The sequence below is a fragment of the Streptomyces sp. NPDC033845 genome, assembly GCF_055576225.1.
On record NZ_JBVIRI010000003.1, the window covers coordinates 1 to 57,671 of the forward strand.

Annotated in this window: 47 protein-coding genes (1 of these 47 running past the window's edge); 16 read left to right on the forward strand and 31 right to left on the reverse strand. The window is 73.0% G+C overall.

Going from position 1 to position 57,671, the window contains the following annotated elements; all coding sequences use genetic code 11:
- Positions 1-941 (reverse strand): acyl-CoA carboxylase subunit beta (locus tag ACZ50K_RS07090; protein WP_468898525.1); only part of this gene is annotated, 941 nt, incomplete at its 3' end.
- Between the two features lie 253 nt (positions 942-1,194).
- Between ACZ50K_RS07090 and ACZ50K_RS07095 the strand changes: the two genes are divergently transcribed.
- Complete coding sequence (locus tag ACZ50K_RS07095) at positions 1,195-1,806, forward strand: YceI family protein (RefSeq protein WP_468898527.1); 612 nt, start codon at positions 1,195-1,197, stop codon at positions 1,804-1,806.
- A gap of 40 nt (positions 1,807-1,846) precedes the next feature.
- Here ACZ50K_RS07095 and ACZ50K_RS07100 read toward each other — a convergent pair whose 3' ends face one another.
- The 6 genes from ACZ50K_RS07100 to ureA form a co-directional block, all read right to left on the reverse strand.
- The gene (locus ACZ50K_RS07100; RefSeq protein ID WP_468898530.1) at positions 1,847-3,217 is read right to left on the reverse strand and encodes a hypothetical protein; all 1,371 of its coding nucleotides are present in this window, start codon (positions 3,215-3,217) and stop codon (positions 1,847-1,849) included.
- A 74-nt stretch (positions 3,218-3,291) separates the two neighbouring features.
- Complete coding sequence (gene cimA, locus ACZ50K_RS07105; RefSeq protein ID WP_468898531.1) at positions 3,292-4,905, reverse strand: citramalate synthase; 1,614 nt, start codon at positions 4,903-4,905, stop codon at positions 3,292-3,294.
- A 324-nt stretch (positions 4,906-5,229) separates the two neighbouring features.
- Positions 5,230-5,838 carry a TetR/AcrR family transcriptional regulator gene (locus ACZ50K_RS07110; protein ID WP_468898534.1) on the reverse strand — a complete coding sequence of 203 codons (609 nt, stop codon included), beginning with the start codon at positions 5,836-5,838 and terminating at the stop codon, positions 5,230-5,232.
- A gap of 11 nt (positions 5,839-5,849) precedes the next feature.
- Positions 5,850-6,902, reverse strand: a complete 1,053-nt coding sequence (locus ACZ50K_RS07115; protein WP_468898537.1) for an agmatine deiminase family protein — start codon at positions 6,900-6,902, stop codon at positions 5,850-5,852.
- A gap of 19 nt (positions 6,903-6,921) precedes the next feature.
- Positions 6,922-8,655, reverse strand: coding sequence for an urease subunit alpha (locus tag ACZ50K_RS07120; RefSeq protein ID WP_468898539.1), 1,734 nt, complete (start codon positions 8,653-8,655; stop codon positions 6,922-6,924).
- The gene (ureA, locus tag ACZ50K_RS07125; protein ID WP_468898542.1) at positions 8,652-9,353 is read right to left on the reverse strand and encodes an urease subunit gamma; all 702 of its coding nucleotides are present in this window, start codon (positions 9,351-9,353) and stop codon (positions 8,652-8,654) included. The genes ACZ50K_RS07120 and ureA overlap by 4 nt, the downstream gene beginning before the upstream one ends.
- Positions 9,354-9,529: 176 nt before the next feature.
- Between ureA and ACZ50K_RS07130 the strand changes: the two genes are divergently transcribed.
- A complete protein-coding gene (locus ACZ50K_RS07130) occupies positions 9,530-10,939 on the forward strand; it encodes a cytosine permease (RefSeq protein WP_468898545.1) in 1,410 nt (469 codons plus the stop codon).
- Positions 10,940-11,040: 101 nt separating this feature from the next.
- Here ACZ50K_RS07130 and ACZ50K_RS07135 read toward each other — a convergent pair whose 3' ends face one another.
- From ACZ50K_RS07135 to ACZ50K_RS07150, 4 genes are all read right to left on the reverse strand, one after another.
- The gene (locus ACZ50K_RS07135; RefSeq protein ID WP_468898548.1) at positions 11,041-12,141 is read right to left on the reverse strand and encodes a branched-chain amino acid aminotransferase; all 1,101 of its coding nucleotides are present in this window, start codon (positions 12,139-12,141) and stop codon (positions 11,041-11,043) included.
- Positions 12,142-12,370: 229 nt separating this feature from the next.
- Complete coding sequence (locus tag ACZ50K_RS07140; protein WP_468898550.1) at positions 12,371-13,411, reverse strand: 3-isopropylmalate dehydrogenase; 1,041 nt, start codon at positions 13,409-13,411, stop codon at positions 12,371-12,373.
- An 87-nt stretch (positions 13,412-13,498) separates the two neighbouring features.
- Positions 13,499-13,636: a hypothetical protein gene (locus ACZ50K_RS07145; protein ID WP_468898553.1), complete on the reverse strand. Its 138-nt coding sequence runs from the start codon at positions 13,634-13,636 to the stop codon at positions 13,499-13,501.
- A 194-nt stretch (positions 13,637-13,830) separates the two neighbouring features.
- Positions 13,831-14,706, reverse strand: coding sequence for a LysR family transcriptional regulator (locus tag ACZ50K_RS07150; RefSeq protein WP_468899847.1), 876 nt, complete (start codon positions 14,704-14,706; stop codon positions 13,831-13,833).
- A gap of 194 nt (positions 14,707-14,900) precedes the next feature.
- On the opposite strand from ACZ50K_RS07150, the gene ACZ50K_RS07155 reads away from it, so the two are divergent.
- Complete coding sequence (locus ACZ50K_RS07155) at positions 14,901-15,914, forward strand: NADP-dependent oxidoreductase (protein WP_468898555.1); 1,014 nt, start codon at positions 14,901-14,903, stop codon at positions 15,912-15,914.
- A 118-nt stretch (positions 15,915-16,032) separates the two neighbouring features.
- Positions 16,033-18,081 (forward strand): phosphocholine-specific phospholipase C, encoded by a 2,049-nt coding sequence (locus tag ACZ50K_RS07160; RefSeq protein ID WP_468898559.1) that lies wholly within the window; start codon positions 16,033-16,035, stop codon positions 18,079-18,081.
- On the opposite strand, the gene ACZ50K_RS07165 is transcribed toward ACZ50K_RS07160, so the two are convergent.
- Both ACZ50K_RS07165 and ACZ50K_RS07170 read right to left on the reverse strand, forming a co-directional pair.
- On the reverse strand, positions 18,071-19,300 hold the full coding sequence (locus tag ACZ50K_RS07165) for an MFS transporter (protein ID WP_468898562.1): 1,230 nt from the start codon (positions 19,298-19,300) through the stop codon (positions 18,071-18,073). The two genes, ACZ50K_RS07160 and ACZ50K_RS07165, sit on opposite strands and share 11 nt — an antisense overlap.
- A gap of 92 nt (positions 19,301-19,392) precedes the next feature.
- Positions 19,393-19,974 carry a GNAT family N-acetyltransferase gene (locus ACZ50K_RS07170; RefSeq protein ID WP_468898565.1) on the reverse strand — a complete coding sequence of 194 codons (582 nt, stop codon included), beginning with the start codon at positions 19,972-19,974 and terminating at the stop codon, positions 19,393-19,395.
- Positions 19,975-20,014: 40 nt separating this feature from the next.
- Here ACZ50K_RS07170 and ACZ50K_RS07175 point away from each other — a divergent pair, with 40 nt between their 5' ends.
- Positions 20,015-20,716 (forward strand): nitroreductase family protein, encoded by a 702-nt coding sequence (locus tag ACZ50K_RS07175; protein ID WP_468898567.1) that lies wholly within the window; start codon positions 20,015-20,017, stop codon positions 20,714-20,716.
- A 116-nt stretch (positions 20,717-20,832) separates the two neighbouring features.
- Here ACZ50K_RS07175 and pruA read toward each other — a convergent pair whose 3' ends face one another.
- The gene (gene pruA / locus ACZ50K_RS07180; RefSeq protein WP_468898570.1) at positions 20,833-22,464 is read right to left on the reverse strand and encodes an L-glutamate gamma-semialdehyde dehydrogenase; all 1,632 of its coding nucleotides are present in this window, start codon (positions 22,462-22,464) and stop codon (positions 20,833-20,835) included.
- Between the two features lie 21 nt (positions 22,465-22,485).
- Positions 22,486-23,412, reverse strand: a complete 927-nt coding sequence (locus tag ACZ50K_RS07185; protein ID WP_468898573.1) for a proline dehydrogenase family protein — start codon at positions 23,410-23,412, stop codon at positions 22,486-22,488.
- Positions 23,413-23,576: 164 nt separating this feature from the next.
- Here ACZ50K_RS07185 and ACZ50K_RS07190 point away from each other — a divergent pair, with 164 nt between their 5' ends.
- The gene (locus ACZ50K_RS07190) at positions 23,577-24,788 is read left to right on the forward strand and encodes a PucR family transcriptional regulator (RefSeq protein WP_468898575.1); all 1,212 of its coding nucleotides are present in this window, start codon (positions 23,577-23,579) and stop codon (positions 24,786-24,788) included.
- Between the two features lie 46 nt (positions 24,789-24,834).
- Here ACZ50K_RS07190 and ACZ50K_RS07195 read toward each other — a convergent pair whose 3' ends face one another.
- A complete protein-coding gene (locus ACZ50K_RS07195; RefSeq protein ID WP_468898577.1) occupies positions 24,835-25,749 on the reverse strand; it encodes a hypothetical protein in 915 nt (304 codons plus the stop codon).
- Between the two features lie 68 nt (positions 25,750-25,817).
- Entirely contained in the window at positions 25,818-26,396 is a 579-nt protein-coding gene (locus ACZ50K_RS07200; RefSeq protein ID WP_468898580.1) for a TetR/AcrR family transcriptional regulator, read from the reverse strand.
- Between the two features lie 90 nt (positions 26,397-26,486).
- Here ACZ50K_RS07200 and ACZ50K_RS07205 point away from each other — a divergent pair, with 90 nt between their 5' ends.
- On the forward strand, positions 26,487-28,007 hold the full coding sequence (locus ACZ50K_RS07205) for an MFS transporter (protein ID WP_468898582.1): 1,521 nt from the start codon (positions 26,487-26,489) through the stop codon (positions 28,005-28,007).
- 85 nt (positions 28,008-28,092) lie between these two features.
- On the opposite strand, the gene serA is transcribed toward ACZ50K_RS07205, so the two are convergent.
- From serA to ACZ50K_RS07235, 6 genes are all read right to left on the reverse strand, one after another.
- Positions 28,093-29,685 carry a phosphoglycerate dehydrogenase gene (gene serA, locus ACZ50K_RS07210; RefSeq protein ID WP_468898584.1) on the reverse strand — a complete coding sequence of 531 codons (1,593 nt, stop codon included), beginning with the start codon at positions 29,683-29,685 and terminating at the stop codon, positions 28,093-28,095.
- A 240-nt stretch (positions 29,686-29,925) separates the two neighbouring features.
- Entirely contained in the window at positions 29,926-30,927 is a 1,002-nt protein-coding gene (gene ilvC, locus ACZ50K_RS07215) for a ketol-acid reductoisomerase (RefSeq protein ID WP_468898587.1), read from the reverse strand.
- Between the two features lie 112 nt (positions 30,928-31,039).
- Positions 31,040-31,564, reverse strand: coding sequence for an acetolactate synthase small subunit (ilvN, locus tag ACZ50K_RS07220; protein ID WP_468898590.1), 525 nt, complete (start codon positions 31,562-31,564; stop codon positions 31,040-31,042).
- A 32-nt stretch (positions 31,565-31,596) separates the two neighbouring features.
- On the reverse strand, positions 31,597-33,483 hold the full coding sequence (locus ACZ50K_RS07225) for an acetolactate synthase large subunit (RefSeq protein WP_468898592.1): 1,887 nt from the start codon (positions 33,481-33,483) through the stop codon (positions 31,597-31,599).
- Positions 33,484-33,714: 231 nt separating this feature from the next.
- Complete coding sequence (locus ACZ50K_RS07230) at positions 33,715-36,645, reverse strand: putative bifunctional diguanylate cyclase/phosphodiesterase (protein WP_468898595.1); 2,931 nt, start codon at positions 36,643-36,645, stop codon at positions 33,715-33,717.
- A 314-nt stretch (positions 36,646-36,959) separates the two neighbouring features.
- Entirely contained in the window at positions 36,960-37,907 is a 948-nt protein-coding gene (locus tag ACZ50K_RS07235; protein WP_468898598.1) for a 2-hydroxyacid dehydrogenase, read from the reverse strand.
- A 74-nt stretch (positions 37,908-37,981) separates the two neighbouring features.
- Between ACZ50K_RS07235 and ACZ50K_RS07240 the strand changes: the two genes are divergently transcribed.
- Together ACZ50K_RS07240 and ACZ50K_RS07245 are read left to right on the forward strand one after the other, a co-directional pair.
- A complete protein-coding gene (locus ACZ50K_RS07240) occupies positions 37,982-38,989 on the forward strand; it encodes an aldo/keto reductase (RefSeq protein ID WP_468898600.1) in 1,008 nt (335 codons plus the stop codon).
- Between the two features lie 281 nt (positions 38,990-39,270).
- A complete protein-coding gene (locus tag ACZ50K_RS07245; RefSeq protein ID WP_468899850.1) occupies positions 39,271-40,464 on the forward strand; it encodes a PQQ-dependent sugar dehydrogenase in 1,194 nt (397 codons plus the stop codon).
- Between the two features lie 22 nt (positions 40,465-40,486).
- On the opposite strand, the gene ACZ50K_RS07250 is transcribed toward ACZ50K_RS07245, so the two are convergent.
- From ACZ50K_RS07250 to ACZ50K_RS07270, 5 genes are all read right to left on the reverse strand, one after another.
- Positions 40,487-40,975, reverse strand: a complete 489-nt coding sequence (locus ACZ50K_RS07250) for a DoxX family protein (protein ID WP_468898602.1) — start codon at positions 40,973-40,975, stop codon at positions 40,487-40,489.
- 148 nt (positions 40,976-41,123) lie between these two features.
- Complete coding sequence (locus tag ACZ50K_RS07255) at positions 41,124-44,162, reverse strand: helix-turn-helix transcriptional regulator (RefSeq protein ID WP_468899852.1); 3,039 nt, start codon at positions 44,160-44,162, stop codon at positions 41,124-41,126.
- 75 nt (positions 44,163-44,237) lie between these two features.
- Complete coding sequence (locus tag ACZ50K_RS07260; protein ID WP_468898604.1) at positions 44,238-44,405, reverse strand: hypothetical protein; 168 nt, start codon at positions 44,403-44,405, stop codon at positions 44,238-44,240.
- Between the two features lie 188 nt (positions 44,406-44,593).
- Complete coding sequence (locus tag ACZ50K_RS07265) at positions 44,594-45,190, reverse strand: hypothetical protein (protein WP_468898606.1); 597 nt, start codon at positions 45,188-45,190, stop codon at positions 44,594-44,596.
- Between the two features lie 527 nt (positions 45,191-45,717).
- Positions 45,718-47,943 (reverse strand): MMPL family transporter, encoded by a 2,226-nt coding sequence (locus ACZ50K_RS07270; protein WP_468898609.1) that lies wholly within the window; start codon positions 47,941-47,943, stop codon positions 45,718-45,720.
- A 266-nt stretch (positions 47,944-48,209) separates the two neighbouring features.
- Between ACZ50K_RS07270 and ACZ50K_RS07275 the strand changes: the two genes are divergently transcribed.
- A complete protein-coding gene (locus ACZ50K_RS07275) occupies positions 48,210-49,040 on the forward strand; it encodes a GNAT family N-acetyltransferase (protein WP_468898611.1) in 831 nt (276 codons plus the stop codon).
- Here ACZ50K_RS07275 and ACZ50K_RS07280 read toward each other — a convergent pair.
- Positions 48,923-49,828, reverse strand: coding sequence for a DUF817 domain-containing protein (locus ACZ50K_RS07280; RefSeq protein WP_468898614.1), 906 nt, complete (start codon positions 49,826-49,828; stop codon positions 48,923-48,925). The genes ACZ50K_RS07275 and ACZ50K_RS07280 overlap by 118 nt on opposite strands.
- Positions 49,829-49,954: 126 nt before the next feature.
- Here ACZ50K_RS07280 and ACZ50K_RS07285 point away from each other — a divergent pair, with 126 nt between their 5' ends.
- The 3 genes from ACZ50K_RS07285 (at position 49,955) to ACZ50K_RS07295 (ending at position 52,731) form a co-directional block, all read left to right on the forward strand.
- The gene (locus ACZ50K_RS07285; RefSeq protein ID WP_468898617.1) at positions 49,955-50,335 is read left to right on the forward strand and encodes a hypothetical protein; all 381 of its coding nucleotides are present in this window, start codon (positions 49,955-49,957) and stop codon (positions 50,333-50,335) included.
- 498 nt (positions 50,336-50,833) lie between these two features.
- On the forward strand, positions 50,834-52,222 hold the full coding sequence (locus tag ACZ50K_RS07290; protein WP_468898619.1) for a tetratricopeptide repeat protein: 1,389 nt from the start codon (positions 50,834-50,836) through the stop codon (positions 52,220-52,222).
- Between the two features lie 8 nt (positions 52,223-52,230).
- Positions 52,231-52,731 carry a DinB family protein gene (locus ACZ50K_RS07295; RefSeq protein ID WP_468898621.1) on the forward strand — a complete coding sequence of 167 codons (501 nt, stop codon included), beginning with the start codon at positions 52,231-52,233 and terminating at the stop codon, positions 52,729-52,731.
- A gap of 18 nt (positions 52,732-52,749) precedes the next feature.
- Here ACZ50K_RS07295 and ACZ50K_RS07300 read toward each other — a convergent pair whose 3' ends face one another.
- The gene (locus ACZ50K_RS07300; RefSeq protein WP_468898624.1) at positions 52,750-53,496 is read right to left on the reverse strand and encodes a siderophore-interacting protein; all 747 of its coding nucleotides are present in this window, start codon (positions 53,494-53,496) and stop codon (positions 52,750-52,752) included.
- A gap of 150 nt (positions 53,497-53,646) precedes the next feature.
- On the opposite strand from ACZ50K_RS07300, the gene ACZ50K_RS07305 reads away from it, so the two are divergent.
- Genes ACZ50K_RS07305 through ACZ50K_RS07315 form a run of 3 tightly spaced genes read left to right on the forward strand, consistent with a single transcriptional unit; the run spans position 53,647 to position 56,688 of the window.
- A complete protein-coding gene (locus tag ACZ50K_RS07305) occupies positions 53,647-54,471 on the forward strand; it encodes a helix-turn-helix domain-containing protein (RefSeq protein ID WP_468898626.1) in 825 nt (274 codons plus the stop codon).
- Entirely contained in the window at positions 54,468-54,704 is a 237-nt protein-coding gene (locus tag ACZ50K_RS07310; protein ID WP_468898628.1) for a DUF397 domain-containing protein, read from the forward strand. The genes ACZ50K_RS07305 and ACZ50K_RS07310 overlap by 4 nt, the downstream gene beginning before the upstream one ends.
- A gap of 49 nt (positions 54,705-54,753) precedes the next feature.
- Positions 54,754-56,688: a protein kinase domain-containing protein gene (locus ACZ50K_RS07315; protein ID WP_468898631.1), complete on the forward strand. Its 1,935-nt coding sequence runs from the start codon at positions 54,754-54,756 to the stop codon at positions 56,686-56,688.
- 109 nt (positions 56,689-56,797) lie between these two features.
- Here the strand turns inward: ACZ50K_RS07315 and gatB are convergent, their stop codons facing one another.
- On the reverse strand, positions 56,798-57,671 hold the 3' portion of the coding sequence (gene gatB, locus ACZ50K_RS07320; RefSeq protein WP_468898633.1) for an Asp-tRNA(Asn)/Glu-tRNA(Gln) amidotransferase subunit GatB. 638 nt of this gene lie beyond the right edge of the window; only the last 874 of its 1,512 coding nucleotides appear in the window; its start codon lies beyond the right edge, outside the window; the stop codon is at positions 56,798-56,800.

Genomic DNA, 57,671 nt, shown 5'->3' on the forward strand with positions numbered 1-57,671 from the left:
TCGTGGACCTCCAGGAAGTCCCCGTCGTCGACGAGCTCCTCGATCACCTTGTGCATGTCGTACGGACGGTTGCCGTCCGCCGGGACCAGGTCCAGCAGGACCTCGGAGCGGCGGTCGGCCGGGTCGTCCGTCTCGTGGACCGGGGGGTTCTCGCGGTTGTTGGAGGGCAGCATCGTGATGAGGTACCGGACCTCGGCGATGCAGGTCTCCTCGTCGTCGTAGGCGAAGTGCGCGACGCCGGAGGTCTCGGCGTGGACGTCGGCCCCGCCCAAACCGTTCTGGGTGATCTCCTCGCCGGTCACCGCGCGGACCACGTCCGGGCCGGTGATGAACATCTGCGAGGTGTCCCGGACCATGAACACGAAGTCGGTCAGGGCCGGGCTGTAGGCCGCGCCGCCCGCGCAGGGGCCCAGCATCACCGAGATCTGCGGGATCACCCCGGAGGCCCGGGTGTTGCGCTGGAAGATGCCGCCGTAGCCGGCGAGCGCCGAGACGCCCTCCTGGATCCGGGCGCCGGCGCCGTCGTTGAGGGAGACCAGCGGGGCACCGGCCGCGATGGCCATGTCCATGATCTTGTGGATCTTCGTGGCGTGGGCCTCGCCCAGCGCCCCGCCGAAGATCCGGAAGTCGTGCGCGTAGACGAAGACCGTCCGGCCCTCGACCGTCCCCCACCCGGTGATCACACCGTCGGTGTAGGGCTTGCGGGCCTCCAGACCGAAGCCGACGGCGCGGTGCCGGCGCAGCTGCTCGACCTCCTTGAAGGAGCCCTCGTCGAGGAGGAGCGCGATGCGCTCGCGGGCGGTCAGCTTGCCCTTGGCGTGCTGGGCTTCGGTGGCGCGGTCGCTCGGGCCTCGCCGCGCCTGCTCGCGCAGGTCGTGCAGCTCGGCCACGCGGCCGCGAGCATCCGTAGGCTCGCCCGGGATCTGGTCCACAACGGTCATGTACCGACCTTACGAAGCGGACCAAGGGAAACCCTCCGTTGATACCGCACAGTCTCCGGCGCGTTCCGCTGTGAGGGCCGGACAGAAGCGCGCGCCGGGGCAAGGACATCACCAGGAGGGACCTTCGTCCTTTGTGGCATGTCTACAAGAACCCCGATGTAGTTGAAATTTGAAGCGGATGGGTCTAACGTCGTTCTCGTTGAAACTTCAACGAAATCCCGTGCCGATCCCGGCACCGACCGTGGAGGAAACCATGGGCATCTTCAGCCGTCGCAGCGCAGCCGCCACCACCCTGGAAGCCGCTCCCGCCGTGGACCCGGCGCTCGCCGCACTCACCGGGGACTACGCCGTCGACCCCGCGCACAGCAGCATCGGCTTCACCGTCCGGCACGCCATGGTGACCAATGTCCGCGGCGCCTTCACCGAGCACCGGGGCACCCTGCACCTGGACGGGGCCGACCCGGCGCGGTCCACCGCCGAGATCGAGCTGACCATCGCCTCGGTGGACACCGGGATCGCGGACCGCGACACCCACCTCAAGAGCGGCGACTTCTTCGACGCCGAGGCCTTCCCGCTGATGACCTTCCGCTCCACCGGGGCCGCGCAGCTCGGTGGCGACACGTACCGGATGACCGGCGAGCTCACCATCAAGGACGTCACCCGGCCGCTCTCCATCGACCTGGAGTTCAACGGCTCGGCGACCGACCCCTACGGCAACGAGCGGGTCGGCTTCGAGGGCCGCGCCGAGATCCTGCGCTCCGACTGGGGCCTGACCTGGAACGCGGCGCTGGAGACCGGCGGCGTGGTGGTCAGCGACAAGGTGAAGCTGACCTTCGACATCTCCGCCATCAAGCAGAACGGCTGACGGGCGCCTGGCGGGCGGGGGGCAGCCTGCCGGCGGGCGGCTAGAAGCCGCCACCGCCGCCGAAGTCCCCGCCGCCACCGAAGTCCCCGCCGCCGAAGCCGCCGCCTCCTCCGAAGTCCCCGCCGAAGTCGGAGGAGCCGAAGTCGGCGCCGGAGAAGTCCCCGCCCTCGAAGCCGTTCCCGCCGCCGAAGTCCGAGGCGTAGGCCGGGGAGGCCATCATCGAGCCGAGCATCGTGCCCATCAGCAGTCCGGGCAGCAGGCCGCCGCCGAAGTAGCCGCCGGCCCAGGGGCCGTACGCCGGGCCGGCCTCGTAGTAGGGGCGCGGCCCGCTCGCGGTGTCCACCGTGCGGACCATCGGATCGCGGCCGTCCTTCAGCCGGGCCGCGTCCGCCGCGCAGACCGGGACGGTCCGGACGGCCCCGCCAGCCGGGGCCCACTCGGCGTCCCCGGTGCTGGGTCCGTGCCGGGGGTCGAAGAAGCAGGGGGAACGCCGGTCGGGCAGCGGGCGGCCCTCCCGGCGGGCGGCGAGCACGGCGAGCGAATGCCGGCCGTCCTCCAGCGCCTGCGAGACGCCCTTGACCTCCTCCGGGTACCGGACCCGCTCCATGATCCGCTTGGCCCGCTCGTAGGAGTCCAGGGCCGAGGAGTAGTCGGTGCGCATCGCGTCGTCGGCGCCCGGCTCGCCGGGGTGGAAGTCCAGCCGCTCCAGCTCCTCGCCGAAGGCGGTGATGTCCTCGTCGACCACCACCCGCAGCTTGTCCAGGGCCTCCCGGCGGACCTCCTCCTTCTTCCGGCGATTGCGCCGGACCAGGGCGTACGCACCGCCGCCGCCGACCGCGGCGACCAGCCCGAGCCCGATCAGCCCGGACACCGGGGTGCCGTTCCCGCTGCCGCCGGTCTGGCCCCAGGAGGCCGGGGCCCGGCCCTTGATCTGCGGGAGGGCCTGGTCCACGAAGTTGTCCAGCTGGGTGGCGGCGTCCACCGGGCCGCCGGCGTTCACCGCGGCCGTCAGGTTGCGGACCGCGCCGGGGGCCATCACGGACCGGTCGGCCCCGGCGTCGAAGCGTTCGCCGAGCCGGATCCCGTACAGCCCGGTGATCCCGGTCTGGGCGCGGACGGCGGCCAGCAGCCCCTCGGGCGGGAACTGCGCGGAGTTGGGCAGCACGGCCACGAACAGCGGCTTCCCGGCGTCCTTGATCTTCTTGGCCAGGGCGTCGGCCCGGTCCTTGGGCAGCAGCGCCGAGGCGGCCGGGTCCACGTAGACCGGGCCGTCCTTGAGCGCTTCCCCGACGGCCGCCGGGCCGGTCGCCGCCGCGGCCTGCGGGGCGGCGAAGGCCACGAGCGCCCCGCCCGCGGACCCCGCCAGCAGCAGACCGGACAGTACGGATATCAGCCTGGTCCTGGTCCTCATGTCTACGACGCTACCGGAACCGGACATTCCCTGTGTGAGGGGAACATAAGGGCGGGCACCGCCCCGGTGGCCGGTTACTCGGCGGGTTCGACCCCGGCGTGCAGGAGGCCGTAGGTGAAGGCGTCCTCCAGGGCCTGCCAGGAGGCGGCGATCACGTTGGGGGCCACGCCGACGGTGTTCCACTCGCGATGGCCGTCGCTGGTGGTGACCAGGACGCGGGTGGTGGACTCGGTGCCGTGCGTCCCCTCCAGGATGCGGACCTTGTAGTCGACCAGCTCGAACTTGGCCAGCTGCGGGAAGAACCGCTCCAGCGCCACCCGCAGCGCCCGGTCCAGGGCGTTGACCGGGCCGTTGCCCTCCGCGGTGGCGACGATCCGCTCGCCCTTGGCCCACAGCTTCACGGTGGCCTCGTTGGCGTGGGTGCCGTCCGGCCGGTCCTCGACGATCGCCCGCCAGGACTCGATCCGGAAGAAGCGGCGGGCCCGGCCCTCCACCTCGGCGCGGAGCAGCAGCTCGAAGGAGGCGTCGGCGGCCTCGTAGGTGTATCCGGCCAGCTCGCGTTCCTTGACCCGCTCCACGACCCGGGAGACCAGGGCCCGGTCGCCGCCGAGGTCGACGCCCAGTTCCCTGCCCTTGAGCTCGATGGAGGCCCGGCCGGCCATGTCGGAGACCAGCATCCGCATGGTGTTGCCGACCCGCTCGGGGTCGATGTGCTGGTAGAGGTCGGGGTCGACCTTGATGGCCGAGGCGTGCAGGCCCGCCTTGTGGGCGAAGGCGGAGACCCCCACGTACGGCTGGTGGGTGGAGGGGGTGAGGTTGACGACCTCGGCGATGGCGTGGGAGATCCGGGTCATCTCGGCGAGGGCGCCCTCGGGCAGCACCCGGCGGTCGTACTTGATCTCCAGGGCGGCCACCACGGGGAAGAGGTTGGCGTTGCCGACCCGCTCGCCGTAGCCGTTGGCGGTGCACTGGACGTGGGTGGCGCCGGCGTCGACGGCGGCCAGGGTGTTGGCGACGGCGCAGCCGGTGTCGTCCTGGGCGTGGATGCCGAGGCGGGCGCCGGTATCGGCGAGGACGGTGGCGACCACGGCGGTGACCTGGGCCGGGAGCATGCCGCCGTTGGTGTCGCAGAGGACGACCACGTCGGCGCCGGCCTCGTGGGCGGTGCGGACCACGGACTTGGCGTACTCGGGGTTGGCGCGGTAGCCGTCGAAGAAGTGCTCGCAGTCCACGAACACCCGGCGGCCCTGTTCCCGCAGGTGGGCGACGGTGTCGCGGACCATTTCCAGGTTCTCTTCGAGGGTGGTGCGCAGGGCCAGCTCGACGTGCCGGTCGTGGGACTTGGCGACCAGGGTGATCACCGGGGCGCCGGATTCCAGCAGGGCGCGGACCTGGGGGTCCTCGGCGGCCGAGCCGCCGGCCCGCCGGGTGGCGCCGAAGGCGACCAGCTGGGCGTTCCGGAAGTCGATCTCGGCCCGGGCGCGGGCGAAGAACTCGGTGTCCCGGGGGTTGGCGCCGGGCCAGCCGCCCTCGATGAAGCCGACGCCGAAGTCGTCGAGGTGCCGGGCGATCGTGAGCTTGTCGGCCACCGTGAGGTTGATGCCCTCGCGCTGGGCGCCGTCGCGCAGCGTGGTGTCGAAGACGTGGAAGCTGTCGTCGAGCACCGCTTTGGCCTCTGTGGTCGTCATGCTGATCTGGCTCCTGTCGGATGAGTGGCTCCGGATGCCCGGGATCCACTGCCCCCATCATCGCGCGCTCTGCCTCCCCGGCAGGAATGGTGCCGGGAAACGAAAAGACCCCTCGCGGGTGCGAGAGGTCTGCGCGCGGGTCTGGGGCACTGTGGCCGCCGCCGCGAAGGTTCTCCGCGGTTCAGCGGTCACTGCGGACCGGCGCGCTGCTGTCCGTAATCATCGGCTGAGCAAGCACGTTCGCAGTGTGCCACACGTCTCGCGGCGCGCAGCCCGCGGTCTCACGATGCGGTCAGGGCGGCCGGGGCGGGCCGGCCGGGGCGGTCAGGCGGTCTCCAGGGAGTCGGTGAGGAACTCCCGTACGTGGTCGAGGATCTGCCGGCGGTCCAGGGCGGGCAGGCCGACGGCGAGCTGGATGCTGAAGCCGTCGAGCAGGGCCCGGGTGCGGGTGGCGAACCGGTCGGCGTCCACCGGGCGGAACTCGCCGCGGGAGATGCCCTCGGCGAGCAGCGCGACCAGGTCCCGGTGCCAGGCGCCCTCGATGGCGGACTGCCGGTCGCGTTCGGCGGGGCCGGCGTTCTGCGAGCGGTTCCAGACCTCCAGCCAGAGGGTCCAGTGCGGGTCCCGGGCGTACTGGGGGACGTAGAGGTCCACATAGGCGGCGAGCCGGTCGCGGGCCGGGCCGCGGCGGGAGAGCAGGGCGCGGCGGCGGTCGCCGAGCGCGGCCTCGCTCCACTCCAGGGTCTGCAGCAGGAGCTCGTCCTTGCTGCGGAAGTAGTAGAGGAGGTGGCCGCTGCTCATGCCGACCTCGCGGCCCAGACCGGCCATGGTGAGCCCGTCCAGTCCCCGGGCGGCGATCGTGGCCATGGCGGCGACGAGTACGTCCTCGCGCGGCGGCGCGTTCTTCCGCGCGCGTACCCCACCCGCCGCCATGGCCACTCTCCTCACACCTTGGGCTGTTGCTGGGTGATGCAGTGGATACCGCCACCCCCGGCGAAAATCGTACGTGCGTCGACCAGGGTCACGGTCCGCTCGGGGAACAGCCCGCGGAAGATCTCGGCGGCCTCCTCGTCGCGCGGGTCGTCGAAGGCGCACAGGACGACGCCGTCGTTGCAGAGGTAGTGGTTGATGTAGGAGTAGTCGACCCATTCGCCGTCCTCCTCCAGCACGGTCGGCGCGGGGATCTCGACGACCTCCAGCAGGCGGCCCTGCGCGTCGGTGGCGGAGCGCAGCAGGGCGGCGATCAGCTTGCAGCGCTCGTGGTCGGGGTGGGCCGGGTCGGGCTGGGTGTGGACCATGACCACGCCGGGGCGGGCGAAGGCGGCGACGATGTCGACGTGGCCCTGGGTGCCGTAGGTGCCGTAGTCGCCGGCCAGGCCGTAGGGCAGCCAGATGGCCTTGGTGGTGCCGAGGTGGGCGTGGATCTCGGCCTCGACCTGTTCCCGGGTCCAGTCGGGGTTGCGGCCCTGGCCCAGCTGCACGGTGTCGGTGAGCAGCACGGTGCCCTCGCCGTCCACGTGGATGGCGCCGCCCTCGTTGACCAGCGGGGTGCTGTAGGTGCGGGTTCCGACCAGGTCGGAGACATGGCGGGCGATCTTGGAGTCGTGCTCCCAGCGGGCCCATTCCTGGGCGCCCCAGCCGTTGAAGGTCCAGTCCACGGCGGCGAGCTCGCCCTGCGGGTTGGTGACGAAGGTGGGGCCGATGTCCCGCATCCAGGCGTCGTCGAGCTCCTGCTCGACCAGCTCGACGGGGTGCTTCGCGCCGTCGCCGACGATCGCGCGGGCGCTGTCGGCGTCGCCGGGCGAGACGACCAGGGTGACCGGTTCGTGGGCGCTGACGGCGCGGGCCACCGCTCCCCAGGCCTGCCGGGCGGCGTCGAGTTCGGCGGCGTCGGTGAAGGTGGGGTTGGGGCTGGGCCAGGCCATCCAGGTGCGCTCGTGCGGGGTCCACTCGGCGGGCATGCGGTATCCGGCGTCCACGGGCTTGTTCAGGTTCATGGCAGTGGTCCTTGCTGGTCTACAGGAAGTACAGGCGGTTGAGGGCGACCGAGTCGGCTGGTCCGGAGCGCAGCGGGTCCCCGTCGAGGGTGACGAGTCCGCTGCGCGCGTCGACATCGACCGCGCCCACCCGGGAGTTGAGGTGGAGGTCGGCGGGGCCGATGCCGCGGGTGCCGCGGACGGCGACCCGGCGGCGGCGGGTGGGCATCGCGTCGGAGCCGAGGGCCGCGGCGGCGGCCGAGACGAAGGCGACGGAGAGGTCCGCGGCGGTGGCCCCGTAGGAGCCGAACTGCGGTCCGAGGACGAGGGGTTCGCAGGTGTCGGTGGCGGCGTTGGGGTCGCCGGTGACCCCGTACGCCGGGAAGCCGGACTTCAGGACCAGCTGGGGCTTGGCGCCGAAGAACGCGGGGCGCCAGAGGACGATGTCGGCGAGTTTGCCGACCTCGATGGAGCCGATCTCGTGGGCCAGGCCGTGGGCGATGGCCGGGTTGATGGTCAGTTTGGCCATGTAGCGCAGGACGCGGGCGTTGTCGTCGCCCTCGCCGTCCCCGGCGAGCGGGCCGAGTTCGGCCTTCATCTTGGCGGCCATGGCGAAGGTGCGGCGGACGGTCTCGCCGGCCCGGCCCATGCCCTGGGCGTCGGAGGAGGTGATGCCGATGGCGCCCAGGTCGTGCAGGAGGTCCTCGGCGCCCATGGTGCCGGCCCGGATCCGGTCGCGGGCCATGGCGGCGTCGCCGGGGAGGTCGGGTTTGAGGTCGTGGACGGAGACGATCATGCCGTAGTGCTCGGCGACCGCGTCCCGGCCGAAGGGCAGGGTGGGGTTGGTGGAGGAGCCGATGACGTTGGGGACGCCGGCCATCTTCAGGACGTTGGGGACGTGTCCGCCGCCGCAGCCCTCGATGTGGAAGGCGTGGATGGTGCGGCCGTCCAGGACCTTGAGGGTGTCCTCGACGGAGAGGCACTCGTTGAGGCCGTCCGAGTGCAGGGCGACCTGGACGTCGTGTTCCTCGGCCACCCGCAGGGCGGTGTCCAGGGCCCGGGTGTGGGCGCCCATGTCCTCGTGGACCTTGAAGCCGCTCGCGCCGCCCTCGGCGAGGGCCTCGACCAGCGGGGCGGGGTCGGAGGAGGAGCCGCGGGCCAGGAAGCCGATGTTGACGGGCCAGGCGTCGAAGGCGTTGAAGGCGTGCCTGAGGGCCCAGGGGGAGTTGACGCCGACGCCCCAGACCGGGCCGAACTCCTGGCCGATGACGGTGGTGACGCCCGCGGCGAGCGAGGCCTCCATGATCCGCGGGGAGAGCAGGTGGACATGGGTGTCCACGGCTCCGGCGGTGGCGATCAGGCCCTCGCCGGAGACGATGGAGGTGCCGGTGCCGACGACCACGTCGACCCCGTCGAGGGTGTCGGGGTTGCCGGCCCGTCCGATGGCGTGGATGCGGCCCTCGCGGATGCCGACGGACACCTTGCGGATGCCGAGGACGGCGTCGATCACCAGCACGTTGCTGATGACCACGTCGCAGGTGTCGCGGACGGCGGCGGCCTTCAGGTGCAGTCCGTCCCGGGCGGTCTTGCCGAAGCCGGCCAGGAACTCCTCGCCGGGTTTCTGGGAGTCCGACTCCACCCGGACGGTCAGGCCGCTGTCGCCGAGCCGGACCCGGTCCCCGGCGCGGGGGCCGAAGACGGAGGCGTACTCGTGGGGGTCGATGTGCCGTGCGCCGGGGGCGCAGTGGTCGCTGTGCCGGGACTGCCTGCTCATCGGGGGTCCCCTTCCGCGCCGGCGCCGAGGTAGCCGCAGGCGGCGGCCCTGCGGAGGGCTTCCTCGCGGGCGCCGGGGGCGTCCAGCGGGCCGTCGACCAGTCCGGCGAAGCCGATGGCGATCCGGTCGCCGCCGATCGGGACCAGGCCGACCTCGGCCCGCCCGTGCGGGTCGAAGCGGACCGAGGAGCCGGCCGGGACGCAGAGCCGCATGCCGTAGGCGGCGGCGCGGTCGAAGTCCAGCCGGGGGTTGGCCTCGAAGAAGTGGAAGTGCGAGGTCACGCTGATCGGGACGGTGGCGGTGTTGCGGACGGTGAGCCGCACCGCGGGCTGGGGGGCCGGGGTCTGCGGTCCGGGGAGCACGGCGCCGGGGGCGTCCGGGCCGAGCGGGGCCGCGCCGCGGATGGGGGCGGAGACCACGGCGAGCCGGGAGCCGTCGTCGAAGACGGCCTCCACGTGGACCTCGGTGACCACGTCGGCGACCCCGGGCAGGACGTCCTCCGGGCCCAGCACGCTGCGGGCCGCCTCGACGGCCTCGGCCAGCCGGCGGCCGTCGCGGGCCGCCTCGCAGACCGTGTCGGCGATCAGCGCGGTGGCCTCCGGGACGTTGAGCCGGAGGCCGCGGGCGCGCCGGGCGCGGGCGAGTTCGGCCGCGCCGAAGAGCAGCAGCCGGTCGCGTTCCGTCGGGGTCAGCCGCATGACGTCCACCTCCCTGGTCCAGAATTTAGAACATCACTCTAACTCTTCATCTCCCGGCAAGGAACCATTGACCGGAGACCGAACCGTGGGTCACATTGAGTGTCGCTCAAACATTTCGCCGCACCATGTCGCTCAGACATCCCCCACCCCGCCGCCTCTGTCAGGGAGTCCCCCGCATGCCCGTGGAACAACGCGGAGTCGACACCATCCCCGAGGAGGAGCGCACCAGCTCCCCCCGCGACCTGGTCGCCATCCTGCTCGGCTCCAACCTCTGCCTCGGCGTGATCGTCTTCGGCTGGCTGCCCCCGTCCTTCGGGCTCGGCCTGTGGCCCTCGGTGACCGCCATCGTGACCGGCACCCTGGCCGGGATCGCGTTCACCGCGCCGCTGGCCCTCGTGTCACTGCGCACCGGCACCAATCTGTCCACCTCCAGCGGCGCCCAGTTCGGGGTCCGCGGCCGGCTGGTCGGCTCGGTGGTGGGGCTGCTGCTCTCCCTCGGGTACACCGCGCTCACCCTGTGGATCGGCGGGGACGTGATGGTCGGGGTGCTGTCCCGGCTGACCGGACTGCCCGACACCGGGCTCAGCCGGGCGCTGATGTACGGGCTGCTGGCCGCCTGCACCGTGGTCGGGGCCGTCTTCGGCTACCGGCTGCTGCTGCGGATGAGCAAGCTGCTGGCCGTGCTGATGGTGGCGCTGCTGGCCGTGGGCGTGTTCGCCTACGCCGGGGACTTCACCACGGCCGCCCCGCCGGACACCCCGTACCTGCTCGGCTCCTTCTGGCCGACCTGGGTGCTCGCCGCCGTCGCGGCCGGGCTGAGCGGCCCGGTGGCCTTCATCACCCTGCTCGGCGACTACACCCGCTACGTCTCCCCGGTCCGGCACGGCTCCCGCAAGGTCCTCGTGGCCACCTGCGTCGGGCTGCTGTTCGGGCTGCTGGTGCCGCAGCTGTTCGGCACGTACACCGCGCTGGCCGCCCGGGCGGGCCTGGACTACGCGGGACCGCTGGTGGCGGCCTCGCCGTTCTGGTACCTGGTGCCGCTGCTGGTGGCCGCGGCGGCCGGCTCGGTGGGCAACGCCGGTCTGATGCTCTACTCGATGGGCCTGGACCTGGACGCGATCGTGCCGCGCACCACCCGCACCCGGGCCACCCTGATGGCGGCCGCGGTGGCCACCGGGTTCGTCTTCCTCGGCTCCTTCGCCTGGAGCGCGCAGGACGCGATGACCTCCTTCGTGCTGCTGCTGACCGCGCTGGGCACGCCCTGGGCGGTGGTCACCCTGATCGGTTACGTGCGCTGCCGCGGGGAGTACGACCCGGAGGCGCTCCAGGTGTTCAACCGGCGGTCCCGCGGCGGGGTCTACTGGTACCGAGGCGGCTGGAACCCGCGGGCCACCGCCTCCTGGGCGGCGGGCGCGGGGGTGGGCCTGGCCGCCGTGTCGACCCCCCTGTACGAGGGGCCGTTGCTGGCCCTGACCGGCGGGGTGGACTGCAGCTTCATCCTGTCGGGGCTGGTCGGCGGCCTGGTGTACACGGCGCTGACCGCCCGGACGGCGCCGGTGCGGGAGCCGGCCCTGGCCGCGGACTGACCGGACGGCCGGCCCGGCTGCCTGCCTGGCGGGGGCCGGTGGCGGCGGACGCGAAGGGCCCCACGCGGATCGCGTGGGGCCCTTCGCGGTGCTCGGGCGGCCTAGCCGAGCGGGTGCATCCAGCCGTGGTGGTCGGCGGAGTGGCCGGTCTGGAGCTCCAGCAGGGCCTTGCGCAGGCGCATGGTGACCTGGCCGGGCTCGCCGTCGCCCTGGGTCCAGTTGGCGCGCTCGGACTTCACCGAGCCGACCGGGGTGATCACGGCGGCGGTGCCGCAGGCGAAGACCTCGGTGAGGGTGCCGTTCTCGTTGTCCCGCTGCCAGTCCTCGGTGGTGATCCGGCCCTCCTCGGCGGTGTAGCCGAGGTCACGGGCGATGGTGAGGAGGGAGTCGCGGGTGATGCCGGGCAGCAGCGAGCCGGTCAGCTCGGGGGTGACGATGCGCTGCGTGCCGTCCTCCTGGCCGTACACGAAGTACAGGTTCATCCCGCCCATCTCCTCGATCCAGCGGTGCTCCACGGCGTCCAGCCAGACGACCTGGTCGCAGCCGTGCGAGGCGGCCTGGGCCTGGGCGACCAGCGAGGCCGCGTAGTTGCCGCCGGTCTTGGCGGCGCCGGTGCCGCCCTTGACGGCGCGCACGTACTCCTCGGAGAGCCAGACCGAGACCGGCTTGACCCCGCCGGGGAAGTAGGCGCCGGCCGGGGAGGCGATGACCATGAAGAGGAACTCGTTGGCCGGGCGGACGCCGAGGCCGACCTCGCTGGCGAACATGAAGGGCCGCAGGTAGAGGGAGGCCTCGCCGGAGTCCGGGACCCAGGCGCGGTCCTGCTTGATGAGGGCGTCGCAGGCCTCGATGAACAGGTCGGCGGGGAGCTCGGGCATGGCCATCCGGCGGGCGGAGGCCTGGAAGCGCTCGGCGTTGGCCCGGGGGCGGAAGGTGGCGACGGTGCCGTCGGGCTGGCGGTAGGCCTTCAGGCCCTCGAAGATCGTCTGCGCGTAGTGCAGGGTCATGTTCGCCGGGTCGATCGACAGCGGCGCGTACGGGACCAGCTGGGCCTCGTGCCAGCCGCGGCCCTCGGTCCACTTGATGGTCACCATGTGGTCGGTGAAGTGGCGGCCGAATCCGGGGCTGGCCAGGATCGCCTCGCGCTCCGCGTCGGACAGCGGGTTCGAGGAGGGCTTGAGCTCGATCGTGGGCGTCGTCATGAGTGCTTGTCCTTCACCGGTTGTGTATGGCGGACCGCGCTCACGGCGTACTAGGACGTCCGAGCTTCCCCGTATTCCGCGGCCTCGCGTTCGATTATCGCGCGGGGTGCGGCTGCGGAGAAACGGGGTGATGCGGCCCAGGGGAGATGGTGGCACCCGGGGCCGCGCAGGAAAAGCCGCCGGGTGCGGTGAACGCGACCCGGCGGCTTCCTGGGGTGGAGCTGCCGGGTCAGCCGGCTACGCGCGCGGCGAGGGCGTCGCCGATCGCGTCGGTGGACCGGAAGGTCCCGTCGCGCTCGGCCAGGTCGGCCGAGACGGCCTCCTCGATGCGGACGGCCTCGGCCTCGTGGCCGAGGTGCCGCAGCAGGAGGGCGACGGAGAGGATCGTCGCGGTCGGGTCGGCCTTGCCGGTGCCCGCGATGTCCGGGGCGGAGCCGTGGACCGGCTCGAACATGGACGGGAAGGCGCCGGTCGGGTTGATGTTCCCGGAGGCGGCCAGGCCGATCCCGCCGGTGACGGCGGCGGCCAGGTCGGTGAGGATGTCACCGAAGAGGTTGTCCGTGACGATGACGTCGAACCGCTCGGGCTGGGTGACGAAGAAGATCGTCGCGGCGTCGACGTGCAGGTAGTCGGTGGTGACCTGCGGGTACTCCCGGGCGACCTGGTCGAAGGTGTTCTTCCACAGGTGGCCGGCGTAGACCAGGACGTTGTTCTTGTGGACCAGCGTCAGCTTCTTGCGGGGGCGGGCGGCCGCCCGCTCGAAGGCGTCCCGGACGACCCGCTCGACACCGTACGCGGTGTTGACGCTGACCTCGGTGGCCACCTCGGCGGGGGTGCCGGTGCGCAGCGAGCCGCCGTTGCCGGTGTACGGGCCCTCGGTGCCCTCGCGGACCACCACGAAGTCGATCTCCGGACGGCCGGCCAGCGGGGTGGCGGTGTTCGGGAGGAGCTTCGAGGGGCGCAGGTTGATGAAGTGGTCGAAGGCGAAGCGGAGCTTCAGCAGCAGACCGCGTTCCAGCACTCCGGACGGGACCGAGGGGTCGCCGATGGCGCCCAGCAGGATCGCGTCGTGCTGCTTGAGGGACTCCAGCTCGGCGTCCGGGAGGGTCTCACCGGTGCGGTGCCAGCGCTGGGCCCCGAGGTCGTACTCCTTGGTCTCCAGCTTCACATCCTGGGGCAGGACCGCGGTAAGGACCTTGAGGCCCTGAGCCACGACTTCCTGGCCGATGCCATCACCGGGGATCACTGCGAGATTGATGCTGGTCGACATGTCGGCACCGTACTCCTCGTCCAGTCCTCGGTCATATCGCGTCCACCATCTGGACGCAATATGACCTCGGACGGGCGGACGCGCTGGTCAGTGGCCGGTGGACCCGCCGTTGTCACGGCGGTCCAGGGAGCGCTGCAGCGCGGCGGCGGCGTTCCTGCGGTCCGCGTCGGCGGTGGAGGAGTGGCGGACCCGGCGGGCGGCGGGGCGGGGGGAGGTGGTGTGCATGGTGATCGACTCCTTGAGATCACGGCGTGGCGGTGCCACGGATGAGGGGGGTTCCTTCAAGGCGCCGGAGGGGCGGGGAGCGTCGCCGCAGGGGTTGCCTGCGCGGGGCGTGCGCTCTCTACCGCCATTCGCCGGATCGGCGAGACGTTCGGCTTCTACAAAGCTAGGCCAGGTCCCGCTGTATGTCTCCGCAATTACTCGGACTTCCTACTATCTGAGACGGGGCGGTGGGCGCGGAGCTCCCGGACGAGTGCCCGGACGGCCGCGGTGCCGGCCTGCTCACGGGTGGTGACGTAGCCGACGGTCCTGGTCGGGCGCCCGGCGCCGAGGTCGGTGATCCCGACGCCCGCGGGCGCTCCGCACAGGGAGAGCGCGGGCATGATCGCCATGCCGAGGCCGCGTTCCACCATGGTCAGGACCATGCCGTCGTCCTCGGCCTTGACCGTGGCCCGCGGGATCCAGTCCTGGGCGCGCCACCAGGACCGGGTGTAGGAGCCGCAGTTCTCGTCCCAGTCGAGCAGCGGCAGGCTCCGCGGGTCGGGGTGTCCGGCCGGATGCACCAGGGCGTACGGCTCCTCGGTCAGCACGCCGGTCAGCAGGTCCGCGGGCAGGTCCGGTGAGCCGCCCAGGGTGGCGATCCCGAGGTCGGCCCGGCCGGCCGCGACCTCGCCGGCGGTACCCGCGCCCAGTTCCCGGACCACCCGGACCTCGGGCCGGATCCCGGGGTGGCGGGCGGTGAGCGCGGCCAGGGCGGGGGGCAGCAGGTGCAGGGCCGCGCTGCGGAAGGCGGCGATCCGCAGCGGTCCGGAGGGGCCGGCCGGTCCGCCGCCGGGCGCGGCCGCGGCGCGGGTCTCCGCGCCGAGGACCTCGTACATCCGCAGGATGCGGCGGGCGTGGGCGACGGCCCGCTCCCCCGCCGGGGTGGGGCGGGCGCCGCCGCGGCCCCGCTCGAAGAGGACCGCGCCGAGGCGCCCCTCGACGGTGCGCACCGAGCGGGAGACGGCCGACTGGGTGAGTCCCAGCGCCACGGCGGCGGCCGAGAAGGATCCGGCCCCGGCCACCGCGACCAGCACCCGCAGCTCGGCCGGCCCCGGCTCCCCGCCCGCCGGCTCCGGCCCGCCCGCCGCTGCCCCCGTCGCTTCCGCTGTCGCCGACACCCTCGCCACCCCTGTCACCTGGTCGTATGCGTGCCGCTCATGGATCGGCGGCTTCCATGAGCGCAACCCCCTGCCCGGCCCGGCGATTCCTTCCTAGCGTCCTCCCCATGACCACGCGCACCGGCTACGCCGTCCACCAGATCGCCCGCCCCACCGGTTTCCCCACCGCCGCCGAGTTCCGGCTCGCCGGGTTCCCGGTCCCCTCCCCCGCCCCCGGCACCGCCCTGGTGGAGAACCTGCTGCTCTCGGTGGACCCGTACCACCGCGGGCTGATGGACGGCGGGGAGCGCGGGTTCGCCCTGCACGCCCCGCTCGAAGGGCGCTCGGTGGGCCGGGTGCTGGCCTCCAGGGATCCCGGGCTGGCCGAGGGCGACCTGGTGTTCCACCGGGCCGGCTGGCGCACCCACGCCCTGGTGACCGCCGGGACGGACGGCACCCGCCGGATCCGCCGGTACGAGGGCGTCCCGCTGGAGGCGCACCTGTCCATCCTGGGCGGGACCGGGCTGACCGCCTACGCGGCGCTGACCCGCACCGCCCGGCTGCGGGCCGGCGAGGACCTGTACGTGTCGGCCGCCGCGGGCGGGGTCGGCACCGCCACCGGCCACATCGCCCGGCTGCTGGGCGCCCGCCGGGTCATCGGCAGTGCCGGCTCGGCCGCGAAGGTCCGCCGGCTGACGGAGGAGCTGGGTTTCGACGCCGCCTTCGACTACCACGACGGCCCGGTGGGCGAGCTGCTCGCCGCGGTCGCCCCGGACGGGGTGGACGTCTATGTGGACAACGTCGGCGGGGACCATCTGGCGGGGGCCATCGAGGTGCTCCGCGAGTTCGGGCGGATCGCCTGGGTCGGCGCGATCTCGACCTACCACTCGGACCGGGCCCCGGCCGCGCCCCGCAATCTCTTCGAGATCGTACACAAATCCCTCCGCCTGGAAGGGGTATTGGTATCGCATCACACCAATTTGCAGGAGGAGCTGGAGGAGTTCCTGGTGCCCCATCTGCGCAGCGGCCGGGTGGGTACCGACACCACCGTTGTCCAGGGCATCGAGCACACCGTCGAGGCCTTCCTGGCCATGCTGCGCGGGGAGAACACCGGCAAGATGCTGGTCCGGACGGCCGCCTGAGCCGGCTGCCCCGAAGTTCACCGAACCCTTACCGCACGGTTGTAGACCTTTGGAGGCGCTGCCGCCAACCTTGCCGACGACGTGCCGCCGTGGCACCGGAGTGGGAGGCGAGGGACCAGTGACACCGATCAGTCGCAGAGGTTTCGTGGGGCTCGGGGCGGGGCTGGTGGCCGGGGCGGCGCTGGCCCCGGGCACCGCGGAGGCGGCCGTGCCGGGGATCCGTTCGGCGGCTGCCGCCGCCGCGACCGGCACGATCACCGATGTGCGGCACGTGGTGATCCTGATGCAGGAGAACCGCAGCTTCGACCACTACTTCGGCCGGCTGCGCGGGGTCCGCGGGTTCGGCGACCGGGCGGCCGGAAACCTCCCCGGCGGCTGGGGCATGTTCCAGCAGCCGAACTGGGGCGGCCGCCAGTACCCGTGGAAGCTGTCCGCCACCCCCTCCGCGGGCGGGGCCGACGGCGAGACCCTGGCCCAGTGCACCGGCGACCTCCCGCACAGCTGGACCTCCCAGCACGCCGCCTGGAACAAGGGCCGGATGGACAACTGGGTGGCCGGTGTCGGCAAGACCCACACCCTGGGCTATCTGGACCGCACCGACATCCCCTTCCACTACGCCCTCGCCGACAACTACACCGTCTGCGACGCCTACTTCTGCTCCGCGCTCAGCGCCACCGGCCCCAACCGCACCTTCCTGTGGAGCGGACGGATCGACGCCACCAGCAAGGACGGCGGCGAGGAGTCCGGGCTCACCTGGGAGACCTACGCCGAGGCCCTCCAGCGGGCCGGGATGACCTGGAAGGTCTACCAGAACGCCCAGGACAACTACGGGGACAACGGCCTGGCCTACTTCAAGAAGTTCACCGACGCCGCCCCCGGCAACCCGCTGTGGGACCGCGGCATGGCCTCCGTCCCCCGGGCCACCGGCTCCACCCCCGACGACATCGCCGCCGCGATCCGCGCGGACGTGGTCGCCGGGACCCTCCCCCAGGTGTCCTGGGTGGTGGCGAACGAGGCCTTCTCGGAGCACCCGTACGCCCCGCCCGGCGACGGCGCCCACTTCGTGGACCTGGTCTACCGGGCGCTGGCCGCGGACCCGGAGGTCTTCGACTCCACCGTCCTCTTCCTCAACTACGACGAGAACGACGGCTTCTTCGACCACGTCCCGCCGCCGGTCCCCCCGGCCGGCACCCCCGACGAGTTCCTCGGCGGGGTCCCCATCGGCCTCGGCTTCCGGGTGCCCATGCTGGTGATGTCCCCGTGGACCCGCGGCGGCTGGGTCAGCTCCGAGGTCTTCGACCACACCTCGGTGCTGCGGTTCATGGAGACCTGGACGGCCGCCCTCGGCACCCCCGCATCCTGCCCCAACATCAGCGCCTGGCGGCGCCGGGTGACCGGCGACCTGACCGGGGTCTTCGACTTCGCGAACCCGGTCTACGGGGTGCCGGGCGGGCTGCCGTCCACCGCGAAGGTCATCGGCCAGTCCACCTGCGCCCCGCTGCCCAACCCGGTGCCGCAGGACAACGCGCAGCCCGCGCAGGAGCCGGGGACCCGCCCGGCCCGCGCCCTCCCCTACCAGGTCAACGGCAATCTGGACCGGCTGGAGTTCGGGGCCGCCGGGAAGATCGTCGCCTGGTTCTCGATGACCAACCAGGGCGCCGAGGCCACCCGCCCGGCGCACTTCTCCCTCCACCCGCACCAGCACCGGGACACCGCCGCCTGGCAGCACACGGTGGACCCGGGCGGCACCGCCACCGACTACCTGTACATCGGCACCGGGTACGGCGCCGGCAAGTACGACATCTCCATGCACGGACCCAACCGGTTCCTGCGCCGCTTCATCGGCGACGCCACCAGGCCGGGGAAGGCCCTGGAGGTCGCCGCCCGCTTCGCGGTGGAGCCGGGCACCGGGAAGCCGGCGATCTGGTTCCGGATGACCAACGCCTCGGCCGCGCCGGTGACCTTCACCGTCCGCGCCAACGCGTACCGCACGGACGGGCCGTGGACGTACACCGTCCCGGCGAACTCCTCCACCGAGGACTTCTTCAACGCGGTGGCCTACGCCGAGGGCTGGTACGACTTCACGGTCCTCAGCTCCGCCGACGGCACCTGGTCCCGCCGCTACACCGGCCACATCGAGACCGGCGCGCCCAGCGTCACGGGCTGACCCGGGGCACGGCCGGCCCGTCCCCGGGGCCGGCCGTGCGCATCCGGCCGTAGGCGTACACACAGCCGGCCAGGGCCAGGTCGGACAGCAGCATGAACCCGATCGAGTAGGAGTCCTGGGCGCTGTAGACCGCGCCCATCACCAGCGGGGGCACGAATCCGCCCAGCCCGCCCACCGCCCCGACGATGCCGGTGACACTGCCCACCTGGGGCTGCGGGGTCACCTGGGAGACCAGGGTGAACACGCTCCCGCTGGCCGTGCCCAGTCCGGCGGCCAGGCACAGCAGACAGACGGTGCCCATCGGGTACAGGGCCGGGTCGAAGGCCTGTACCACCGCCATGACCGCGACGAAGCCCAGCGCGGCGGAGGTGACGAGGGCCGGGTGGATGCGGTCGGCCAGCCAGCCGCCCAGCGGCCGGAACACCACCGTGACCAGCGCGAACCCGGCCGCCTTGGTGCCCGCGTCGGTGGGCGACAGCCCGTACCAGGTCTTGAGGTAGGTGGGCAGGTACACCCCGAAGGCGACGATCCCGCCGAAGCCGATGGCGTAGAGCGCGGACAGCTCCCAGGTCACCCGGAGCCGGCCGGCCCGCCCCAGCCGCCGGACCAGCGGATCGGCGGGCATCGGACGGTCCGGGCGGTCCCGGATCAGCAGGACCGCGAGCACCGCGTACACCGCGAGGGCCGCCGCCACCACCAGGAACGGCAGGGTCTCCCCGTGCCGGGCGATCCTCGGGGTGAAGTAGCCCGACAGGGCCACCCCGCCCATCCCCATCCCGAACACGCCCAGTCCGAAACCCCGGCGCTCCGGCGGGAACCAGGAGTTCACCAGCGGGACCCCGATGGCGAAGGTGGTGCCGGCCAGACCCAGCAGGAACCCGGCCGCCAGCGTTCCGGCGTACGAGTCGCGGACCGGGATCAGCAGCAGCACCGGCACGATCGTCAGCGCCGACACCAGCGGGAACATCAGCCGGGCCCCGTACCGGTCGGTGAGGGCGCCCACCGGGACCCGGCCCAGCGAACCGACCAGCACCGGCACCGCCACCAGCAGGGACTGCTGGAGCGAGGACAGTCCGAGCCGGTCCCGGTAGTCGCTGCCCAGCGGGGCGATCAGGTCCCAGGCCCAGAAGGTGAGCGTGAACCCGACGGTGACCACGGCGAGGTTGAGATAGGCGGCGGGGGGCGTCGTCCCGGACGGGGTCCGGCGGGCTGTCTCCACACCGCCACGCTAGGCACTCCCGCCCCGCACGGCGCGCCGTGCTCCCCCGTCCGGACGACCCTCCCGCCCCGCCGGCTGCCGTGCCACGAGGGTCAGAGGACGTCGCCGTCCCGCCAGTCGAAGTCCAGCCGGCCGGCCGGGTCCGGCGGCGCCACGCCCGGCGGCACCCACAGGTACACCGACCCCTCCTCCTCCGGGAGCCGGACCGGCCCCTCCGGCGACAGCGCGCCGACCCGCCCGTCCCAGCGGGTCCAGCCCCGCGCCCGGTACAGCGCGGCGCCCTCCTCGGAGGCGGACAGCGCCCCGAGCGCGTAGGCCCGCCCGATCACCGACTCCAGGGCGCCCGTCACCGCACTCCCCAGACCGCTGCGGCGGCGGTCGGCGCGCACCGCGACGGCCTCCACATAGCCGGTCCTCAGGGTCCGCCCGGCGTACGCCACCCGGCGCTGCACCACGCTGCCGTGCGCCACCAGCTCGCCGTCCTCGTGGACCAGGGCGTGCAGGCCGCCCAGGGCGTGCTCGAAGTCCTCCTCGGAGAAGTCCCCGCCGAAGGCCTCGTCGAGGAGGGCCCGAATCTCCGCCGGTCCGTCGGGGGGCAGTTGGGCGGTGTGCAGGAGCCGTGTCCGTGTATCGGTCATGGAACCAGTGTCCGTCCGCCATGATTCGGCTGGCATATTTCTGGCCACCGGGGGCGGCCGGCGGCAGACTCCTGCCATGTCACAGAGCACTCACGGGTGGACGCCCACCCACGGCGACCCGTACCGCCCGGTCGCCTACCGGCCCGACCGGATGCCCGCCGCCGAATCCGTCCTGCGGTCCGCGGAACTGCGGGACCGGATGGACGAACGCCGCACCGTGCGGCACTTCTCCCCCGACCCGGTGCCCGAGCAGGTGATCCGGGACGCCGTCGCCTGTGCCTCGACCGCGCCGTCCGGGGCGCACCAGCAGCCCTGGACCTTCGTGCTGGTCAAGGATCCGCAGGTGCGGGCGCGGATCCGGGAGGCCGCCGAGCAGGAGGAGGAGCTCTCCTACGACGGACGGCTCGGCGAGGAGTGGCTGGCGGCCCTGCGCCCGCTGGGCACCGACAGGGTGAAGACCCATCTCACGGACGCGCCGGCGCTGCTGGTGGTGTTCCAGCAGCGGTACTGGCTGGGCCCGGACGGCACCAAGCGCAAGCACTACTACGTGGACGAGTCGGTGGGCATCGCGGTCGGGATGCTGCTGTCGGCCCTGCACCTGTCCGGGCTGGCGGCCCTGGTGCACACCCCGAGCCCGATGCGCTTCCTCTCCCGGGTGCTGGAGCGTCCGGAGAACGAGAAGGCGTTCGCGGTCATCCCGATCGGCTATCCGGCCGACGACTGCGAGGTCCCGGACCTGGTCCGCAAGTCCCTGGACCAGGTCTTCGTCGAGGTCTAGGAGCGGGGAGCGGGGCGGGGCGGGGCGGAGCGGAGAAATGGAAACCGCCCCCGCTCCGGAATTGGGGGTACCGGGGCGGGGGCGGGGTCTGGGGGGCCGGAGGGCCCGGGGGGCGGTCAGCCCATGTGGGGGTAGCCGTACTCGGTCGGCGGGACCAGGGTCTCCTTGATGGAGCGGGTCGAGGTCCAGCGGAGCAGGTTGGAGGCGGCCCCGGCCTTGTCGTTGGTGCCGGAGGCGCGGCCGCCGCCGAAGGGCTGCTGGCCGACGACGGCGCCGGTCGACTTGTCGTTGATGTAGAAGTTGCCCGCCGCGAAGCGGAGCTTCTCCATCGTGTCGGCGGCCGCGTAGCGGTCCTGCGCGATGACGGAGCCGGTCAGGGCGTAGGCCGAGACGTTCTCCATCTGGGCGAGCATGGCGTCGTACTCGGCGTCCTCGTAGACGTACACGGCGAGGATCGGGCCGAAGTACTCGGTGGTGAACACCTCGTTGGCCGGGTCGGTGCACTCGATGACGGTCGGGCGGACGAAGTAGCCCTCCGAGTCGTCGTACTCGCCGCCCGCGACGACGGTGCAGGTCGGGTCGGCCTTCGCGCGGTCGATGGCGGCCTTGTTCTTCGCGAAGGAGCGCTCGTCGATGACCGCGCCCATGAAGTTGGCCAGGTCGGTGACCGGGCCCATGGTGATGCCGTCGACCTCGGCCGCGAACTGCTCCTTGAACCCGTCGTTCCAGATGGAGGCCGGGACGTAGGCGCGGGAGGAGGCCGAGCACTTCTGGCCCTGGAACTCGAAGGAGCCGCGGGTCAGGGCGGTCTTGAGGATCGCGCGGTCCGCGGAGGGGTGCGCGACGACGAAGTCCTTGCCGCCGGTCTCGCCGACCAGGCGCGGGTAGGACTTGTAGTTCTCGATGTTGTTGCCGACCGTCTTCCACAGGTGCTGGAAGGTCTTGGTGGAGCCGGTGAAGTGGATGCCGGCCAGCTCCGGGTGGGTCAGCGCGACCTCGGAGACGGCGAGGCCGTCGCCGGTGACCAGGTTGATGACGCCGGCGGGCAGGCCGGCGGCCTCCAGGAGCTCCATCAGGAGGACGGCGGCGTGGGTCTGCGTCGGGGACGGCTTCCACACGACCGTGTTGCCCATCAGGGCGGGTGCGGTCGGCAGGTTGCCGGCGATGGCCGTGAAGTTGAACGGCGTGATCGCGTAGACGAAGCCCTCCAGCGGGCGGTGGTCGCTGCGGTTCCACACGCCGGCCGAGTTGGCGATCGGCTGCTCGGCCAGGATCTGCCGGGCGAAGTGCACGTTGAAGCGCCAGAAGTCGACGAGCTCGCACGGGGTGTCGATCTCGGCCTGCTGGGCGGTCTTGGACTGGCCCAGCATGGTGGAGGCGGCGAGCTTCTCGCGCCAGGGGCCGGAGAGCAGCTCGGCGGCGCGCAGGATGATCGCGGCGCGGTCGTCGAAGGAGGTGGCGCGCCAGGCCGGGGCGGCGGCCAGGGCCGCGTCCACGGCGTCCTGGGCGTCCTGGGCGGTGGCGTTGGCGTAGGTGCCGATGACCGACTTGTGGGCGTGCGGCTGCACCACGTCGAAGCGCTCGCCACCGCCCATCCGCTTGACTCCGGCGATGGTCATCGGGAGCTCGATCGGGTTCTCGGCCAGCTGCTTCAGCTGGGCCTCCAGCCGGGCGCGCTCCGGGGTGCCGGGGGCGTACGAGTGGACCGGCTCGTTGACCGGCGCGGGGACCTGGGTCACAGCATCCATGGTCTGGGTTACTCCTTGGACCTAGTTCTTGGTGATCATCGAGCGGACGAAGAAGAGCAGGTTGGCCGGCTTCTCGGCCAGGCGGCGCATGAAGTATCCGTACCAGTCGGTGCCGTAGGCGGTGTAGACGCGCATCCGGTGGCCCTCGGCGGCGAGCCGCAGGTGCTCCTCGCTGCGGATGCCGTACAGCATCTGGAACTCGTACTCGTCGAGCTTGCGGCCGGCGGTGCGGGCGAGCTCCTGGGTGATGGCGATCAGGCGCGGGTCGTGGGACCCGATCATCGGGTAGCCGCTGCCCTCCATCAGGATCTTCAGGATGCGGACGTAGGCCTTGTCGATCTCCGCCTTGTCCTGGTACGCGACCTCGGCGGGCTCCTTGTAGGCGCCCTTGACGATCCGCACCCGGCTGCCGGAGGCGGCGAGCCGGCGGGCGTCGGCCTCGGTGCGGAACAGGTAGGCCTGGATGACGCATCCGGTCTGCGGGAAGTCCTTCCGCAGCTCCTCGTGGATGGCGAACATCGAGTCGAGGGTGGTGTGGTCCTCGGCGTCCAGGGTGACGGTGGTGCCGATGGCGGCGGCCGCCTCGACCACCGGGCGGACGTTGGCCAGCGCCAGTTCGTGGCCGCCGGGGAGGGCCTGGCCGAACATGGAGAGCTTGACCGACATCTCGGCGCGGGTGCCGAGGTCGAGGTCCGCCAGACGGGCGACGAGCTCCAGGTAGGCGTCCCGGGCGGCGTGCGACTGGGCCTCGGTGGTGATGTCCTCGCCGACCACGTCGAGGGTGACTTCCAGCCCCTGGTCCGTGAGCTGCCCGACGATCGGGATGACCTGGTCGACCGTCTCACCGGGGATAAACCGGTTCACCACGGGCTTGGTCACCGGGGCGGCAGAGACGATTCGGCGCATCTTGTCGCTGCGCGAGGCGGCGAGGATCGCGGGACCCAGCACGGGGCACCTCCAACGGGTGGCAGAAAGCAAAGTGAAGCCAGATAAAACCTCTGTGAAACCTAAGGACCGGTTCGATCCTCTGCCATCGACAGCTGTCACGCATCCGTGTCCGGGATCTCATACAGATGTCTGAAGGGGGTGGCCGGGGGTGGGAGAATGTGCCCGTGAAGGCCGATTACCAGGACCTGGTCGACGAGATCTCCGCGCTGCTGGGCGCCCCCGCGACGCTGGAGAACCGCGACTTCCGGCTGATCGCCTTCGGCGCCCACGACAGCGACGACGACCTGGCGATGGACCCGGTCCGCACCAGGTCGATCCTCACCCGGCAGTCCACGGCGGCGGTCCGCTCCTGGTTCGAGGGGTTCGGGATCGCCCGCGCCACCGGGCCGGTCCGGATCCCGGCGGCCCCCGAGGCCGGGGTGAACCGGGGCCGTATCTGCCTGCCGGTGCGGCACCGGGGCATCGTGCACGGCTACGTCTGGCTGCTGGACGCCGAACCCGGGCCCGACCGGGAGCGGCTGGCGGCCGCCATGGAGGTGGCCGAACGGATCGGGGTGCTGCTCGCCGAGGAGGCACGGGCCGGGGCGGACCTGTCCCGGGAGTTCCGGGCGGTGCTGACGGCGGGCCGCGGCTGGCAGCGGGACATGGCCGAGGGCGCCCTGCGGGCCGCCCTGGGCGACGGCCCGGACGGCCTGTACGCGGTGGTGTGCCTGACCCCCTGGCCGGGCGGCGCCCCGGCCACCGTCCAGGGCGCGGCCGCGGTGTGCACCGCCCCGCTGCGCGCCGCCGACCCGGCCGGACCCGCCCCCTCCGCCGGCCCCTCGGGGGGGCCGGGCGCGGGGACCGGTCCGGGACCGGAGGCCGGGACGGGGCTGGCCGTGCTGGTCCGGCTGCGGTCCGCGGACGTGCCGGCCCCGGCCGAGGCGGTGGCGGCCCGACTGCGCGGCACGGCCGCCGACGGGCCCGCCGCCGGGATCGGCGAGCCGGTGCGCGGGTTCGGGGGGCTGGCGGAGGCCTGGGCCCAGGCCTCCGCCGCGGCCCGGGCGGTCCGGGCGCAGCCGAGGCTGGGCCCGGTGGCGCCGTGGTCGGGGATCGGGCCGTACCGGATGCTCGCCGCGCTGGCCGCGGACCCGGCGCACGACCCGGCCGTACGGACCCTGCTGAGCCCGGCGCATCCGGAACTCGCCCGCACCGCCGAGGTGTTCCTCGACTGCGCGGGCCAGGCCGGCCGGGCGGCGGCGGCCCTGGGCATCCACCGGCAGACCCTCTACTACCGGCTGTCCCGGGTGGAGCAGCTGACCGGCCTCGACCTGGACGAGGGCGAGGACCGGCTGCTGCTCCACATGGCCCTGAAGGCGGCCCGGCTGCCCGGCTAGGCCGCGCGGTCGGGCCGCAGGGTCGGGCCGCCCGGCCGGGGACGGGTCAGCGGAGTGCGCCGGTGCCCGAGTAGTAGGGGATCGCCTTCCCGGTGGCCGCGTCCAGCAGCACCCGGGCGCCCAGCGGGCGGCTCAGGGAGACCGGGGCCTGCTCCGTGCGCAGGGCCGCGTCACAGGCGGCGGCCGGGTCCCCGACCGGGGCCACCGCGGCCTCCAGCACCACCGTCTCGTCCCGCTCCAGCACCCTCACGGACACCGACTCGCAGCTGCCCCGGAGGGCCCGCACCGTGAACCGGGTGGCCTCGCGGGTGGCGGCGGTGTGGCTGTTCAGCGCCCCCGAGGCGTCGGAGTACTCGGAGGCGGGCCCGATCGGCGGTTCGGGGAGCGTGGCGGTGTCGATCGCGACCCGGGTGAGCGGGGTGTCGTAGCCGTCCAGGGTGAACAGCCAGGCGGGCACCCTGGCCGGGCCCCGGCTGGTGGCCAGGGTGACCTCGCCGAACCGGGCCCCGGTCACCACCAGGGCGTGGCCCCGGTCGGGTTCGGTGTCGATCAGCGCGTAGGTGTCGGAGGCGGACAGCGGGGTGACCGGCCGGGTGCCGCCGTCCGCCCAGGTGATCCGGCCGGGCGGCGGGGCGGCGGCCGGGAGCGGGCCGCGCAGGGTGAAGTTCTGCTCCTCGTAGGCGGTCTTGTCGGCCGCGTCGCGGAACGCGCCCGCCGGGAGGCCGATCACGTCCTGGAGCGGATGGAACCCCTCCCGCCACTCCTTGAGCGCCGGGGACCCCTCCCAGGCGGTGGCCACCGCCAGCATCCGGGCGGTGGGCTTCCCGGCGGGCGCCGGGGCGGACGTGCCGGGCCCGGGGCCCACCGGCCCCGATCCGCCGGGGGGTGCCGGGGTGGTCCCGCAGCCCGCCGCGCCCAGGACCAGTGCCGTCAGTGCCGTCAGTGCCGTGCTTCGTCTCACAACTCCCCCTCGGATAGCCCTGATTCGGGGCTGTGACGGAGTCGGGGGCGCGGCGGTTCCCCCGCGGTTCAGTCCTCGGAGCGCACGGCGGCCTCGGCGGCCCGCCGCATTCCCTCGGTGAACTCCTCTGCGGTGGCGGCGGATTCGGGGTCGAAGAACCACTGGATCATCAGTCCGTTGAGCAGTGCCTGGTAGAAGGCGCCCAGAGTGCGGACGTCGCGTTCGTCGAGCTGGTCCTCGGGGGTGCCGGTCATCATCGCGATGAGGCCGCGCCGGCCCTCCGCCGAGGAGGCGGCGAGCAGGGACCGCAGCTCGGGCAACCGGTCCCCGCTCAGGGCGACTTCCAGACTGGCGGCCCAGATCGGCCCGGAGGCCTCGTGCTGCGCGAGCACCCCCTCCCAGACCCCGCGGAACCGTTCGAGCGAGCCGTCGGCCCCGGCCACACGGGTCGCGAAGGACTCGCCCCATTCCTCGACGAGGGCGATGTAGGCCTGGGTGAGCAGGGCGTCCTTGGAGCCGTAGTGGTAGCCGATGGAGGCCAGGTTGGCGCCGGAGGCGGTGACGATGTCCCGTGCGGTGGTCCGCACGAACCCCTTTTCCACCAGGCACTTCTTCGCGCCTTCGAGCAGGTCTTCCTTGTGTCCCATGCCCCGGACCCTATCAAGACACCCGTCCCATACAACTGTTCAATACAATCGTTCTAGACAACCGTTTATGACAGTTGTACATTGCTGCTCATGACACAGCCGCCGCTCGCCGGCCGCCGGGAATGGACCGCATTCGCGGTCCTCCTGCTGCCGGTCCTCCTGGTCTCGATGGACGTCTCCGTCCTCTACTTCGCCGTCCCGGCCATCACCCGGGAACTCGACCCGAGCGCCACCCAGCAGCTCTGGATCTTCGACAGCTACGCCTTCGCCCTGGCCGGTCTGCTGATCACCATGGGGTCGCTCGGCGACCGGATCGGACGGCGCCGGCTGCTGCTGGCCGGGGCCGCCGCCTTCGGGCTCGCCTCCATCGGCGCGGCCTACGCCACCAGCGCGGAGATGCTCATCGCGGCCCGGGTGCTGCTCGGTGTCGGCGGGGCCACCCTGATGCCCTCCACCCTGGCCCTGATCCGCAACCTCTTCCGGGACGACACCCAGCGCACCCGGGCCATCGCCGTCTGGTCCGGCGCCATGGCGGCCGGCATCGCCCTGGGTTCGGTGATGAGCGGGGTGCTGCTCGAACACTTCTGGTGGGGCTCGGTCTTCCTGGTCAACGTCCCGGCGATGGTGCTGCTGCTTGTCCTGTCGCCAGTACTGGTCCCGGAGTTCAAGGACCCGGCCCCCGGCCGTTTCGACCTGGCGGGCGTGCCGCTGTCGCTGGGCGCGGTGCTGCCGGTGGTGTACGGGCTGAAGGAGCTCGCCGCGGGCGCCGGCGGGGCCGTGCCCGCGGTCTGCCTGGCCGTGGGCGCCGCCTTCGGGTGGGCGTTCGTCCGCCGCCAGCGCTCCCGGGCCGACGCCATGGTCAGCCCGGCCCTGTTCCGGGGCCGCGGGTTCGCCGCCGGGGTCTGCCTCAACACCCTGGCCGCCTTCGCCATGATGGGCAGCGCCTACTTCTCCACCCAGTACCTCCAGTCGGTGCTCGGCATGGGCACCCTGGAGGCCGCGCTGTGGAGCCTGGCGCCCTCGCTGGCGGTCGGGGCCGCCGCCCCGCTGTCCGCCGCGCTCGGCCTGCGGTTCGGCCGGGGCCGGGTGGTCGCGGGCGGGTTCCTCGTGGGCGCCGCCGGCTTCGCGCTCCTGGGCCTGGTGGGCACCGACTCGCTGTGGCTGTTGCTGGCCAGCTGCGCGGTACTGGCCTGCGGGATCGTCGCCGTGATGTCCCTGGTCTCCGACATGGCGCTGGCCTCCGCCCCCGCCGAGAAGGCCGGCTCCGCCGCCTCCGTGCTGGAGACCGGGCAGGAGCTCGGCGGCGCCCTGGGGATGGCCCTGCTGGGCAGTCTGGGCACCGCCGTCTACCGGGCCGGGCTGGCCGGGTCCGGGCCGGAGGTCCGGGAGACCCTCGGCGGTGCCGTCGCCACCGCCGACCGGCTCGGCGGCGAGGCCGGGGCGGCCGTCCTGGCCGCCGCCCGCGAGGCCTTCGTGCACGGAATGCACTACGCCGCCTGGGGCGGGGCCGCCCTGCTGCTGGCCGCCGCCGGGCCGGCCCTGGCGCTGCTCCGGCCGGAGCGTCTCCCCGCCCCGGCGTCGGCGGACGCGCCGTGCGGGGCGGGGCGCTGACCCGGGGACGCCGAAGGGCCGGGGTACGCGGAAGGGCCCGGGGACGTCCCCGGGCCCTTCCCCTGCGTGCTGTGCCGCTGCGCGGTCAGGCGTCCAGGTTGACCGAGCGGGCGGAGGTCGCGCCGATCTCCTCGGCGATCTCGGCCAGTACGGCCGGCGGCAGGGAGTCGTCCACGGTGAGCACCGCGAGCGCCTCGCCCTTCTCCTCGGAGCGGGCGACCTGCATCCCGGCGATGTTCAGTCCGGCCGAGCCGAGGATCCGGCCGACGGTGCCGACGACACCCGGACGGTCCTGGTAGGCCAGCACCAGCATGTGGTCGGTGAGCGCCAGGTCCACGTCGTACTCGCCGATGCCGACGATCTTCTGGAGGTGCTTGGGGCCCGCCAGGGTGCCGGAGACCGACACCTCCTGGCCGTCCGAGAGGGTGCCGCGGACGGTGACCACGTTGCGGTGGTCCGGGGACTCCGAGCTGGTGGTGAGGCGGACCTCGACCCCGCGCTCCTGCGCGAACAGCGGGGCGTTGACGTAGGAGACGGTCTCGTCGACCACGTCCTCGAACACGCCCTTGAGCGCGGAGAGTTCCAGCACCTTCACATCGTGCTGGGTGATCTCGCCGCAGACCTCGACGTCGAGACGGACCGCGACCTCACCGGCGAGCGCGGTGAAGATCCGGCCGAGCTTCTCGGCGAGCGGCAGGCCCGGGCGGACGTCCTCGGCGATGACCCCGCCCTGGACGTTGACCGCGTCCGGCACCAGCTCGCCGGCGAGCGCGAGGCGCACCGACTTGGCGACCGAGATACCGGCCTTCTCCTGGGCCTCGTCGGTGGAGGCGCCGAGGTGCGGGGTGCAGACCACCTGGTCGAGCTCGAACAGCGGGGAGTCCGTGCAGGGCTCCTTCGCGTAGACGTCGAGTCCGGCGCCGGCGACCCGGCCCTCCTTGATGGCCGTGTACAGGGCGGCCTCGTCCACGATCCCGCCGCGGGCGGCGTTGACGATGCGGACGCTCGGCTTGACCTTGTGCAGGGCCTCGTCACCGATGAGACCGAGGGTCTCCGGGGTCTTGGGCAGGTGCACCGTGATGAAGTCGGCGACTTCGAGGAGCTCGTCCAGCGTCAGCATCTTGACGCCCATCTGGGCGGCGCGCGCGGGCTGCACGTAGGGGTCGTAGGCGACGATCTTCATGCCGAAGGCCGACATCCGCTGGGCGACCAGGACGCCGATCCGGCCGAGGCCGACCACGCCGAGGGTCTTCTCGCTGAGCTCGACGCCCGTGTACTTGTTCCGCTTCCACTCGCCGTTCTTCAGCGCGGTGTTGGCCTGCGGGATGTTGCGGGCGGTGGCGACGAGCAGGCCGCAGGCGAGCTCGGCGGCGGTGACGATGTTGGAGGTGGGCGCGTTGACCACCATCACGCCGGCCTTGGTGGCGGCGGACACGTCCACGTTGTCCAGGCCGACTCCGGCGCGGGCGACGACCTTCAGCTTCTTCGCGGCGGCGATGGCCTCGGCGTCCACCTTGGTGGCGGAGCGGACCAGGATCGCGTCCACGTCGACGATGGCGGGCAGCAGCTCCGCGCGGTCGGCGCCGTTGCAGTGCCGGATCTCGAAGTCAGGGCCGAGCGCGTCCACGGTGGCGGGCGACAGCTCTTCGGCGATGAGTACGACAGGTTTCGAGCTCACGTGGGTCCTCACAAGTCCAGTGCGGACGGCCGTCCCGACGGCCGCAGGCGATGGAGGGCGGTAGCCGCGTGGAAGACGCACGACGCTGTGGGCCTGACGCGTATGTGTTGAGCAGTGTAGTGGCGGAACCGGGCCGGAATTCCGCCTGTCCGTAAGGATCACCCGTCCGGGGTTGGCCAGGGTGGACAAGCGGGGCCGGAACGCACGCGTCCCGGCCCCGTTCGCGGTATCGCCCGAGGACTACTTGTCCTCGTCGTTGACCCAGCTCATCAGCTTGCGCAGCTTCTTGCCGGTGGTCTCCAGCAGGTGCTCCTCGTCGGCCTTCTTGTACTCGTTGTACTTGGGCAGACCGGCCTTGTACTCGGCCATCCACTCCTCGGCGAACTTGCCGTCCTGGATCTCGGCGAGGACCTTCTTCATCTCGGCCTTGGTCTCGGCGGTGATCACACGGGGGCCGGTGATGTAGTCGCCCCACTCGGCGGTCTCGGAGACCGACCAGCGCATCTTCTCCAGGCCGCCCTCGTACATCAGGTCGACGATCAGCTTGAGCTCGTGGAGGCACTCGAAGTAGGCGATCTCCGGCTGGTAGCCGGCCTCGGTGAGGACCTCGAAGCCCGCCTTCACCAGCGCCGAGGCGCCACCGCAGAGGACGGCCTGCTCACCGAACAGGTCGGTCTCGGTCTCCTCGGTGAAGGTGGTCTTGATGACACCGGCGCGGGTGCCGCCGATGCCGGCCGCGTAGGAGAGCGCCAGCGCGAAGGCGTTGCCGGAGTGGTCCTGCTCGACCGCCGCGATGCAGGGGACGCCGCGGCCCTCCTCGTACTGACGGCGGACCAGGTGGCCGGGGCCCTTCGGGGCGACCAGGGCGACGTCCACGTTGGCCGGGGGCTTGATGAACCCGTAGCGGACGTTGAAGCCGTGGCCGAAGAACAGCGCGTCGCCGTCCTTCAGGTTGGCCTCGATGGACTCCTTGTAGACGTCCGCCTGGATCGGGTCCGGGGTGAGGATCATGATGACGTCGGCCTCGGCCGCGGCCTCGGCCACCGAGACGACGCGCAGACCCTGCTCCTCGGCCTTGGCCTTGGACTTCGAGCCCTCCTGCAGACCCACCCGGACGTCGACGCCGGAGTCACGCAGCGACAGCGCGTGGGCGTGGCCCTGGCTGCCGTAGCCGATGACCGCGACCTTGCGGCCCTGGATGATGGACAGGTCGGCGTCGTTCTCGTAGAACAGCTCGGCCACTGGGATATCTCCTTGGTGCGCTGATGTTGCTCCCACCGTACGGCGGGGAACGGAATCTGAGTTTCTCGGTCTCGCGATGCGAGCGGGGTGAGGCGGCGCCGTCGGGCGCCGGTCAGGCGCTGCGGTCGAGCGCCCGCAGGCTGCGGTCCGTGATGGACCGGCCGCCGCGCCCTATGGCGATCGTGCCGGACTGGACGAGCTCCTTGATGCCGAAGGGCTCCAGCATCTTGAGCATCGCGCCCAGCTTGTCGGCCCCGCCGGTGGCCTCGATGGTCACGGCGTCCGGGGAGACGTCGACCGTCTTGGCGCGGAACAGCTGGACGATCTCGACGACCTGCGAGCGGGTCTCGTTGTCGGCGCGGACCTTCACCAGGACGAGCTCGCGCTCGATCGCGGCGGAGGGCTCCAGTTCGACGATCTTGAGGACGTTGACCAGCTTGTTGAGCTGCTTGGTCACCTGCTCCAGCGGGAGGTCCTCGACATTGACCACGATGGTGATGCGGGAGATGTCGGGGTGCTCGGTGACGCCGACCGCGAGGGAGTCGATGTTGAACCCGCGGCGGGAGAACAGGGCGGCGATCCGGGCGAGGATGCCGGGGGTGTTCTCGACCAGGACCGAGAGCGTGTGCTTGGACATGTCAGTCGTTCTCTCTCTCAGGCTCTCGCGGCTCAGTCGTCTTCGCCGTCGCCGAAGTCGGGACGGACGCCCCGGGCTGCCATGACCTCGTCGTTGGAGGTGCCGGCGGCGACCATCGGCCACACCATGGCGTCCTCGTGGACGATGAAGTCGACCACGACCGGGCGGTCGTTGATCGCGTTGGCCTCGGCGATGACCTTGTCCAGGTCGGCCGGGTCCTCGCAGCGCAGCGCGACGCAGCCCATGGCCTCGGACAGCTTGACGAAGTCGGGGACCCGGGTGCCCATGCGGGGGGCGGCGGACTCGCCGACCTGGGAGCCGACCGTGTCGTGGCCGGTCTCCTCGCCGTGCAGGACGGTGTTGGAGTACCGCTGGTTGTAGAACAGGGTCTGCCACTGGCGGACCATGCCCAGCGCGCCGTTGTTGATGATCGCGACCTTGATCGGGATGTTGTTCAGGGCGCAGGTGGCGAGTTCCTGGTTGGTCATCTGGAAGCAGCCGTCGCCGTCGATCGCCCAGACCGTCCGCTCGGGCATGCCGACCTTGGCGCCCATGGCGGCGGGCACCGCGTAGCCCATGGTTCCGGCGCCGCCGGAGTTCAGCCAGGTGCGGGGCTCCTCGTAGTCCACGAAGTGCGAGGCCCACATCTGGTGCTGGCCGACGCCGGCCGCGTAGATGGTGCCCTGCGGGGCGAGCTTGCCGATCCGCTCGATGACCTGCTGCGGGGAGAGGCTGCCGTCCTCGGGCAGGTCGTAGCCCAGCGGGTAGGTGTCGCGCCAGCGGTTGAGGTCCTTCCACCAGGCGGTGTAGTCGCCGGTGTTCCCCTCGGTGATCTCGGCCTGGACGGCCTGGATCAGATCGGCGATGACCTCGCGGGCGTCGCCGACGATCGGGACGTCCACGGCCCGGTTCTTGCCGATCTCGGCCGGGTCGATGTCCGCGTGGATGACCTTGGCGAAGGGGGCGAAGCTGTCCAGCTTGCCGGTGACCCGGTCGTCGAAGCGGGTGCCCAGGGCGATCAGCAGGTCCGACTTCTGGAGCGCGGTGACGGCGGTGACGGCTCCGTGCATGCCGGGCATGCCGACGTTCTGCGGGTGGCTGTCGGGGATCGAGCCCAGGGCCATCAGCGTGGTGACCACGGGGACGCCGGTGAGCTCGGCGAGGACCTTCAGCTCGGCGGTGGCGCCGGCCTTCATCACGCCGCCGCCGACGTACAGGACCGGCCGCCTGGCGGCGGCGATCATGCGGGCGGCCTCGCGGATCTGCTTGGCGTGCGGCTTGGTGACCGGCCGGTAGCCGGGGAGGTCCTGGGTGGGCGGCCAGGAGAAGGCGGTCTTCGCCTGGAGGGCGTCCTTGGCGATGTCGACCAGGACCGGGCCGGGGCGGCCGGTGGAGGCGATGTGGAAGGCCTCGGCGATGGTCTTGGCGATGTCCTCGGCCTTGGTGACCAGGAAGTTGTGCTTGGTGATCGGCATGGTGATGCCGACGATGTCCGCCTCCTGGAAGGCGTCGGTGCCGATCGCCTTGGAGGAGACCTGGCCGGTGATCGCGACCAGCGGGACGGAGTCCATGTGGGCGTCGGCGATCGGGGTGACCAGGTTGGTGGCGCCGGGTCCGGAGGTCGCCATGCAGACGCCGACCTTGCCGGTGGCCTGCGCGTAGCCGGTGGCGGCGTGGCCGGCCCCCTGCTCGTGGCGGACCAGGATGTGACGGACCTTCTTGGAATCCATCATCGGGTCGTACGCGGGGAGGATGCAGCCGCCCGGAATGCCGAAGACGGTGTCGCACCCCACCTCTTCGAGAGATCGGATGAGGGACTGCGCACCCGTCATGTGCTCAACGGCGGCGGTGTGCTGTCCGCCGGAACGGGCCCGCGGCTGCGGATGGTGGGCCCCGGAGGCCTGCTCGGTCATCGGCATTCTCTTCTCGAAGCTGAGGGTTGTACGGGGTGAACGACTGGTTCGGCTCGTGCACGGCCTGCGCCGTGTGCCAGTGCAACAAAAAACCCCTCGTGCCGGGAGGCAAGCGAGGGGAGCGCGTCGGGTGCGTGGAGCGGGGACATGCTGGTCCCAGCTTCAGCCGACGCGCTTTCCAAGTACGAGAATTCGGGTGCGCATGGCACTGACCCTCCCTCCGGCGGGAGGTCGGTGTCAAGTGGGTGGGACGGGCGTCTCATTATGTGAGCCCCTCTGGGTGACCAAAGACCCTGCCGGCGAGGGTCCGGCCAAGGCAGGCTGGGCTGCGCCGCCCGGTACTGGAAACGTACTCCTGACGAGCGCGCGGCGCAGCCGGTATTCGTCCAGAGGTCCGGAAAAGGCCGCCCCCTGGCCATGGGTGCAGCCCATGGCGCGCAGGGCCAGGAGCTGCTCGGGGAGGTCCACCCCCTCGGCCACCGACTGCATGCCCAGATCGTTTGCGATGCGCAACAGACCGGCGGTGATCTTGTGCAGTCGGGGGGACTCCACGACTCCCTCGACCAGGCCGCGGTCCAGCTTGAGGATGTCCACCGGGAGCCTGCGGAGGGCGCTGATGGCCGCGTACCCGCTGCCGAAGCCGTCCAGGGCGATCCGGACCCCGAGCCGGCGGAGGGCCGCCAGACGGCGCTCCAGCTCCTCGAAGGGGACCCTGGGGTCGCTGTCGGCCAGCTCCAGCACCAGGGCGCCGGAGGGGAGGCCGTGCCGGCCCAGCAGGGCCTCCACGGTGGCGGGGGGCACGGACCGGTCGAGCAGCCGGCGGGCGCCCATCCGGACGGAGACCGGGATGTCGTGTCCGGACCGGTGGCGCTCGGCGGCCTGGCGGACGGCCTCCTCCAGCAGCCAGCGGCCCAGCTCGGCGGTGCGGGAGGCGTCCGGGCCGCTGTCGGCGGGCTGGGACTCGGCCACCCGCAGGAACTCGGCGGGGGTGAAGAGGATGCCCTGGGCGGAGCGCCAGCGGGCCTGGGCGGCCACCGCGGTGACCCCGCCGGTGGCCAGGCAGACCACCGGCTGGTGGAGCAGGGCGAACTCGCCCTCGTGGAGCGCGGTGCGGAGCCGGCCGGCCAGCTCGGCCTTGCGGACCACCTCGGCCTGCATCTGGGGGGCGTAGAGCTCGACCCGGTCCTTGCCGCCGGCCTTGGCGCGGTACATGGCGAGGTCCGCGTTGCGCATCAGGTCCGAGGGGGTGATGCCGGGGTCGGCGAAGGCCACGCCGATGCTGGCGGCGACCCGGACCTCGCTGCCGGCGATCCGGTAGGGCTGGGAGAGGGTGGCGCGCAGCCGTTCGGCGATCTCGTGGACCTGGTACTCGCGGGCGCTGCGGTCGCGGGCGCCGTCGCCGATGATCAGGGCGGCGAACTCGTCGCCGCCGAGCCGGGCTGCGGTGTCCCCGGAGCGGACGGCGTCCTGGAGCCGGCGGGCGGCCTCGACGAGGAGCTCGTCCCCGGCCTGGTGGCCGATGGTGTCGTTGACGGCCTTGAAGCCGTCCAGGTCGATGAAGAGCACGGCGCTGGAGTGGTCGCCGGCGCGGCGGCCGGCGAGGGCCTGGCGGACCCGGCGGGTGAACAGGGCCCGGTTGGGCAGGTCGGTCAGCGGGTCGTGTTCGGCGCTGTGCTGGAGCTGGGCCTGGAGCCGGACCCGTTCGGTGACGTCCCGGCTGTTGAGGATCAGGCCGCCGTGGTGCCGGTTGACGGTGGACTCCACGTTGAGCCATTCGCCGCGGCCGGAGGCGAAGCGGCACTCGATGCGGGTGGTGGGCTCCTCGGCGGGCGGGGCGGCGAGGAAGCGGCGGACCTCGTGGATCACCCGGCCGAGGTCCTCGGGGTGGATCAGCTCGGAGAGCCGGGTGCCGATGAGCTCCTCGGCCTCCCGGCCGTAGACCCCGGCGGCGGCGGGGCTGACGTACCGCAGGGTGCCGGTGGGGGCGGCGATCATGATGACGTCGCTGGAGCCCTGGACCAGGGAGCGGAAGTGGTTCTCCTTCTGGGCCAGTTCCTGGGTGAGGGCGATGTTGTCGAGCAGCATGATGCCCTGGCGGACCACGAGGGCGAGGATCACGGTGCAGCCGGTGAAGACCACCACCCGGTCGACCTTCCGGCCGTCCAGCACGTTGTAGAGGATCCCCAGGGTGCAGACGGCGGCCGCCAGGTACGGGGTGAGGGCGGGCAGCGATCCGGTGATCGGGCGGCTGACCGGGCGGGGGGCGGGGCGGCCGGGGGCTCCGCCCGGTCCGGCGGGGTCCTCGGCCGGGCGGGCGGCGGGGTGCGCCGCCGGATGCCCGGCGGGGTGCGCGGCCGGGCGGGCGTGCCGGGCGCCCCAGGGGGCGTACGCCAGCAGCAGGGAGCCGGCGAACCAGCCGGCGTCGAGGAGCTGCCCGGACTGGTAGTTCTGCCGGAACAGCGGGGAGGTGAAGAGGGCGTCGCAGAGCACGGTCAGGGCGAGGGCGGCGATGGCGGTGTTCACGGCGGAGCGGTTGCCGGTGCTGCGGCGGAAGTGCAGCACCAGGACCATCGAGACCAGGGCGATGTCCAGCAGCGGATAGGCCAGCGAGAGGGCGGCGCGCGGGACGCTGCCGGGGGCCCCGGACTGGGCGGTCTGCGCGGCGTGCGCCAGGGCCAGGCTCCAGGAGAGGGTGAGCAGGGAGCCGCCGATGAGCCAGGAGTCGAGGGCCAGGCAGACCCAGCCGGCCCGGTTGACCGGCCGGTTGGCCAGCACCAGCAGGCCGACGATGGCGGGCGGGGCGAAGCAGAGGAAGGCGAAGTCGGCGACGGAGGGGCTGGGCACCGGCTGCCGGAGGACCACCTCGTACCAGCCCCAGACGCCGTTGCCGACGGCGCCCATCAGGGAGGAGAAGGCGAACAGCAGCCAGGCGGGGCGCTCCCGGCTGCCGTCGGTGCGTGCGTAGCGGTAGCAGGAGACGGCGGCCAGCAGGGCGGCGGCGCTGAGACCGAAGTCGCCCATGAAGAGGGCGAGTTCCCTGGATCCCCAGCCGAGGGTGGCACCGGTGGCGTAGGCCCCGCTGACCACCGCCAGCAGCACCTGGGCGGCCACTCCCTTCCCGGCGCCGGGGGGCTCCGGGCGGGTCGGCGGCGCCCCGGGGGTGCTCACCGGTTCCCCTGGGGGGCCTTCGCCCCCGGTCCGGCGGTCGGGTCGGTCGGGTCGGTCGGCTGCGGCGTGCCCGAGGGCCGCCTCCGGCGGCTCCGCCGCGTCGGTTCCTTCGTCCATTGGCCGTGCATCGCCCGTCGCCCCCCAAGCTGTCCGATCACTCCCCGGCGCCGGACGTTCGCGGCGCAGCCCCTTGGTCCGGACGATACACCACTTTCGTCACTCAGGGACAGGTTCGCTCTACGCAGCGTCACCACCAGGGGAGTTGTGCCTACGGTACGCGTCCGGACCGACACGGAGCGTGCGCCGGGCCGGGGTCAGCCGGTGGTCAGCACGGTGTTCTCCACCGTCTCCCCGGCGGCGAACCGGCGGAGCTGGCGGGCCAGCAGCCGCTTGGCCCGCGGCTCGAACGCCGAGCTGCTGCCGCCCACATGGGGTGTGATGAGGAGGTTCGGGGCGTGCCAGAGGGGGTGGCCGGGCGGCAGCGGTTCCGGGTCGGTGACGTCCAGCGCCGCCCGCAGCCGGCCCGAATCCAGTTCCGCCAGAAGGGACTTGGTGTCGACGACCGGTCCGCGGGCCACGTTCACCAGCAGGGCGCCGTCCTTCATCCGGGCCAGGAACCCGGCTCCGGCCAGCCCGCGGGTCTGCTCGGTGAGCGGGGTGGAGAGGATCACCACGTCGGCTTCGGGGAGCAGCTCGGGCAGGTCGGCGAGGGCGTGCACGGGGCCGTGGGCGGCCTCCCGGGCGGAGCGGGCGACCCGGGTGATCCGAGCGCATTCGAAGGGGGCGAGGCGGTCCTCGATGGCGGCGCCGATGGAGCCGTAGCCGACGATCAGCACGGACTTGTCGGCGAGCGCCGGGTAGAAGCCGCCGTGCCATTCCTCGCGGTCCTGGCCGCGGACCATGCCGGGGATGCCGCGGAGCGAGGACAGGGTGAGGGTGAGGGCGAGTTCGGCGGTGCTGGCCTCGTGGACCCCGCGGGCGTTGCAGAGCCGTACGCCGGGCGGCAGGGCGTCGAGGCCACCGAGGATGTGGTCGATGCCGGCGGTGAGGGTCTGGACGATCCGCAGCCGCGGCATCAGGGGCAGCGGGCGGACGCTGACGGCGGCGGACTTCATGTAGGGGGTGACGTAGAAGACGCAGTCGGCGGGGTCGGCGGGGAAGGCGTCCTCGCCGTCCCAGTGGCGGTAGACGAAGGCTTCGGGGAGGCCGTCGACCTGCTCCGCGGGGAACGGCAGCCAGACCTCTGAGGTGGTGGGAGACATGATCAGGAGGCTATGCGAAGCCCGGATGATCAAGCCGTTAGTTTGGGGTGCGGCAAAGGGAGGGGGACCCGGGCGTGGAGCGCAGGTCGATCGGGGCGTCGGCGCTGACGGTGGGCGCCATCGGGCTCGGCTGCATGCCGATGAGCTGGGCGTACCGGCCTTCGGGGCGGGACGGCGCGCGGTCGGTGGCCGCGGTGCGGGCGGCGCTGGACCTGGGGGCGAACCTGCTGGACACGGCCGACGTGTACGGGCCGTTCACCAACGAGCTGCTGCTGGGCCGGGTGCTGCGGGAGCGGCGGGCGGAGGCGTTCGTGTCCACCAAGGCGGGGCTGCAGAGCGGCGACCGGCACGTGGTGGCCAACGGGCGTCCGGGGTACATACGCCGGGCCTGTGACGCCTCGCTGCGGCGGCTGCGGACCGAGGTGATCGACCTGTACCAGCTGCACCGGGTGGATCCCGAGGTCCCGGTGGAGGAGACCTGGGGGGCGATGGCGGAGCTGGTGGCGGCGGGCAAGGTGCGGGCGCTGGGGTTCTGCGCGGTGGGGGCGGGCGCGGGGCCGGGGGCGGGGCGGCGCGGGGACCGTTCGTACGCGGTGACGGTGGGGTGGCTGGAGCGGATGCAGCAGGTGTTCCCGGTGAGCGCGGTGCAGGCGGAGCTGTCGCTGTGGTCGCCGGAGGCGCTCTGGCGGCTGCTGCCCTGGTGTACGGCGCGGGGGGTGGGGCTGCTGGCGGCGATGCCGCTGGGCAGCGGGTTCCTGACCGGGACGCTGACCCCGGGGCAGGGCTTCGAGGCGGCGGACGCGCGGGCCCGGCACCCGCGGTTCACGGCGGAGGCGATGGCGGCGAACCAGGTGCTGGTGGCGGCGCTGCGGCGGGTGGCCGGGCGGCACGGTCCGGGGGTGACCCCGGCGCAGGTGGCGCTGGCCTGGGTGCTGGCGCAGGGGCCGCAGGTGGTGCCGGTGCCGGGGACCGGGCGGCCGGAGTGGGCGGCGGAGAACGCGCGGGCGGCCGAGGTGCTGCTGACGGCGGCGGATCTGGCGGAGCTCGCGGCACTGCCGGTGGCGGTGGGAGCCTGGAACTGAGAGCGTTCCCCTTCCCTGGATCGCGGCCCCGCAAAGCCACTCGATCGGGTGTACGAGGAGCGGAACTTCGGGCGGTCGCGGGGCTGTTGAAGGGGGTGACGGGCGGGACGCGGAGGCGACAGCGGGAAGGGAGCGAGGCCATGCGGGACGGGTCGGGGCTGGACGGGGCGGGGCGGGACGCGGCGGGGCGGGACGCGGCGGGGCGGGACCCGGCAGTGGGACGGGACGGAGGCGGGGGCGCGGGGGTGCGGCGGGGGCCGGGCGGGGCTCGGCGCGGTGCGGTGGCGGCGGTGGCGCTGGCCGGGTGCGCGGCGCTGCTGGCGGGCTGCTCGGGCGGGCCGGCCGGCGGGCCCACGGACCGGCTGCCACCCGTGGGCAAGAGCTCCGGGCCGGCCACCGGGGCGCCCTCCGGCGCGGCCTCGGGCGGCCCGCCGGCGACTCCCGGGGCCTCGGCCTCCGGGGCGCGGCCGGGGCCGCCGGCCAAGGGCTCGGTGACCGTGACCGGCGAGCTGGCCAAGGGCCTGGAGTCCCCCTGGGGGGTGGCGGTGCTGCCCGACGGTGACCTGCTGGTGGCCTCGCGCGACAAGGGGACGATCAGCCGGGTGTCGGCGGACACCGGCGCCGCCTCCGTGGTCGGCGAGGTGCCGGGGGTGGCCCCGGGCGGCGAGGGCGGGCTGCTCGGGCTGGCGCTGTCCCCGTCCTTCGCCGAGGACCTGATGGTGTACGCGTACTTCACCACCGAGTCGGACAACAGGATCGCCCGGCTGCGCTATGACGAGCGGCGGCCGGCGGGGCAGCAGCTGGGCGCCCCGGACACGGTGTTCCGGGGCATCCCGAAGGGGTTCGTGCACAACGGCGGGCGGATCGCCTTCGGCCCGGACCGGATGCTGTACGCGGGGACCGGGGAGGCCGGCGATCCCGGGCTCGCGCAGGACCCGAAGTCGCTGGGCGGGAAGATCCTGCGGATGACCCCGGACGGCGAGCCGGTGCACGGCAATCCGGAGGCGGACTCGGTGGTGTATTCCAGCGGGCACCGCAATGTGCAGGGGCTGGCCTGGGACGCGGACCGGCGGCTGTGGGCGGCCGAGTTCGGCCAGAACACCTGGGACGAGCTGAATCTGATCGAGGCGGGCGGGAACTACGGCTGGCCGGAGGCCGAGGGGAAGGCCGGCAAGCCCGGGTTCCGGGATCCGGTGGCCCAGTGGAAGACCGAGGAGGCCTCCCCCAGCGGGATCGCCTGGGCGGCGGGCTCGGTGTGGATGGCCGGGCTCAAGGGCGAGCGGCTGTGGCGGATCCCGCTCTCCGGGGAGGTGCCGGTGGCCGCTCCGGAGGCGTTCCTGACCGGGAAGTACGGGCGGCTGCGGACGGTGCTGCCGCTGGGTGGGGACAAGCTGCTGCTGGTCACCAGCGAGACCGACAGACGGGGCTCCCCGGAGCCGGGGGACGACCGGATCCTGCGCTTGACGGTGCGCTGACCCGGGCTCCGGGGCCCGGGGGTCAGGCGACCGGGGCGGTCACGGCCTCCGGCCGGCCGGCGGCGGAGTCCGGCCGGTCCGGTCCGTCCTGGCGGTCCTGGCGGTCCTGGGCTCGGCCGCGGAAGACCGCGTCGGCGGCGAAGGCGCCGGGGCCGGTGAAGACCAGCAGCAGGAAGGCCCAGCAGAACATGGCGGAGGGCTCGCCGCCGTTCTGCAGCGGCCACAGCGCGTCCGACTGGTGCACGGAGAAGTAGGCGTAGGCCATCGATCCGGAGGCCACGAGCGCGGCGGAGCGGGTGCCCGCGCCCAGCAGTACCAGGGTGCCCGCGACCAGCTGGATCACGGCGGCGTACCAGCCGGGCCAGGTGCCGAGGTCTATGGTGCCGCCGCCGTGCGCCCCGCCGAGGACGCCGAAGAGGGAGGCGGCGCCGTGGCAGGCGAAGAGCAGGCCGACGACCATCCGGAACAGGCCCAGCGCGTAGGGCTGGGCGTTGGTGATGGTTCGGTTCATGAGTGGGGGCTCCTTCGGTGGGGACGAGTCCGAAGCTCATGCGGAACCCGAGCGGAGGTCCGGCACGAGTCGAGCCAAAGGTTAGGTAAGCCTTACCAAACTGACAAGGAGGATTCCGGCCATTGCCGGAGATTCTCAGGACGGGCCGTCAGGCGGACGGGGCGGGGGCGAAGAGGCGGAGGCGGTGGGCCAGCGCGGCGGCCTCGCCGCGGCCGGCGACGCCCAGCTTGGCCAGGATGTTGGAGACGTGCACGCTGGCCGTCTTCGGGGAGATGAACAGCTCCTCGGCGATCTGGCGGTTGCTCAGCCCGGCCGCGACCCGCTCCAGCACGTCCCGTTCCCGGCTGGTCAGCCCCAGGGCCTCGACCGGGTCGGTGTCCGGGCAGGGCGGTTCCGGCTCCGGACCGGCGTCGAGGGCGATCCGGGCGCGCTGGCCGAGCAGGGCCAGGTCCTCGCGGAGCCGGCGGGCGCCCAGGCGTTCGGCCTCCCGGGCGGCGGCCCTCAGCACCCGGGCGGCCGGCTCCCGGTCGCCGCCGGAGGCCAGCAGGGCTTCGCCGAGCCGGTGGCGGGCCCGGGCCAGCAGATAGGGGCGTTCCAGCGGGCGGGCCCACTCCTCGACCGCGGTCCAGTCGGCCACCGTGTCGCGGCCCTCGGCGCGCAGCAGTTCGGCGCGGACGTACTCGGCGTGCGCGGTCCACACGGGCACCGGGGTGGCCAGGCCGCGGGCGGCGGAGCGGATCAGGGCGAGGGCGGCCTCGCGGCCGGCGGCAGCGGAGGGGAGGCCGCGGGCGTCCGCCTCGGCGGTGGCGGCGGCCAGCAGCAGCGGCCAGGCGTAGCGGTGCTGGCCGAGCGGGAAGCCGAACTCGCAGGCGTCCGCGAACTCGGTCCGGACCTCGGCGATCCGGCCCTCCCCCGCGGCGACGCCGACGGCCAGCCGGTAGAGCGGGATCCGGTGCTGGGGCTGGGCGTCATGGGTGCCGAAGTGCCGGTGGGCGGCGGAGAGCTGGGCGGCGGCCTCGGTCAGCTCGCCGCGGGCCAGGGCCAGACAGGCCAGCCGGGCGGAGGCCGAGCCGCGCGGGCCGGCGACCTGTCCGGTGGTCAGGGTGCGCAGGGCGGCCTCGGCCGCCTCGTCCCAGCGGCCGAGGCTGTAGAGGCTCTCGGCGAGGTTCCCGCGCACCCAGGCCTCGCTGTCCAGCAGCCGGGCCGCGGCGACCAGTTCCACCCCCCGCTCGGCCAGTTCCACCGCTTCCCGGGAGCGGCCCATGGCCTCCAGCTGGGAGGTGAGGTTGATGTGGGCGCGGCCGGCCAGGCTGGTCAGTCCGAGTTCGGTGGCGCGGACGCGGACCGCGTCCATCTCGGCGAGCCCGGAGGCCGGGTCGCCGGAGTCGGTGAGCAGACTCCCGACGGTGATCCGGGCGTTGAGCTCGATGTCCTCGGCGCCCACCATCCGCGCGTACTCGGCGGCGCGCTGGGCGGCGGCCAGGTTGTCGGGGCCGGGGTTGTGGAGCATGCCCCAGCCGGCGGCCTTGACCAGTACCTCGGCGTGCACCTGGGACGGCGGCAGCCCGCGGACGAGTTCCTGGGCGATGCCCAGTTCCTTCCAGCCGTCACCGCGGGCGAGTCCGGCCATCAGCCCGGAGCGCTCGGTCCAGAACCACGCCGCGCGCAGCAGGTCGTTGTCCTCGGAGGCGTCCTCCAACATCCCCAGCGCGATCTTGGTGATCTTCAGGGCGCGTTCGCGTTCCCCGCCGAACCGGGCCGCGACGGTGGCCTCGGCGAGCAGGTCGAGGCGTTGCAGGGGGGTGGTCGCCGGGTCGCAGCCGCAGGGCGGGTACACCTCGGTGTAGTCGGCGGGCCGCAGCCCCCGGCGGACCTCCTCGGGGGCGCTGTCCCACAGGTCGACGGCGCGTTCCAGCAGTCGCAGCTGCTCGGAGTAGGCGTGCCGGCGGCGGGCGGCGACCGAGGCCTCCAGGGCGGCGGGCAGGGCCTTGGCGGGGTCGTTGGCGTAGTACCAGAAGCTGGCGAGGCGGATGCTGCGTTCCTCGGCGCGGACCAGGCCGCCGTCCGCTTCGAGGGCTTCGGCGTAGCGGCGGTTGACCCGGGAGCGTTCGCCGGGCAGCAGGTCGTCGCTGACCGCCTCGCGGACCAGGGAGTGCCGGAAGCGGTAGCCGTCGCCGTCCGGGGTGGCGAGGAGGATGTTGGCGCCCACGGCGGCCCGGAGGGCCTCGATCAGGGCGTCCTCGGAGAGCCGGGCGACGGCGAGCAGCAGCGGGTACTCGACGGTGGAGCCGCCTTCGGCGACGATCCGTACGACCTGCTGGGCGGCCTCGGGCAGCACCTCGACGCGGACCAGCAGCAGGTCGCGGAGGGATTCGGTGAGGCCGGTGCGGCAGCCGCTCTCCATGGAGGCGACGAGTTCCTCGACGAAGAAGGCGTTGCCGTCGGAGCGGTCGAAGACGGTGTCGACCAGGGTCTCCTCGGGCTGGGAGGCGAGGATCCCGGCGAGCTGGCGGCGGACCTCGGCCCGGTTGAAGCGGGAGAGTTCGACGCGCTGGACGGTGCGCAGCCGTTCCAGTTCGGCCAGCAGGGGGCGCAGCGGGTGGCGGCGGTGGACGTCGTCGGCGCGGTAGGTGGCGAGGACGACGAGCCGGCCGCGGGTGAGGGTGCGCAGCAGGTAGGCCAGCAGGTGCCGGGTGGAGGTGTCGGCCCAGTGCAGGTCTTCGAGGACGAGGACCACGGTGCGGTCGGCGGCGAGCCGTTCCAGCAGCCGGGCGGTCAGTTCGAAGAGCCGGTGGGTGCTCTCCTCGTCGTGCGGGCCGCGGAGGGTGTCGCCGAGTTCGGGGAGGATCCGGGCGAGTTCGTCCTCCTGGCCGGCGGCCGCAGCGGCGAGTTCCTCGGGGAGGATGCGGCGCAGACCGCGCAGGGCCGTGGAGAAGGGGGCGAAGGGAAGTCCCTCCGCCCCTATCTCGACACATCCGCCGACGGCGACCACGGCGCCCCGCCGGCCGGCCTCGCCGAGGAACTCCTCGGTGAGCCGGGTCTTGCCGACCCCGGCCTCCCCGGCTATCAGGAGGGCCTGCGGCTCCTGGGCGGCGGCCCGGCCGAGCGCGTCGGTGAGTACGGCCAGTTCGTCGGCGCGGCCGACGAACACCGGGCTGACAGATCTGGTCTCCACGCCGCCGAGCATCGCACAGACGTCCGGTCCGGCGGCAGTCGATATCGGTGCGCTCCTCATCACGCGCCGCCCCTCACCCGGGGCGGGTCACGCGGCGGGGGCGAACCGGTCCCGGTCCTGACTCACCGTCCGATCGGTCTCCTGGTTACGGGAGAACCAGCGGCGGGCCGGCCTGGCCTGCCGGGCCTGGCGGTAGTCCTCGGCCTGCCGGATGAGTTCGGCACGGCGGCTGGCGGCGATCTCGTTCGTGAACATGCGGTTCTCCCGGGTCGTGGTCTCTCGCACCTCGTTCGGTGTGCTTCAAGATTCGCTTCCCAGGGGGTGCCGGCACATCGGGCGCATGCCGCATCCGTACGGGCCGGGGGTCCTTAGGTCCGGCACCGGGGGCGGCCCGGCCCGCCTAAGGCGGTGCCGTGCCGGCGGCCGGCGGGGGTAAGGCGGTCCTATCCGGCCTTGGGCAGGGGGGTGAGGACGTCGAAGTACATGAGGCCGAAGAGCAGGATGCCGAGGGTGCCGAGGGCGATGGCGGCCCAGGACACGGCGCGGACCCAGGTGGGGTTGGCTCGGCCGGGGGCGCCGAACGCGGGGGCGGCCAGCACCAGCAGGCCGATGACCAGGGCGAGGGCCGAGAAGCCGCCGTTGACCAGGGCGGTCAGGTGCCAGGCGTCGCCGTAGAGGGCGTTGATCTTGGCTTCGGTGTCGGCGGCGTTGACCGATTCGATCTGGCCGATCAGGGTCTGGCGTTCGGCGAGGACCCGGGAGACCCAGCTGCCGGTGAGGGCGACGACACCCAGTCCGGCGCCCGCCACGGCCGCCGCGGCGGCGGCCGCCCCGGTGGGCCGGTCCTCCGGCTCCTCCAGGTCTTCGAGCTCCTCCGGCTCTTCCAGCTGCTCCGGCTCCGCCGGCTCGGCCGAGTCCTCCGGTGCGTCCTTCTCGGCCGTGACCCCGGCGGCGCCCTCGGGCGCGCCCGCCGTCTTCGCGGTCTCCTGCTCCACCGGGTCGGAGGCCCCGGCGGTATCGGTCTTGGTGGTGGTGTCCATGCCGCGCACCGTAGGCCCCCCGTCTGAGAGCCGCCTGAGAATCCCCCGGTGAGCCCGGGCACGGCGCTTCACGGCAACCCGTCGGAGGTGCCTGCCGCCCGTTCAGGGTCAGCAGGCCGCTTGGGACTTCCGGAAACTGGTCGGCCAGAGTGCGCTGTGGGCACCGTTGGTCGCCGGAGCCGACCAGGTGCGTCTGAACCTGGCCGCCCTCGACGGCGCCCCGCCGAGCGTGCAGGCCTGCCAGCAGGTCCGCGCCACGGCCCTGCGGCTCTGCGACCGCGTTCACGCCCTGCTCAAGGACAACTACCGGCACCTTCCCGTTCCGGCCGAGATCGCGGCAACCGTTGCCTGGAGGGCAGCCGACACTGCCGTCGACGTCTCCGGGGTTTCGCCGCCGCCAAGGCGAAGGGACCTGCCCCCGACGACGTCGCCGAGGCCGGACGCACTCTGGAGCGGTACCTGCTGCACCTGGACCACCGGACGCGGCAGCGCCACCTCGGGTGACACCCGCCCCGCCCTCGTGCACGTCACGAAACGTCCGCCACCGCCGAGGGAGGTTCGGCGGGGTGGTGGGGGGACTCGGGGGTGGGTGGGGCGGGGGGTGTGGGGGGTTCGATGCTGATGCGGGGGAGGTGGCGGTCGAGCCAGGACGGGAGCCACCAGTTGGCGCCGCCCAGCAGGTGCATCAGGGCCGGGACGAGGAGGGTGCGCAGCACGAAGGCGTCCAGGGCGACCGCCGCGGCCAGGGCGATGCCGAACATGGCGATCAGCCGGTCCCCGCTGAGGACGAAGGCGAGGAACACGGAGATCATGATGACCGCGGCCGAGTTGATGACCCGGCTGGTCTCGGCGAGGCCGACCCGGACCGCCCGCCGGTTGTCCCCGGTCTCCAGCCATTCCTCGTACATCCGGCTGACCAGGAACACCTGGTAGTCCATGGACAGTCCGAACAGCACCGAGACCATGATCACGGGGAGGAAGGGTTCGATCGGGCCGGCGCTGCCCAGGCCCAGTGGTTCGCTGCCCCAGCCCCACTGGAAGACGGCGATGACCACGCCGAAGGAGGAGGCGACGGCGGCCACGTTCATGGCGGCCGCCTTCACCGGTATCCCGATGGACCGGAAGGCGAGCAGCAGCAGGACGCAGCCGAGGGCGATGACCACGCCGACGAACAGCGGCAGCTTGCCGACGATGACCTCGGCGAAGTCGTCGTAGCCGGCCGTCACCCCGCCGACGTGCGGGTGCAGGCCGGTGCCCGTCGTGGCCTCCGGGATCACCTCGGCGCGGAGCCGGTCGACGAGTTCGCTGGTGGCCCGGGACTGGGGGGCGGAGTCCGGGACGACGGTGAGGACGGCGGTGTCCCCGGCCCGGTTGACCACGGCCGGACCGGCGGAGGCCACGCCCTCGGCGTTCCGCAGTCCCTCGGCGAGCCGGCCGAGGGCGGCCCGGTCCTCGGGGCCGTCGAGCCGGGTGACCACGGCGAGCGGGCCGTTGGTGCCGGGGCCGAAGCCTTCGGCGAGCAGGTCGTAGGCCTGCCGGGTGGTGGAGGAGGCCGGGCTGTTGCCCTGGTCGGAGGTGCCGAGGTGGAGTCCCAGGGTGGGGAGGGCGAGGACCGCCATGACCAGGGTGGCGAGGATTCCGAGGAGTTTGGGGTGCCGTTCCACGAACGCGGACCAGCGGGCGGCGAACCCGGTGGGGCCTTCGGGGCGGGGGCCGTGCTCGGCGAGGGCGCGGCGTTCCCGGCGGGAGAGGGCGCGGGGGCCGATGTAGGAGAGGAGGGCGGGCAGCAGGGTCACCGAGGCGGCGACGGTGAGGACCACGGTGAGGGAGGCGGCGAGGGCGACCCCGTCGAGGAAGTCGAGGCGCAGCACCAGCATGCCGAGCAGGGCTATGCAGACGGTGGCGCCGGCGAAGACCACGGCGCGGCCGGTGGTGGCGACGGCGGTCCGGGCGGCCTCCTCGACGGGCAGCCCGCGTTTGAGGCCCTGCCGGTGCCGGGTGACGATGAACAGCGCGTAGTCGATGCCGACGCCGAGCCCGACGAGGGTGCCGAGCATGGGGGCGAAGTCGGCGACCGGCATGGCGTGCCCGAGCAGGGTGATGCCCGCGTAGGCGGTGCCGACGCTGACCAGGGCGGTGGCGATGGGCAGCAGGCTGGCGGCGAGGGAGCCGAAGGCGAGGAAGAGGACGAGGGCGGCGACGGCCACCCCGACGGCCTCGGCGAGGTGGGCGCTGGGTGCCTCGGTGAGTCCGATGGCCCGGCCGCCGAGCTCCACCTGGAGGCCGTCGGTCTCGGTGCGCGGGTTCTTGGCGGTGTCGATGACGGCCCGGGCCTGTGCCGTGGGGACGGCGTCGGCGGGCTCGTCGAAGGTGACCACCGCGTAGGCGGTGCGTCCGTCGGCGCTGATCTGGGCCGCGCCTTCGGGGGCGTAGGGGCCGGCGACCGAGCCGATGCCGGGGAGCCGGGCGATGCCGTCCAGGGCGGCGGCCATCCGCCGTTCGACGGCGGGGGTGCGGGCGGTCTGCCCCTCGGGGGTCCGCCAGACCACGGTGTCGGTGTCGCCGCCCTGGCCGGGGAAGCCCTCCCGGAGGAGGTCGGCGGCCCGGCCGGATTCGGTGCCGGGCACCGCGTAGTCGGTGGAGTACGCGGCTCCGGCGCCGGTCGCGGCGAGGCCGGTGGCGCCGAGGGCGAGCAGCCAGAGCAGGACGGTGGCGAGGCGGTGCCGCAGGCACCAGCGGGCGAGTGCGGCCAACGGAACGTGCTCCCTGGTGGTTCGGATCTTCACCGGGGACGGCCCGACGCAGAACGCTTGAACGCATGTGCCCCCGGAGGGTCTCCCCGGGTGGTCTACACCGCGCAGGATCTCAGCGATCGGTGATCGTCGGTCCGTTTCGTGTGCACCGTCACAGCCCTGCCAGGAATCGGGGACCTTGTACCCGGGCAGGGCGGCCGTCCGGCGCGGCGCGGGAAATCGGGTTGCGGCCGTCGCGGGGCCGGTGGTCGGGTGGTCGGATGACCATGGGTGACGAAGAGGTACGGGCGGTTCGTGAGCGGTACGACGCGGAGATGCGGCGGGGGGCGCGGGCCGAGGGCAGCGGGGCCGCGGTGGAGCGGGCCGGGGAGGTGGTCCGGCAGGTCGCGGACGGGCAGGGATGGAACGCGGTCCTCTGGTCGGGGCTGACGGAGGAGACGGCGGACGCCGCCATCGCCGAGCAGGTGGGGTTCTTCGCGGGGCGCGGGTGCGGGCAGTTCGAGTGGAAGCTGTACGGGCGGGACCGGCCGGCCGATCTGGGGGCCCGGCTGGCCGCCGCCGGGCTGGTCCCGGAGCCGTCGGAGACGCTGATGGTGGCGCCGGTGCCGGAACTGGTGGCGGAGCTGGTGGCGGGGGCGGCCGGGCCGGTGCTGCCCGAGGGGGTGTCCCTGGTGCCGGTCACCGATGCCGCCGGGGTGGAGCTGATGATGGCCGCGCACGAGGCGGCGTTCGGGGAGCGGCTCCCCCGGCTGCACGCGCAGATCCTGGCCCGGCTGGCCGAGGAGCCGGAGACACTGGCCGCGGTGGTGGCCGTGGCGGACGGCGGACGGCCGGTGAGCGCGGCCCGGCTGGAGATGCCGGCCGGTGCGGCCTTCGCCGGACTGTGGGGCGGCGGCACCGACCCGCGGTGGCGGGGCCGGGGCATCTACCGCGCGCTGGTCGCCCACCGGGCCGCGATCGCCGCCGAGCGCGGCATCCCCTACCTCCAGGTCGACGCCTCCGACCAGAGCCGGCCCATCCTGGAGCGGCTGGGCTTCACCGCGCTGGACGTGACGGTGCCGTACGTCTGGACGGCGACGGCGCCCTCCGGCACGTAGCGGGCCGGCCGGGCGGCGATGACGAAGGTGACGCTGATCAGCAGCGCCCACGCGCCGAACTTGGCGAGCGGCACCGGCTGCCATCCGTCCAGCTGGTCCGGATAGCTCCAGGCTCCCGCGTAGGTGGCCGCGTTCTCCGCCACCCAGAGGAAGAAGCCGATCAGTACGAAGGCCAGGGCGAGCGGCATCCGGTGGCGGACCCCGCCCACCCGGTAGTGCACCCAGGTGCCCCACAGGGCGAGGAGCATCGCCGCGGCCAGCGGCCAGCGGAGGTCGGGCAGCCAGTGGTGGGTGAAGAAGTTGAGGTAGACCAGGCCGGCCAGGACGGCCATCGGGCGCGGCCGGTAGCCGTCCAGGGAGAGGCCCAGCAGCCGCCAGGCGCGGCACACGTAGCTGCCGACCGCCGCGTAGAGGAAACCTCCGTAGAGCGGCACTCCGGCGATCTTCGTCAGGGCCTCCTCGGGGTACACCCAGGAACCCATCCGCACCTTGACCAGTTCGAAGAGCAGTCCGACCAGATGGCAGGCGGCGATCACCGCGGTGTCGCGGGCGGTGTCCCAGCCGGCCCGGCGGGCCAGTACCGTCAACGCGATCCCGTAGAGGAGGACCAGGTCGTAGCGGGCCACCGGGAGTTCGGGCAGCAGTGCGGAGGCTCCGATGCCGAGGACCAGGGCGGCGGCGAAGGCGCAGCACCGGGCCTGGAGCAGCCCGAAGAGCAGCAGCTGCCGTAGCGGCCCGGGAGGGCCCGCAGCCCGGTCGGGCGGGCCGGCGATCGCGTTCTGTGGCATGTCCCCGCAGACGTGCCGGAGGGCCGGAGGGGTTCCCGGGACCTCCCGGGCCGGGCTCGGTACCAATCGGCCGGAAGGGGGCATGACGGGTGCCCGGCGCAGGAATGATGCCTCCATGACGTCGTCGTGGCGAGTGATGCGCTGGGTGGGCGCGGCAGTCGGGGTGGTCGCGCTGGCCGTCTGGCCCTGGTGGGGCTGGGCCGGGCGGACAAGTGGAGCAGTGTGCTGAGCCTGTTCTTCAGCGGGGCGGGTTTCGTGCTGGCCGTGGTGGGCCACCTCCGGCAGCGGCGGCAGCCGGACCAGGAGTCCGCGCCGACGGCCCGCCGGGGTTCGATCGCCGCGGGCGGCCATGTCGAGGGCTCCTCGGCCACCGACACCGGACCGGCCGGGTCGGCCCAGCCCGCGAACCCTGCGAACCCTGCGAACCCTGCCGGGCCGACCGCGGATTCCGGATCGATCGCGGCGAGCGGGAACGTCAAGAACTCCCGGGCCAGAAAGAGCCGTTGATGGGCCGCCGTAAGCCGAAGCGGACCGCCCGCACCCGGACCGAGCCCGCCGGGAAGCCGTCCCGGGCCGGGCAGCCGTTCCGGGCCGACGAGCCGACCCGGGCCGCGGACCGGCCCCTGATATCCGCCGACCACGGCTCCATCACCGCCGGCCGGGACGTCAAATACGCCACCTCCGTGCACACCACGGTGCTCCCTCCCGAGGCCTTCGGGGACGTCGCGGAGGTCCGGGCCCCGGCGGACCTGACCAACGTCCCGCACCCGCACGGGTTCGTCGGCCGCGAGGAGCACCTGGCCCGGCTGGACGAGGCGTTCGCCCGTTCCGGCGAGGTCGTCGTGCAGGCGGTGCACGGCCTCGGCGGGGTCGGCAAGTCCACCCTGGCCGCCCACTGGGCCCGGACCCGCTCCAGCTGCTCCCCGCAGTGGTGGATCACCGCGGAGTCCGCGGAGGCACTGGACCGCGGTCTGGCGGACTTCGCCCTGGCGGTCCGTCCCGGTGGTGCTGCGCACCGTCGGGACGGGATCGGACGAGTTGCGGGAGTGGGCCCTGCGGTGGCTCGGCTCGCACCGGGACTGGCTCGTCGTCCTGGACAACGTGCACGACCCCCGGGACGTCCGCGGGCTCCTGGACCGGGCACTGGGCAGACTCGCCGCCTACAGCATGGTCACCGAGCGGGACGGCGCCCTCGGCATGCACCGCCTGGTCCAGGCCCTGGCCCGCACCCCGGACCCCCGGGACCCGCACCGCCGCCCGAAGGACATCGCCTCGGCCCGGCAGACCGCCGAACGCGCCCTGCTCAGGGCGCTGCCGACCGAGATCCACGATCCCGGATCCTGGCCGGCCTGGTTCGCCCTCCTCCCCCACGGCATCGCCCACACCGACCACACTCCGGCGGCCACGGAATCCGCCGACACCGGAGAACTCCTCCGCCGGATCTGCGCGTTCCGGCATGAACGAGGTTCCTACGGTGCGGCCTTGGCACACGCCGAACGGGCCCTGGAGATCACGGAGCGTTTCCAGGAGCCCGACAGCCACGCGGCTCTCCACGTCCGCGCCGATATCGCCCTCGCCTGCCAGTACTCCGGAAACCTCACCCGCGCCCTCCCGCTGCTCGAACAGTCGCTCGCCGACTTCCTGCGCACCGAGGGTCCGGACCACCACTACACACTGACGTCCCAACAGTCGGTGGCCGCGGCCTACTTGTCGGCCGACGACTCCACCCGGGGCATTCCGCTGCTGGAGCGCACCCTCACCGACCGCGAGCGGGTCCTGGGCCCCGGCCATCCGGGCACCTTCAACGCCCGCAGCCATCTGGCCGGAGGGCACAGCGACGCCCCCGATCCCGCGACGGCCATCCCGATCCTGGAACGGAACCTCGCGGACCGTGAGCGCACCCTCGGCAGCAACCATCCCGACACCCTGACCAACCGGAACAACCTGGGCATCGCCTGTCAGGAGATCGGGGACTTCGCCCGGGCCATCCCCCTGTACGAACATCTCCTCGCCGACCGCGAAAGGCTGCTCAGCGTCGACCACCCCGACACCCTGACCGCCTGCAACAACCTGGGTGCCACCTACAACAACTCGGGCGATCCCGAGCGGGCGATCGCGCCGCTCGAACGCGTTCTGGCAGGCCGCGAACGCGTGCTGGGGCCCGACCACTCCGACACCCTCTCCTCAGCCGAGAACCTCGCCGTCGCCTACCTGAGCACCGGCCGGGCGGCCCTCGCGCTGCCCCTGCCGGAAAGGACCCTCGCCGGCCATGAACGCGCCCTGGGCACCGAGCACCGGAAGACCCGCGCCACCCGCGGGCTCCTCCGAGCGGCCCGGCGGGGCGCCGCCCGACAGGACCGGAAGGGTTCCGCCGGGGGGAAGGGCGGGGCATGATCGCGGGCATGGAACGCACCGGACCGCCACTGACCGGAGACGAACGGGAGACCCTGAGGGCCTTCCTCGACTACCACCGGGCCACCCTGGCCATGAAGTGCGAGGGCCTCGGCGACGAGGAACTGCGCCGGAAGTCGATGCCGCCCTCCGCGCTGTCGCTGCTGGGCCTGGTCCGGCACATGGCGGAGGTGGAGCGCCACTGGTTCCGCCGCACGCTGGCCGGGGAGGAACTCCCCCACCTGTGGTCGGACAGCCATGACTTCCAGGCCGCCTACGACGCCTCCGCCGCCACCCGCGAGGAGGCGTTCGGCGCCTGGGAGGCGGAGGTGGCGCACGCCCGCCGGATCGAGGCGGAGGCGGAGTCCCTCGACGTCACCGCGTACGTGAAGAGCTGGGGCGAGGACGCCTCGCTCCGGCTGGTGATGCTGCACATGATCCACGAGTACGCCCGGCACAACGGCCACGCCGACTTCCTGCGCGAGGGTGTGGACGGCACGGTCGGCGCCTGAGGACCGAGCGCCGCGGTGCTACGCCGCCGGGGTGGCCCGCCAGTAGCCCAGGCTGTTGACCCGCTGCTTGGGCAGGCCGAGGTCCTTGCGGAGATACCCGGTGAGGGCGCGGGTGGTGGCCGTGTCGCAGGCCAGCCAGACGTACGCGGTCGCCGGATCGGCGACCAGCGCGGGGAGTTCCGCCCGGACCCGCTCGACCAGGGCGGCGCCGTCCCGCTCGCGCGGGGTGCGGCGGATCTCGTGCCGGGCCGGGTCCAGCCGGATCGGCAGCTCCTCGTCCGAGACGTGCTGGGTCTCGAACCAGAGGGTGGCCGGAGTCTCCGGATAGGCGTCCAGCAGGGAGTTCACGGCGGGCAGCGAGGCCGCGTCGCCGATCACCAGCAGACGGGCCGGGTCGGGCCGGGGCCGGCTGAAACCCGTGCCGTGGACGGTGGCCTCGATGCTGTCGCCGGCCCGCGCGGTGCGCGCCCAGTGGCTGGCCGCACCCTGGTGCAGGGCGAACTCCAGGGAGAAGGTGCCCGCCGCCGGATCGGGGTCGACGAGGGTGTAGGCGCGCTGGTGGGGCTTTCCGTCGGCCTGGAACCAGAGCCGCACCCACATGGTGGGGTGCAGGGAGTCCCCGGCCGCCGCGAGCAGCCCGCCGTCGCTGAAGTGGATCCGGCGGTAGTCGGCGGTGACGTCCTCGGCGCCGGTGACGGTGAAGCGGAAGTCCTTGCCGCGCAGCAGTCTGAGGACCACGCCCTCCCAGCCCTTGGTGACCGCCATGGCCCGCCTCCCCTTCACCCTCACCCGATCCCGTTGGTTAGGTCAGCCTAACCTAGACTCCAGGATGCTCGGCCACGGAACCCTTTCCGTACGGGCGACGTACGGGTCGACGGGGCGTCAGCCATGCCCCCGGAGGGGAAGGGACCGGACATGGCAGACACCAACAAGCCACTGCGGAACCCCTCTTGGGTGATCATCGGCACCCTGGCGGCACATTTCCGCAGGCAGGCGGGCTACACCCAGATCACCCTGGCCGAGTACCTGCACGTGGACGACGAGACCATCGCCTCGATGGAACAGGGCCGCCGCCTCCTGCAACCGCGCATGGCCGCTACCCTCGACGAACTGTTCGGGACCCAGGGCGCGTTGACCCTGGCCCTGGGCAAGGTCCCCAAGCGCGAGCGGTACCCGGCCTACGCCATCGAGTACATCACCCATGAGCGGACGGCGATCAGCCTCCAGTCGTACCAGAACCATCTGATCCCCGGACTGCTCCAGACCCCCGAGTACGCGGCGGCGGTCTTCGGCTGCCACTACCCGCCGTTCACCGAGGAGGAGGCGGAGGAGCACACCACCCAACGGCTCGCCCGTCAGGACATCTTCACCCGCAAGCCGCGCCCGCCGATGATGCACTTCATCCTGGAACAGGTGATCCTGGAACGCCCCGTCGGCGGACCCGAGGTGCTCCGAGGGCAGCTCCGCCACCTCCGGGAGATGTGTGAACTCCCCTTCGTGGACATCCAGGTGATCCCCACCCACCGCGTCACACACGCCTCGCTCACCGGACCGATGGTGCTGTTGGAGACCAAGGACCACGAGCAGCTCGCCTACACCGAAGGCCACGGCGTCGGCTTCCTCCAGGACGACCCCGACGCGGTCCATCGGATGCACCTCAAATATGGGATCCTGCGGTCCCAGGCCCTCTCCATCGAGGAGACCAGGGGTCTGCTGGATGACCTGCTAGGAGAGTCATGACGCACCAACTGGCCTGGTTCAAGTCGAGCTACAGCAACGACGAGGGCGGCGACTGCGTCGAGATCGCCTACCACTGGCGGAAGTCGAGCCACAGCAGCGACACCGGAGGTGACTGCGTCGAGGTCGCGGCGCACCCTGCCGCCGTGCACGTCCGCGACTCCAAGGTCACCGACGGGCCGGTGCTCACCGTGTCTCCCGACAGCTGGACCGACTTCCTCAACTCGGCTCGCTGAACGCTAGGCTGACCCTCCATCATTTCGCTGAACCACTGGGGGGAATCAGTTGGCCAGCCAGGATCTGCACATCGGCCCGGACTCCGCGCCCGACCGGTACCGGCTCCTCCGGTCCATCGGGCGCGGCGGTGAGGCCGTCCTCTATCTCGCCGAGATCCAGCTGGCGGGCGGGGTCGAGCCGGTGGTCGTCAAGGTGCTGGATTCCAAGACGACCATGACGCCCGACGTGTTCGAGCGGGTCAGCCTGAAGTGGAACGAGCAGGCGGAGCTGCTGCGGTTCGTGCACCGGCCGGGCGTCGTCGGGGTGCGCGAGCACTTCGAGGGGCCGCCGATCCACCGCCCCGGGGAGTCGGGAACCATCACCGGCCGTGCCCTGGTCCTGGTGATGAACCATGTGGACGGGCTGGACCTGCGCGACTGGCGGGCCGAGCGCACCCTCGCCACGGCGGCCGAGCGCCGTGAGGTGATGCGCACCCTGGAGCAGCTCGCCGACGTGCTCGACTGGCTGCACTCCGGGCGCGCCACCCCGTCGGGGCGGACCGTGGTCCACGGCGACCTGTCCCCCGGCAACGTCATGGTCGACGCGCACGGCCAGGCCACCCTGGTGGACTTCGGGCTGTCCAAGCTGACCGCCGACCACCAGACCGCGGAGGTCTGGTTCACCCCGGGCTATGCCGCGCCGGAGGTCTTCGACGGCAAGCGCAGCCCGGGCACCGACCGGTACGCCTTCGGGGCCATCGCCTACTTCCTGCTCAGCGGGGAGTCCCCGCCGCCCTCCCCCGGCCAGCTGGCGGACGCGCTGACCTCGCTGCCGCAGATCGCGGTGCTGGACGCGGAGCAGCGGGCCCGGATCGCGGCCGTCTGCGCGGGCGAGCCCACCAAGCGGCCGATCAACCTGGCCTCGTGGATGAAGGACCTGCGGCACGCGGTGGTGTCCACCACCGGTTCCACCTCGCGGCCGGTGCAGGACGCGCCCCGGGCGGCGGCCGTCCCGCCGCCGCCGGCGGTGGCCCCGCTGGTGCCGCCGCCGCCCGCGGACCGGCCGGTGGTCCCGGCCGCACCGCCCACCGCACCGCCCACCGCGCCCCCCGCGATGCCGCCGACCGCGCCGCCCGTCCCGGTATCGCGTCCGGAGCCCGTCGCGCTGCCCGTACGGCCGCCGGAGCCCGAGCCCGAGCCGGAACCCGAGCCGGAGCCGGTGAGGGCCCCGGCGGGGTTCGGTCCGCCGCCGACGGCCGCGTACAGCAGCCCGTACCCGCCGGCGGACAGCGGACCGGCCACCGTCTCCTCGGCGGAGGCCCCGGCCGGCACGACCCGGCCGCCGAAGAAGCGGAAGCGCGGGCGGATCGTGCTGGCCGCCGCGGTGGCGGTCGCGCTGATCGCCGGCGGGGCCTTCGCCCTGTCGCTGCTCTCCGACCGGGACAAGGACAGCCGGGCGGGCGACAAGCCGACCGCGCCCACCGCCTCCTCGGACCCGTCCCCCTCGCCGTCCCCCACGCCCACCCCGACGCCCTCGGACACACCTTCGGAGACACCTTCGGAGGCCGACGAGGAGGGTGACGGATCACCGAGTCCGACGCCTCCCGGCGAGGTCAAGGACAGCAACCTGGCCGACCTCACCGTGCTGTCCCCGATCGACGGGCTGGACCGCTTCGAGGTCACCGCCGCCAAGCTGAACACCAAGGAGTACGGCGCGGCCTTCGTCGGCGACTGCTACTACGGCACCACCATCGAGTTCGACCTCAACCGCTCCTGGAAGACCCTGGAGTTCACAGCGGGCGTCGACGACGGGTCCAACATCGACAAGGCGCGGATCACGATCGCCGTGGACGAGCAGCCGGCCCTGTTCTCCCAGGAAGTGCACCTCGGCAGGCCGGTCAGCCGCACCCTGAACATCAAGGACGCGCTCCGGCTGCGGATCCGCGTGGAGGAGAGCTGCAAGGAGGGGAGCGCGGTGATCGCGGCCCCCATCCTCAAGCGCTGAGAGCGCAGGGAGCGCAGGGAGCGCAGGGAGCGCCGAGCACGAACGAGGGCGCCCCCTCCGGTACGGAACCGGAGGGGGCGCCCTCGTCGTACGGCGGAGCCGGGAGCGGTCAGCCCTCGGAGACGCCCAGGCGCTCCAGGATGAGCTCCTTCACGCGGGCCGCGTCGGCCTGGCCGCGGGTAGTCTTCATGACCGCACCGACCAGGGCGCCGACCGCCGCCACCTTGCCGCCGCGGATCTTGTCCGCGATGGCCGGGTTGCCGGCGATGGCCTCGTCCACGGCCGCGCCGAGCGCGCCCTCGTCCGAGACGACCTTCAGACCGCGCTTCTCGACGACCTCGTCCGGGCCGCCCTCGCCCGCGAGGACGCCCTCGATGACCTGGCGGGCCAGCTTGTCGTTGAGGGAGCCCTCGGCGACCAGCGCGGACAGCCGGGCGACCTGTGCCGGGGTGATCGGCAGTTCGTCGACCACCACGCCCTGCTCGTTGGCGTTGCGGGCCAGCTCGCCCATCCACCACTTGCGGGCGGCGACCGGGTCGGCGCCGGCCTCGATGGTGGCGACGATGGAGTCCACGGCGCCGGCGTTGAGGATCGACTGCATGTCGTGCTCGTTGACCCCCCACTCCTCGCGGAGCCGGTTGCGGCGGACGCGCGGCATCTCGGGGAGGGCCGCGCGCAGCTCCTCCACCCACTCGCGGGCCGGGGCGACGGGGACCAGGTCGGGCTCCGGGAAGTACCGGTAGTCCTCGGCGTTGTCCTTGATCCGGCCGGAGGTGGTGGAGCCGTCCTCCTCGTGGAAGTGCCGGGTCTCCTGCACGATGGAGCCGCCGGAGGTGAGGACGGCCGCGTGGCGCTGGATCTCGAAGCGCGCCGCGCGCTCGACCGAGCGCAGCGAGTTGACGTTCTTGGTCTCGCTGCGGGTGCCGAAGGTCTCGGTGCCGTTGGGGCGCAGCGACAGGTTGACGTCGCAGCGCATCTGGCCC

Coding starts and splice junctions, on each gene's coding strand:
- ACZ50K_RS07095 (WP_468898527.1), top strand. CDS start 1,195: ATGGGCATCTTCAGCCGTCGCAGCGCAGCCGCCACCACCCTGGAAGCC.
- ACZ50K_RS07100 (WP_468898530.1), bottom strand. CDS start 3,217: ATGAGGACCAGGACCAGGCTGATATCCGTACTGTCCGGTCTGCTGCTG.
- cimA (WP_468898531.1), bottom strand. CDS start 4,905: ATGACGACCACAGAGGCCAAAGCGGTGCTCGACGACAGCTTCCACGTC.
- ACZ50K_RS07110 (WP_468898534.1), bottom strand. CDS start 5,838: ATGGCGGCGGGTGGGGTACGCGCGCGGAAGAACGCGCCGCCGCGCGAG.
- ACZ50K_RS07115 (WP_468898537.1), bottom strand. CDS start 6,902: ATGAACCTGAACAAGCCCGTGGACGCCGGATACCGCATGCCCGCCGAG.
- ACZ50K_RS07120 (WP_468898539.1), bottom strand. CDS start 8,655: ATGAGCAGGCAGTCCCGGCACAGCGACCACTGCGCCCCCGGCGCACGG.
- ureA (WP_468898542.1), bottom strand. CDS start 9,353: ATGCGGCTGACCCCGACGGAACGCGACCGGCTGCTGCTCTTCGGCGCG.
- ACZ50K_RS07130 (WP_468898545.1), top strand. CDS start 9,530: ATGCCCGTGGAACAACGCGGAGTCGACACCATCCCCGAGGAGGAGCGC.
- ACZ50K_RS07135 (WP_468898548.1), bottom strand. CDS start 12,141: ATGACGACGCCCACGATCGAGCTCAAGCCCTCCTCGAACCCGCTGTCC.
- ACZ50K_RS07140 (WP_468898550.1), bottom strand. CDS start 13,411: ATGTCGACCAGCATCAATCTCGCAGTGATCCCCGGTGATGGCATCGGC.
- ACZ50K_RS07145 (WP_468898553.1), bottom strand. CDS start 13,636: ATGCACACCACCTCCCCCCGCCCCGCCGCCCGCCGGGTCCGCCACTCC.
- ACZ50K_RS07155 (WP_468898555.1), top strand. CDS start 14,901: ATGACCACGCGCACCGGCTACGCCGTCCACCAGATCGCCCGCCCCACC.
- ACZ50K_RS07170 (WP_468898565.1), bottom strand. CDS start 19,974: ATGCCAGCCGAATCATGGCGGACGGACACTGGTTCCATGACCGATACA.
- ACZ50K_RS07175 (WP_468898567.1), top strand. CDS start 20,015: ATGTCACAGAGCACTCACGGGTGGACGCCCACCCACGGCGACCCGTAC.
- pruA (WP_468898570.1), bottom strand. CDS start 22,464: ATGGATGCTGTGACCCAGGTCCCCGCGCCGGTCAACGAGCCGGTCCAC.
- ACZ50K_RS07200 (WP_468898580.1), bottom strand. CDS start 26,396: ATGGGACACAAGGAAGACCTGCTCGAAGGCGCGAAGAAGTGCCTGGTG.
- ACZ50K_RS07205 (WP_468898582.1), top strand. CDS start 26,487: ATGACACAGCCGCCGCTCGCCGGCCGCCGGGAATGGACCGCATTCGCG.
- ilvN (WP_468898590.1), bottom strand. CDS start 31,564: ATGTCCAAGCACACGCTCTCGGTCCTGGTCGAGAACACCCCCGGCATC.
- ACZ50K_RS07225 (WP_468898592.1), bottom strand. CDS start 33,483: ATGCCGATGACCGAGCAGGCCTCCGGGGCCCACCATCCGCAGCCGCGG.
- ACZ50K_RS07235 (WP_468898598.1), bottom strand. CDS start 37,907: ATGTCTCCCACCACCTCAGAGGTCTGGCTGCCGTTCCCCGCGGAGCAG.
- ACZ50K_RS07250 (WP_468898602.1), bottom strand. CDS start 40,975: ATGAACCGAACCATCACCAACGCCCAGCCCTACGCGCTGGGCCTGTTC.
- ACZ50K_RS07255 (WP_468899852.1), bottom strand. CDS start 44,162: ATGCTCGGCGGCGTGGAGACCAGATCTGTCAGCCCGGTGTTCGTCGGC.
- ACZ50K_RS07260 (WP_468898604.1), bottom strand. CDS start 44,405: ATGTTCACGAACGAGATCGCCGCCAGCCGCCGTGCCGAACTCATCCGG.
- ACZ50K_RS07265 (WP_468898606.1), bottom strand. CDS start 45,190: ATGGACACCACCACCAAGACCGATACCGCCGGGGCCTCCGACCCGGTG.
- ACZ50K_RS07275 (WP_468898611.1), top strand. CDS start 48,210: ATGGGTGACGAAGAGGTACGGGCGGTTCGTGAGCGGTACGACGCGGAG.
- ACZ50K_RS07280 (WP_468898614.1), bottom strand. CDS start 49,828: ATGCCACAGAACGCGATCGCCGGCCCGCCCGACCGGGCTGCGGGCCCT.
- ACZ50K_RS07295 (WP_468898621.1), top strand. CDS start 52,231: ATGGAACGCACCGGACCGCCACTGACCGGAGACGAACGGGAGACCCTG.
- ACZ50K_RS07300 (WP_468898624.1), bottom strand. CDS start 53,496: ATGGCGGTCACCAAGGGCTGGGAGGGCGTGGTCCTCAGACTGCTGCGC.
- ACZ50K_RS07305 (WP_468898626.1), top strand. CDS start 53,647: ATGGCAGACACCAACAAGCCACTGCGGAACCCCTCTTGGGTGATCATC.
- ACZ50K_RS07310 (WP_468898628.1), top strand. CDS start 54,468: ATGACGCACCAACTGGCCTGGTTCAAGTCGAGCTACAGCAACGACGAG.